The organism is Psychrobacter sp. Ps3 (genome assembly GCF_022129275.1).
GTDB lineage: Bacteria > Pseudomonadota > Gammaproteobacteria > Pseudomonadales > Moraxellaceae > Psychrobacter > Psychrobacter submarinus.
On record NZ_JADQAL010000021.1, the window covers coordinates 1 to 46,143 of the forward strand.

The 46,143-nt window shown below is 43.7% G+C and carries 39 protein-coding genes and 1 pseudogene; 22 read left to right on the forward strand and 18 right to left on the reverse strand.

The genetic code is table 11. The features are described from left to right. Positions 1 to 499 precede the first annotated feature (499 nt). Positions 500 to 1,156, forward strand: coding sequence for an IS1595 family transposase (locus I3248_RS07870; RefSeq protein ID WP_238063209.1), 657 nt, complete (start codon positions 500 to 502; stop codon positions 1,154 to 1,156). 233 nt (positions 1,157 to 1,389) lie between these two features. Here the strand turns inward: I3248_RS07870 and I3248_RS07875 are convergent, their stop codons facing one another. Next, the gene (locus tag I3248_RS07875; protein ID WP_201559713.1) at positions 1,390 to 2,301 is read right to left on the reverse strand and encodes a LysR family transcriptional regulator; all 912 of its coding nucleotides are present in this window, start codon (positions 2,299 to 2,301) and stop codon (positions 1,390 to 1,392) included. 196 nt (positions 2,302 to 2,497) lie between these two features. Between I3248_RS07875 and I3248_RS07880 the strand changes: the two genes are divergently transcribed. Both I3248_RS07880 and I3248_RS07885 read left to right on the forward strand, forming a co-directional pair. Further along, a complete protein-coding gene (locus tag I3248_RS07880; protein WP_201559712.1) occupies positions 2,498 to 2,869 on the forward strand; it encodes a carboxymuconolactone decarboxylase family protein in 372 nt (123 codons plus the stop codon). Between the two features lie 42 nt (positions 2,870 to 2,911). Further along, positions 2,912 to 3,904 (forward strand): aldo/keto reductase, encoded by a 993-nt coding sequence (locus I3248_RS07885; protein WP_238063210.1) that lies wholly within the window; start codon positions 2,912 to 2,914, stop codon positions 3,902 to 3,904. Positions 3,905 to 4,053: 149 nt separating this feature from the next. Here I3248_RS07885 and I3248_RS07890 read toward each other — a convergent pair whose 3' ends face one another. Further along, a complete protein-coding gene (locus I3248_RS07890; RefSeq protein ID WP_238063211.1) occupies positions 4,054 to 4,947 on the reverse strand; it encodes a pirin family protein in 894 nt (297 codons plus the stop codon). A gap of 273 nt (positions 4,948 to 5,220) precedes the next feature. On the opposite strand from I3248_RS07890, the gene I3248_RS07895 reads away from it, so the two are divergent. Continuing rightward, positions 5,221 to 6,273: a 5'-nucleotidase gene (locus I3248_RS07895; protein WP_238063212.1), complete on the forward strand. Its 1,053-nt coding sequence runs from the start codon at positions 5,221 to 5,223 to the stop codon at positions 6,271 to 6,273. Between the two features lie 87 nt (positions 6,274 to 6,360). Continuing rightward, entirely contained in the window at positions 6,361 to 6,963 is a 603-nt protein-coding gene (locus tag I3248_RS07900) for a rhomboid family intramembrane serine protease (protein ID WP_238063213.1), read from the forward strand. Between the two features lie 46 nt (positions 6,964 to 7,009). On the opposite strand, the gene I3248_RS07905 is transcribed toward I3248_RS07900, so the two are convergent. The 3 genes from I3248_RS07905 to I3248_RS07915 form a co-directional block, all read right to left on the reverse strand. Beyond that, entirely contained in the window at positions 7,010 to 7,555 is a 546-nt protein-coding gene (locus I3248_RS07905; protein ID WP_025646233.1) for a hypothetical protein, read from the reverse strand. A gap of 169 nt (positions 7,556 to 7,724) precedes the next feature. Continuing rightward, a complete protein-coding gene (locus I3248_RS07910) occupies positions 7,725 to 9,593 on the reverse strand; it encodes a sodium:solute symporter family protein (protein ID WP_238063214.1) in 1,869 nt (622 codons plus the stop codon). 3 nt (positions 9,594 to 9,596) lie between these two features. Continuing rightward, the gene (locus tag I3248_RS07915) at positions 9,597 to 9,857 is read right to left on the reverse strand and encodes a DUF4212 domain-containing protein (protein ID WP_025646237.1); all 261 of its coding nucleotides are present in this window, start codon (positions 9,855 to 9,857) and stop codon (positions 9,597 to 9,599) included. A gap of 752 nt (positions 9,858 to 10,609) precedes the next feature. Here I3248_RS07915 and I3248_RS07920 point away from each other — a divergent pair. Then, entirely contained in the window at positions 10,610 to 12,106 is a 1,497-nt protein-coding gene (locus I3248_RS07920; RefSeq protein ID WP_238063215.1) for an alanine/glycine:cation symporter family protein, read from the forward strand. Positions 12,107 to 12,250: 144 nt separating this feature from the next. Here I3248_RS07920 and I3248_RS07925 read toward each other — a convergent pair whose 3' ends face one another. Next, on the reverse strand, positions 12,251 to 13,888 hold the full coding sequence (locus I3248_RS07925) for an electron transfer flavoprotein-ubiquinone oxidoreductase (protein ID WP_238063238.1): 1,638 nt from the start codon (positions 13,886 to 13,888) through the stop codon (positions 12,251 to 12,253). A 733-nt stretch (positions 13,889 to 14,621) separates the two neighbouring features. On the opposite strand from I3248_RS07925, the gene I3248_RS07930 reads away from it, so the two are divergent. The 4 genes from I3248_RS07930 (at position 14,622) to I3248_RS07945 (ending at position 18,437) form a co-directional block, all read left to right on the forward strand. Then, positions 14,622 to 15,266 carry a DUF1285 domain-containing protein gene (locus I3248_RS07930; protein WP_346268427.1) on the forward strand — a complete coding sequence of 215 codons (645 nt, stop codon included), beginning with the start codon at positions 14,622 to 14,624 and terminating at the stop codon, positions 15,264 to 15,266. A 468-nt stretch (positions 15,267 to 15,734) separates the two neighbouring features. Then, positions 15,735 to 16,565, forward strand: coding sequence for a glutamate racemase (murI, locus tag I3248_RS07935; RefSeq protein WP_238063239.1), 831 nt, complete (start codon positions 15,735 to 15,737; stop codon positions 16,563 to 16,565). A gap of 173 nt (positions 16,566 to 16,738) precedes the next feature. Next, entirely contained in the window at positions 16,739 to 17,743 is a 1,005-nt protein-coding gene (locus tag I3248_RS07940) for a DUF4062 domain-containing protein (protein ID WP_238063217.1), read from the forward strand. A 394-nt stretch (positions 17,744 to 18,137) separates the two neighbouring features. Continuing rightward, positions 18,138 to 18,437, forward strand: a complete 300-nt coding sequence (locus tag I3248_RS07945) for a hypothetical protein (RefSeq protein WP_201559272.1) — start codon at positions 18,138 to 18,140, stop codon at positions 18,435 to 18,437. A 77-nt stretch (positions 18,438 to 18,514) separates the two neighbouring features. Here I3248_RS07945 and I3248_RS07950 read toward each other — a convergent pair whose 3' ends face one another. Further along, positions 18,515 to 20,008, reverse strand: coding sequence for a lytic murein transglycosylase (locus tag I3248_RS07950; protein ID WP_238063218.1), 1,494 nt, complete (start codon positions 20,006 to 20,008; stop codon positions 18,515 to 18,517). Between the two features lie 291 nt (positions 20,009 to 20,299). On the opposite strand from I3248_RS07950, the gene I3248_RS07955 reads away from it, so the two are divergent. From I3248_RS07955 to I3248_RS07970, 4 genes are all read left to right on the forward strand, one after another. Beyond that, on the forward strand, positions 20,300 to 22,411 hold the full coding sequence (locus I3248_RS07955) for a site-specific DNA-methyltransferase (RefSeq protein WP_238063219.1): 2,112 nt from the start codon (positions 20,300 to 20,302) through the stop codon (positions 22,409 to 22,411). Positions 22,412 to 22,457: 46 nt separating this feature from the next. Next, a complete protein-coding gene (locus tag I3248_RS07960) occupies positions 22,458 to 22,997 on the forward strand; it encodes a hypothetical protein (protein WP_238063220.1) in 540 nt (179 codons plus the stop codon). Positions 22,998 to 23,028: 31 nt separating this feature from the next. Then, positions 23,029 to 23,673 (forward strand): RhuM family protein, encoded by a 645-nt coding sequence (rhuM, locus tag I3248_RS07965; protein ID WP_238063221.1) that lies wholly within the window; start codon positions 23,029 to 23,031, stop codon positions 23,671 to 23,673. A gap of 113 nt (positions 23,674 to 23,786) precedes the next feature. Further along, positions 23,787 to 26,621, forward strand: a complete 2,835-nt coding sequence (locus I3248_RS07970) for a DEAD/DEAH box helicase family protein (protein WP_238063222.1) — start codon at positions 23,787 to 23,789, stop codon at positions 26,619 to 26,621. A 75-nt stretch (positions 26,622 to 26,696) separates the two neighbouring features. Here I3248_RS07970 and I3248_RS07975 read toward each other — a convergent pair whose 3' ends face one another. The 3 genes from I3248_RS07975 to msrA form a co-directional block, all read right to left on the reverse strand. Beyond that, on the reverse strand, positions 26,697 to 27,410 hold the full coding sequence (locus I3248_RS07975) for a DUF1499 domain-containing protein (RefSeq protein ID WP_238063223.1): 714 nt from the start codon (positions 27,408 to 27,410) through the stop codon (positions 26,697 to 26,699). A 14-nt stretch (positions 27,411 to 27,424) separates the two neighbouring features. Further along, on the reverse strand, positions 27,425 to 28,102 hold the full coding sequence (gene tmpT, locus I3248_RS07980) for a thiopurine S-methyltransferase (protein WP_238063224.1): 678 nt from the start codon (positions 28,100 to 28,102) through the stop codon (positions 27,425 to 27,427). A 129-nt stretch (positions 28,103 to 28,231) separates the two neighbouring features. Then, positions 28,232 to 28,756 (reverse strand): peptide-methionine (S)-S-oxide reductase MsrA, encoded by a 525-nt coding sequence (gene msrA, locus I3248_RS07985; RefSeq protein ID WP_238063225.1) that lies wholly within the window; start codon positions 28,754 to 28,756, stop codon positions 28,232 to 28,234. 186 nt (positions 28,757 to 28,942) lie between these two features. On the opposite strand from msrA, the gene cmoA reads away from it, so the two are divergent. From cmoA to I3248_RS08000, 3 genes are all read left to right on the forward strand, one after another. Further along, entirely contained in the window at positions 28,943 to 29,752 is an 810-nt protein-coding gene (gene cmoA / locus I3248_RS07990) for a carboxy-S-adenosyl-L-methionine synthase CmoA (protein WP_238063226.1), read from the forward strand. A gap of 232 nt (positions 29,753 to 29,984) precedes the next feature. After that, the gene (gene cmoB, locus I3248_RS07995; protein WP_238063227.1) at positions 29,985 to 31,019 is read left to right on the forward strand and encodes a tRNA 5-methoxyuridine(34)/uridine 5-oxyacetic acid(34) synthase CmoB; all 1,035 of its coding nucleotides are present in this window, start codon (positions 29,985 to 29,987) and stop codon (positions 31,017 to 31,019) included. A 41-nt stretch (positions 31,020 to 31,060) separates the two neighbouring features. Further along, positions 31,061 to 32,209 carry a DUF1176 domain-containing protein gene (locus I3248_RS08000; RefSeq protein ID WP_238063228.1) on the forward strand — a complete coding sequence of 383 codons (1,149 nt, stop codon included), beginning with the start codon at positions 31,061 to 31,063 and terminating at the stop codon, positions 32,207 to 32,209. Here I3248_RS08000 and I3248_RS08005 read toward each other — a convergent pair. Beyond that, a complete protein-coding gene (locus I3248_RS08005) occupies positions 32,206 to 32,424 on the reverse strand; it encodes a DUF2788 domain-containing protein (protein ID WP_238063229.1) in 219 nt (72 codons plus the stop codon). The two genes, I3248_RS08000 and I3248_RS08005, sit on opposite strands and share 4 nt — an antisense overlap. Before the next feature lie 255 nt (positions 32,425 to 32,679). Between I3248_RS08005 and argS the strand changes: the two genes are divergently transcribed. The 3 genes from argS to I3248_RS08020 all read left to right on the forward strand — a co-directional run bounded on the left by argS (position 32,680) and on the right by I3248_RS08020 (position 36,699). Further along, positions 32,680 to 34,509 carry an arginine--tRNA ligase gene (gene argS, locus I3248_RS08010; RefSeq protein ID WP_238063230.1) on the forward strand — a complete coding sequence of 610 codons (1,830 nt, stop codon included), beginning with the start codon at positions 32,680 to 32,682 and terminating at the stop codon, positions 34,507 to 34,509. 94 nt (positions 34,510 to 34,603) lie between these two features. Next, a complete protein-coding gene (locus tag I3248_RS08015; RefSeq protein WP_238063231.1) occupies positions 34,604 to 35,425 on the forward strand; it encodes an SPOR domain-containing protein in 822 nt (273 codons plus the stop codon). Positions 35,426 to 35,604: 179 nt separating this feature from the next. Then, positions 35,605 to 36,699: a PTS sugar transporter subunit IIC gene (locus I3248_RS08020; RefSeq protein ID WP_238063232.1), complete on the forward strand. Its 1,095-nt coding sequence runs from the start codon at positions 35,605 to 35,607 to the stop codon at positions 36,697 to 36,699. A 119-nt stretch (positions 36,700 to 36,818) separates the two neighbouring features. On the opposite strand, the gene I3248_RS08025 is transcribed toward I3248_RS08020, so the two are convergent. From I3248_RS08025 to rdgB, 5 genes are all read right to left on the reverse strand, one after another. Further along, positions 36,819 to 37,844 (reverse strand): SDR family oxidoreductase, encoded by a 1,026-nt coding sequence (locus I3248_RS08025; protein WP_269117163.1) that lies wholly within the window; start codon positions 37,842 to 37,844, stop codon positions 36,819 to 36,821. Between the two features lie 251 nt (positions 37,845 to 38,095). Continuing rightward, positions 38,096 to 39,370, reverse strand: coding sequence for an ATP-dependent protease ATP-binding subunit ClpX (gene clpX, locus I3248_RS08030; protein ID WP_025646274.1), 1,275 nt, complete (start codon positions 39,368 to 39,370; stop codon positions 38,096 to 38,098). A 148-nt stretch (positions 39,371 to 39,518) separates the two neighbouring features. After that, a complete protein-coding gene (gene clpP, locus I3248_RS08035) occupies positions 39,519 to 40,160 on the reverse strand; it encodes an ATP-dependent Clp endopeptidase proteolytic subunit ClpP (protein ID WP_201559027.1) in 642 nt (213 codons plus the stop codon). A gap of 439 nt (positions 40,161 to 40,599) precedes the next feature. Further along, positions 40,600 to 41,943, reverse strand: coding sequence for a trigger factor (gene tig, locus I3248_RS08040; RefSeq protein WP_238063233.1), 1,344 nt, complete (start codon positions 41,941 to 41,943; stop codon positions 40,600 to 40,602). Positions 41,944 to 42,273: 330 nt separating this feature from the next. Continuing rightward, positions 42,274 to 42,963: an RdgB/HAM1 family non-canonical purine NTP pyrophosphatase gene (gene rdgB, locus I3248_RS08045; RefSeq protein ID WP_238063234.1), complete on the reverse strand. Its 690-nt coding sequence runs from the start codon at positions 42,961 to 42,963 to the stop codon at positions 42,274 to 42,276. A 439-nt stretch (positions 42,964 to 43,402) separates the two neighbouring features. On the opposite strand from rdgB, the gene I3248_RS08050 reads away from it, so the two are divergent. Together I3248_RS08050 and I3248_RS08055 are read left to right on the forward strand one after the other, a co-directional pair. Beyond that, complete coding sequence (locus I3248_RS08050) at positions 43,403 to 44,035, forward strand: superoxide dismutase (protein ID WP_238063235.1); 633 nt, start codon at positions 43,403 to 43,405, stop codon at positions 44,033 to 44,035. 277 nt (positions 44,036 to 44,312) lie between these two features. Next, positions 44,313 to 44,534, forward strand: a complete 222-nt coding sequence (locus I3248_RS08055; protein ID WP_238063236.1) for a hypothetical protein — start codon at positions 44,313 to 44,315, stop codon at positions 44,532 to 44,534. A 277-nt stretch (positions 44,535 to 44,811) separates the two neighbouring features. Here I3248_RS08055 and I3248_RS08060 read toward each other — a convergent pair whose 3' ends face one another. Further along, positions 44,812 to 46,029, reverse strand: coding sequence for a hypothetical protein (locus I3248_RS08060; protein WP_238063237.1), 1,218 nt, complete (start codon positions 46,027 to 46,029; stop codon positions 44,812 to 44,814). Next, positions 46,026 to 46,143 (reverse strand): annotated as a pseudogene (locus I3248_RS08065) (IS5/IS1182 family transposase); the annotation flags it as partial. The gene I3248_RS08060 and the pseudogene I3248_RS08065, both read right to left, overlap by 4 nt.

The following is a 46,143-nucleotide window of genomic DNA, read 5'->3' on the forward strand; positions in this document are numbered from 1 at the left end:
CAATGGTAGTGTGGCTCCGGCCATGTGAGAGTAGGTCATCGTCAGCTCTCTATTCCTAAAAGCCCCCTTAACAATTAAGTTAAGGGGGCTTTTTTTATACTTTACTTTACTAAATTAATGATAATTACTTATACGAATGTAGTTTAGGAAATAAAATTCGGTTGTACTTCATAGAGTATTTTGGGCTATACTTAAGTTCAGTTATTATACATAACTGTTTTGATCACTTTAAATGGAGAAGTACAATGGCAGTCAAACATACACCAACTGGTGAAGTTCATAGTGGAACTAAAGGTGGGCATACTGGTTGCGGTTCTGATACCAAGCTACACCCTGATCATTGGGTTAGTAGCTCAGAAAGAATCACTTGTAGCAAGAATGGATGTAAGAATTGATAGCTCATTTTTTAGCAAGATTACTTTATATTACGAATAGAGTGGTTCGTTTATAATTTAAGTAATGGGGCTGTAGTAGATAAGCACTATGCTAGACTACTTTTATGAAGATAACCCGTTGTAAACTCAGTAAAAAAGTACAGCGAAGGCTGTTAGAGTTTTTCACAGCTGAAGTGACTGCTAGAACAGCCGCAGATTTGCTTGATATTCAGCCTAACAGTGCTGCACTTTTTTATCATAAAATAAGACTTGTGATAGATCATCATCTCTCATTACAAGCTGATGAGCTTTTTGATGGCGAAGTCGAATTAGATGAAAGTTACTTTGGTGGCGTACGCAAAGGCAAAAGAGGTCGCGGGGCTGCTGGTAAAACCGCTGTATTTGGGATTCTAAAACGAAACGGTAAGGTGTATACCATTGTCGTAGCAGACACCAAACAGACTACCCTAATGCCTGCTATTAAGCGTAACATCAAGCCTGACAGCTTTGTTTATACAGATAGCTATCGAAGTTACAATGCACTGGATGTGAGTGAGTTTAAACATTTCAGAGTCAATCACTCTAAAGAGTTTACTTGTGGTAAAAACAATCACATCAATGGCATTGAGAACTTTTGGAATCAGTCTAAACGAATACTCAGAAAGTATAATGGAATCGATAAGAAGAACTTCCATTTATTTTTAAAAGAGTGTGATTTTAGATTTAACTATGGTTCACCATCTAATCAGCTGAAAATCCTGAGAAAATGGTGTGATATTTAATCCTTATCTACTACAGCCCCTAGATGATAAATTAGCGGCGTAAACATCGAGTCGCTTTATAGTTTCTAGATATAAGGTTTATTTTATAGTCAGATTCTTTGTTAGCCCGCTTTTATAAGTCGTTACTAGCTTCTCGTAGTGGTTTAATTAGATTGAGCAAAATTTATTTTTGAAGATATATTAAACTAATCCATAATTCCAGCGTAATTTTCAACGCTTAGCTCGCTATAACATTATTTACCAAACACAGACCCTAACCACTCTGCAACGACCCTGACCCTCGCAGAGCGCCGTACATCAGGATGCATGACTACGTATAAAGGTTGCGATTGAACCAAAGGTATAGCTTGCTTGTCTATATATGCATGGCTAGCAGTAGTTGCTATTTCATGCATAATCATGACCGCCCTATCAACTGGATTAATCGGTAATAGGGCTGGATTTTTAGCCGCTAAAAAGTAAGGCAAGATAGCAATACCCAATTTCTGACACACGCTGCTATAGGTTACGTACAAGTCATTACTGCTGAAAATGACAGGATAGGAATGTTTATGTATTAGATTTTGCAACCAGTTAAATAGGCGCGCGTTAGCCTGAAACTCAATTAATTGCCACTGTTCAATTGGTGTATGCTCAATATAATCTCGGTGGGCAAAGAAGCCATAATTTACGTGAGATATTGTGCGGATAAGTAAGTCGTCCTGTGTAGGCCGGCTTAGGCGTAGTGCAATATCAGCCTCCTTGCGGTACAAATCACTAAAATGAACATCACCGCGCACATGCAGTACGATATCGGGATAGCGTTCACGAAAGGCAGGCAGTTCCGGTATTAACACTTCATTTGCCAACACTGGTGGTGCTGATATGATGACACTGCCTTGCATCGCATTTTGGTTGATTGCCATTCGTTCGAAGGTGATAATCTCTTTTTGTACTTCTGCCGCTTGAGCATACAAAAGCTCACCTTCCTGAGTGAGTATATAACGCTTCCCTAAACGATCAAATAAAGTCAAAGATAGTGCTTGTTCGAGGCTCTCAATACGCCGAGATACAGTACTGTGTTGTACGCCTAAGTGCTCTGCACAAGCTGTCAACGTTTGCTGTTCTACCAAGCAAACAAAATATGCCAAATCATGCCAATCCATTATTAGAGCCTGCCTTTTATTTTAAATTTTTACTGTTATCTTCAAAGTTGAGCTACTCGTTATTATAATTAGAGTCTTTAAGTTACTGTGCATTATTGCACAGTAGTTGTTTTTTTATCATCTATTGTCTGTGCATTATTTGGATTAGACTATTTATAAGTTATCGATTTACTTATTAATTCAAAGGAACTGCCTTATGGCTGATAGTGCACTTACCCAACATGGCAAATCTATTATGAACCAGTTGCAAGACGGTCTTGCTGATAATGTCACCAATCATTTGGCTGAGCTGGATGCCGATTTACCGGCATTGATTACTGATTACGCTTTTGGCGCAGTAGTCGGTCGCCCTGGGCTAGATTTAAAGTCTCGAGAGATGATAACGGTGGCCTCATTGATTACCTTAGGTCATGCTGCGCCGCAGTTGAAACTACATATGCGAGCTGCATTAAATGTCGGCGTCAGCCAGCAAGAATTATTAGAGATTGTCATTCAAATGGCAATTTATGCAGGAGTGCCTGCCTGCATGAATGCGCTGACTACTTATAGAGAAGTCATTGAAGCATGATTGACATGAATTATTTTGTATAAAATAAATGTGAGGAATAAGATGCAAACACGATTATTACAGCATATTAATCAGCCCGTTTCAGCCATTGGTCTTGGCTGTATGGGCATGAGTGAATTCTATGGAGACAGTGACGATAGTCAATCGTTAGCGTTACTTGATAAAGCACTTGAGCTTGGCATTAATTTCTTTGATAGCGCTGATACTTATGGTTTTGGTCACAATGAAACGTTACTAGGACAATTTATAGCTGCACATAAAGCGCAGCGAAAGCAAATAGTGATTGCAACTAAGTTCGGTATTGTCCGTGCCAAAGGTCAATATGAGCGTCGTTTAGATAATAGCCCTGATTATATTAAGCAAGCTTGCCATAATTCTTTACAGCGGTTGGGCACAGATTATATTGACTTATATTATTGCCATCGCCGTGACCACAACACGCCGATTGAAGACATGATGCATACGTTAAGCGCTTTAGTAAAGCAAGGAGATATACGCGGTATCGGTCTATCTGAGGTTTCAAGCGAGACTTTGCGTCAAGCGCATGCCATTCATCCTATCACAGCGGTACAAAGCGAGTATTCGCTCTGGTCGCGGCAACCAGAAGAGGAGCTATTAGAGACATGTCGTGAGTTGGATATCAGTTTTGTCGCTTATAGTCCATTGGGACGGGCTTTTTTAACCGGTAAGCTTGATACTGAGAGTTTGGAAGCAGGCGATTTTCGTCATGCTGTACCGCGCTTAAAGGGAGAAGCGCTCACTAATAATCAGCAGATAGTAAAGCAGTTCAGTAAGCTAGCTACCGAATGGCAATACAGTAATGCCCAGCTCTGTCTGGCATGGCTACTAAATAAACATCCGCATGTCATTCCTATCGCGGGTACACGTCACGAAAAATATCTCATAGAAAATGCCCAAGCAGTAAAGATTACGCTTAAGTCCGAGCAAATAGATGAGCTGGATGAATTATTTAATCCCTGTAATATTGCTGGCGAGCGTTATCCAGAAGCAGGGTGGGGTGGTATTGAGAAGTAGTTGAGAGAGATTGATGATATAGACCTTAGCAGGTGGTGAAAAACAGCGCTAGGCTATCGAGCCTTTCCCAAACTCTGTGTAACTGCTTATAATCCATTAACCGGAGAATAATAGAGTATTTACAAACTAAGCTAGCACTTAGTTAATAACTAAGCCCCTTCACCAAACTTACCACTTTGGAAATCAGTGACCGCTTGCATGATTTCTTGCTGGCTGTTCATGACAAACGGACCATATTGCACAATCGGCTCGCGTAGTGGGCGACCAGTGATTAAGATCACTTTGGTATCCTCACTACTATCAGCAGTAATGGTAACGCCATCCGTATTGTCATCATTTTTTAAGATAGCCATGGTCTTAGTTGGTACTTCTCTACCTTCAATATCTACTTTACCACGATATACAAAGGCAAACGCATTATGATCGGCTGGAATGGCTTGGCTAAAGCTCGTTCCTGCTGGTAAATGGATATCCAAATACGTCGGCTCAGTAATGTCGCGGGTGACTGCACCTTCTACGCCATGCGATCTACCTGCGATTACCGTAACGTCTACGCCATCTTCAGTTGTGTATTTAGGCAAGTCCTCACTTTGGAAATCTTTATACCAAGGATCATTCATTTTATCTTTAGCAGGTAGATTAAGCCACAGCTGAAAGCCTTCCATCGCGCCGTCTTCTTGTTCCGGTAGCTCTGAATGAATAACACCGCTCGCCGCTGTCATCCACTGCACGCCGCCGTTCTGTAATAGCCCTTCGTTACCCGCGCTATCACGATGACGCATACGGCCTGTAATCATATAAGTAATGGTTTCAAAGCCGCGATGCGGGTGATTGGGGAACCCTGCGACATAATCATCTGGATTGTCACTTTTAAAGTTATCGAGCATCAAGTACGGATCGAGGCGCTGTTGCAGCTGCTGCGTCAGTACGCGAGTGAGTTTAACACCAGCGCCGTCTTGGGTATCGACCCCAGCAAAAAGCTGCTCGATTTGACGCGATTGGGTCACAGTATCTTTTTTGCTATTCGCTACAGTATTATTCATTATTCTCTCCTGATTTTTTAATATCTGTTGGTGAGCATTGATTTATTACTCTTAGCTATTTATTTGAGGCCAGGAGGATATATTTCAATATTATTATATAGTTTATATTAATAAGTAATTGTGATAATTAAGTATTATTTAATTAATTGTCAGTACAAAAGGGATTACTATTAAAGAGTAGCCAATAATAAAAATCTTACTTACCTACTGAGGTTTAATTGCTAAACTGATGAGCATTAACCAATACCATGCTTAGAATAGAGAACGGATAATATGGCAGTCGATTTAACCAATACTTTAATAGTGGCTATATCAGCGACAGCATTGTTTGATTTAACGGAGTCTGAGAACCACCTTTTACAGCTACTACAGCAGCGCCCTGATGAGGCAGTAAAGGAGTTTCGCGATTATATGGCGAAGCGTGAAGATCAGCCATTAGATAGTGGTGCAGGATATCCATTAATCAAAGCGCTGCTGAATCTAAATAATTACTGTAACGACTGTCTATCAGCGGATTTAACGACCGAGTCGCCACTTGTGGAAGTCGTCATCGTCTCAAAGAGCAGTCCTGATACTGGCATTCAAGTGCTCAATGCCATTCGTGACAACGGTTTGAATATTTCACGTTCCGCCTTTGTATCCGGAAGTCCTGTCGCTCCATATATCAAAGATTTTAATGTCGATCTGTTTTTGACGACCAACCGTGAGGACGCTCAGCAAGTCGCCGATGCCAACATTTGCGCTTGTGCGATATTGGACGCCACTCCAGTCAATACTTACGAGCTTGATACCGATCAGCTACGCATTGCCTTCGATGGTGATGCGGTGTTATTTGACGACTCAGGGGAGCTATTGTATAAACAAAAAGGCCTACAAGCTTTTCATGATAGGGAAGCTGAGATGATTGACTTACCGATCGAAAAGGGCCCTTATGCTGAGCTATTGATCAAACTGTCAAATTTACAGGAACGTTTACCGGCTGGTTTACAGTATTCCCCAATCAAAATTGCGCTTGTGACCGCCCGTAATGCACCTGCTGATTTGCGCGCTATTAAAACGCTGCGAGAGTGGGGCGTGAATGTCGATATGGCTTTCTTCTTGGGAGGGCTTGAGAAAACATCGGTGCTCAAAACCTTTGCCCCGCATATCTTCTTTGACGACTCTATAAAGCACATAGATGCGGCGCGGCGCTTTATGCCGACCGCTTTAGTCCCTTATCGTTCTACCTCGCTACTGCATGATAATAGCTATTTAGACTCCAGTGAGATGGCGTCGACATTGACCTTCAAGCCAACTGTACAACCACTTTTTGCACTTAAGGTATGAGTCATTTCAGCTGGATACAATATAAAGTATTCTCACTGATGCTAACACTGTTTTGAAGGGTTATCAGTTAATGTTAAGAGGCAATCGATGAATTGGCAAGCTATACTATCTTTGGTTATAACACGCATAAAGCAGGTCATAGGGCTATACGCTTTTGTATTGGTACCGATGTGGGGCATGTTTTTTCTTAATGAAAGCGTGCTATTTGGCTTATGGAATATCTTCGGTATTGTGCCGCGCACCCTAGATTTGGGTAGTATGATAGGCGTGATAGCGTCATGGACGATGCACGGTAATTTTGCTCATTTGATGGGCAATACTTTTATATTATTGCAGATATTGTTTTTGTTTGGGCTGTTTGAAAACAATGCTTATCGTACAATATTGAAGCTTATTATCGCCTCAGGGGTGGCCACTTGGGTGATAGCATCACCCTTGACCATTCATATTGGAGCGTCGGGGTTATGTTTTGCGATGCTTGGCTATATGATAGGCGGCGCTGTTTTTGCACGGCGTTGGGGCTATTTGCTTGCTTGTATTGTGATGGGAACAGGGTATTGGCTGACCATTAAACAAGGTCTAATGCCGCAGCCAGGGGTGTCTTTTGCAGCGCATTTCGGTGGTCTGTGCGCCGGATTACTAATAGGGGCCAACTCAAAGCACGCTTATAAAACGACTAAGCCGCTCTAAGCCAATTGGCTTGCAACAGCACGTGCCGCCTTTATTGATAAAGCTCTTACGTCTGATCTGTGCAGACATTGATATATAATGGATCTTCTGTGCTTAATGGACGCCAGGCAGTCGTCTGCTTGACATGCTCATCGAGAGTCAGCTCGCTTGTCTTGTCTTGAAACACATAATCTGCGCGTGCAGGGGCAGCGCAGTTAATCACTTGCGGTATCTGCTGCACACTTCGACGTCTCTCAAACAAATATAAATTTACCAAGCGCATATCTGGATTATCTACGTGCATCGTAGCATTGCCGCTATCCGCCGCGATAAAACGCAGTATCTGCGGTTTTATATAAGACCAAGGACGAAACCATTCTGAGCTCTCGGCAGTTTTTACTACGGTTACGCCCTCAGGTAGCTTAGCGACTTGCTGATGGTACCAGTTGTACTCTTGATGAATCTGAAAACCAAAAATACCAATAGCGGCAAATAAAGGCACTAGCCATTTTGGCGCGCGCTTGCCTGCTATTTTGGTGAGGTGAGTTATAACAAGGGCCAAACCTGCCATGCCAAAAGCGGCGGCTATGGTAGCGATAAACTCAAAAAGCATAGAACTTTCCTTAATGCGATCAGCACTGAATATAACCAAAACAGTTTAGAGACAGTCTGTTTGTGCCAGTGCTGGTATAGTGATAAGCGAATAAAAAATCACTCACAAGCAGTTGCTGCCTGTGAGTGATAGATAAATAACCGATAGATTTCACTGTTTATACAATAGCTTAGTGGTCGATTGCGCCGCCAGCTCCACGCGGAGAACGTACGCTCTCTACTAGCTCTTGAATGTGCAGTGGTGGTGCTTTGGTTGCGTAAGACACCGCGAAGGCTACGGCAAAGTTCAGTATCGCACCGATAGCACCAAAGGATAATGGTGAGATGCCAAACAACCAGTACTCTGCAGTATCAGGGAAGTTCGCCGTACCACTAATGAAGAACCAACCTTTGAAGACAAAGATGTAAACTAAGGTTGTGAGTAGACCGGTGAGCATCCCGCAGATAGCGCCTAAGTTATTAATACGCTTAGAGAAAATACCCATCATCAGTGCTGGGAACAAGGATGCTCCAGCAATACCAAAGGCAAGAGCAACCACCTGTGCTGCAAACCCTGGCGGATTGAGTCCGAGCCAAGTTGCGACGACAATGGCAACTGCCATAGAGATACGGGCGACTTGCAACTCGCCTTTATCGGTGATGTTTGGATTAAGATTACGCTTAATCAAATCATGACTGATAGCGGATGAAATCGCAAGGAGTAGGCCGGCTGCTGTCGATAGTGCAGCGGCAAGGCCACCTGCAGCGATCAGACCGATAACCCAAGGTGGTAGCTGCGCAATTTCTGGGTTAGCGAGTACTAAGATGTCATTGTTCACATCCAGCTCGTTACCTGCCCAGCCAGCATCAGCAAAACGTCCATCAAGTGCAGTATCGTTGGCAACATGAGCCTCTTCGACGGCTGTAGTAGCCGCGCCAACATCACCACCTTCGGTTTCGGCATTGGTTAAAGCCAGCTCCGCTGCGCCAAGGCCACTATCGTTATACATCTGAATGCGGCCATCATTGTTTAAATCGTTATATTTGATTAGACCTGTGTCTTCCCATGTTGCCATCCAGTCTGGACGTTGATCATACTCTAAAGGTGCTTCTGCAACCCCTTGTGGATAGACCGTATCAATGAGGTTTAGACGAGCCATCGCACCTACCGCTGGAGCAGTAAAGTACAATAGCGAGATGAATACTAGTGTCCAACCCGCTGTCCAGCGTGCATCAGCCACTTTAGGAACGGTGAAAAAGCGAATGATAACGTGTGGTAGGCCAGCTGTACCAATCATCAGTGATAAGGTAAACAGCACCATATTGAGCTTGTTCGGGACGTCAGCGGTATAAGCGGTAAAGCCTAAGTCAGTGACGACTTGATCAAGCTTAGTTAAGATAGGAATGCCTGACTCAACATGGTTTGAGAACAAGCCTAGACCTGGGATTGGGTTACCGGTTAGTTCTAGCGAGATAAAGACTGCTGGAATGGTATAAGCAATCATTAGCACTATGTACTGCGCCACCTGCGTGTAAGTAATCCCTTTCATACCGCCTAATACGGCATAGAAGAAGACAACGACAGCGGCGATGATCAGTCCGGTATCGTTTTCAACTTCTAAGAAACGAGAGAAAGCAACACCAGCACCTGTCATCTGACCGATAACGTAAGTGGTGGAGGCGACAATCAAACAAACCACCGCAATCATAGCGGCGGTCTTAGAATAAAAGCGATCGGCAATGAAATCTGGAACCGTAAACTTACCGAATTTACGTAAGTATGGGGCAAGCAACATAGCGAGTAGTACATAACCGCCTGTCCAGCCCATCAAATAAGTTGAAGCACCATAACCACCAGCAGCAATCAGACCTGCCATGGAGATAAAGGACGCCGCACTCATCCAGTCAGCAGCGGTAGCCATACCGTTTACAACTGGATGCACGCCGCCGCCTGCAACATAAAACTCACTGGTTGAACCAGCACGTGCCCAAATCGCGATACCGAAGTACAGCGCGAAAGACGCCCCTACAAAAAGAATATTAATCAGATATTGGCTCATGCTCTACTCCTCGTCTACGCCGTATTGTTTATCCAACTTATTCATACGCCACGCGTAGAAGAAAATTAGAATGATAAATACGGCAATGGAACCTTGCTGAGCGAACCAAAAGCCTAAGTCAGTACCACCGATTCTGATACCTGCTAACAGGGGACGCAATAAAATTGCGAATCCATAAGAACATAGTGCCCAAATGACTAGGCTACCTAAAATGAGACGGACATTGGCGCGCCAATAACCGGATGGATCGTTGTGGTTCTCCATAGGACAACTCCTTTTGCCTAACAATAAAACAAGATGGTCGAGCCGCTGCTAATGAGTCATATTGACTTAACGATTGAGAGTTAACACTCGCGGCTTAACGTCTATCGCACTCATAACTCAGTGCTATCTATATAAAGCTGAACCATTTTGGCTCTAAAGACTTGCTCGACTCTCAATACTTATATAGAGATTACAAGTATAGAGGGTACAAGCATAACGACTAACGGCTTACTTAACCAGTTTTATCAAAAATTAATTGATATGTGACAGTGTCATCACATGTAAGCGTCGTCAAATCACAATAAAATTTGCACATTTAAACATTCGTTATTGTCTTGCTTATCGATGACTATACTGAACAGTCATAAACTTATTAGGAATATATACAAAAATGAGTCAATTAACAATACGTAATTTAAAATTACTTTGTGGTAACGGTATGCTTAAACTGTAAATAAAAACAAGTTATGAGATGAGTTAAAGGCGCAAAGACAGTTAGACTGTACCCTTGACAAGATAGATTAAAATGATAAGGCAAATAAGACAACGAAGTTTAGAATAAATATCTATCATTTATTTAGTAAATAATTATACAAATATTATCTTTTGATGTGATTCGGATAGCTCAATTTTATTTGCTAAGGTTATTTTAGATGTCTAGACAATAAATTATTTTTGTGATAGGGGAAATTGATACACAGTGGTTTTATGGATAAATACTGGTATCGATAATAAAGAGAAGAGGTGACATCATGGGTGGAAGTATTGCAGAGTGGTTCAACAGTATAGTGAACTACGGTGTAAGTATTATTTGGGGTAATAATGATTGGTTGATCGCTAGCAATCCATGGTATGGCTTGTTGATGTTTTTACTGATTGGCGCGGGTCTGTACTTTACTGTAGTGACACGTTTTATGCAGTTTCGGCATTTTGGACATATGTGGAAGCTGTTATGGGTGTCTAATCAAGGACGCAAAGATGGCGGCATCAGCTCTTTTGAAGCCTTGATGACATCGATAGCCGCGCGCGTCGGTACTGGTAACTTAGCTGGGGTGGCGATTGCTATCTATTTAGGCGGTCCGGGCGCTATCTTTTGGATGTGGATAACGGCAATAGTCGGTATGTCGACCAGCTTTATCGAATCGACTTTAGCTCAGGCTTACAAAGTACCCCATACGGATAATGTCTATCGCGGCGGTCCTGCGTATTATATCGAAAAAGGTCTAGGCAAGCGCTGGATGGCGGTATTTTTCTCCGTTTGTCTGCTAGTTGCTTTTGGCTTAGCATTCAATGGCGTGCAGTCTAATACTATCGCGCAAGCGACGAATGAAGCTTTTGGTATTCCGACTTGGATGACCGGTTTGTTGTTAGTAGTGTTAGTGGCACCAGTAGTATTCGGTGGTCTACGCTCAGTGGCGCGTATTGCAGGTAAAATCGTTCCGATAATGGCGATTTTGTATATCTTATTAGCGCTGTTTATTATCATTACTAACTTTAGCCAGTTCCCTGCAGCGATTGCTTTAATCGTCAAATCCGCATTTGGTTTTGAGCAAGCAGCGGGCGGAGTGTTAGGTTATGGTATCGCTCAAGCTATCATTAATGGGATTAAGCGTGGTCTATTCTCTAACGAAGCTGGTATGGGTTCAGCGCCTAATGCGGCGGCTACTGCCCAAACCAATCCCAATCATCCAGCGGTGCAAGGCTTTATGCAGATGCTTGGGGTGTTTATGGATACGCTAGTCATCTGTACGGCCACCGCTTCGATTATCATACTGTCAGGCGTGGTGGACCCCAATGTCGAGCAAGAAGGTATTCAGCTCACGCAGTTGGCTCTATCTCAGTACGTCGGTGATTGGGGTGTTATCTTTGTGGCCATTGCGATTTTCTTCTTCTCGTTTACTTCCATCATTGCTAATTATAGCTATGGTGAGTCTAATCTTGAGTTCATCTCTGGTAGTAAAAATGCCAAGGTGATGATTATGATCTTCCGCTTTATGGTTTTAGCAATGGTATTTGTCGGCGCTATTGCCAGCTTGCCTGCCATATGGAACTTTGCTGATCTATCAATGGGACTTATGGCATTGACCAACTTAATCGCTATTATGTTGTTATCGCCAGTGGCACTTAGAATACTGCGTGATTATGAGAGTCAGGTCAAAGCGGGCAAGACTGGCGATCAAATCAAATTTGATCCAGATGATTTTGTTAAATTAAAAGACGAGGCCAACCGTGATGCTTGGATTGACTAAGCGTTAACTGGGCGTTGCCGAGACGTTATCTTTACTTTGCATAAGCATAAAAAACCGCTCTTAGATAAGAGCGGTTTTTTAGTGTTGTTTCCCTAAAAGCCAATGCTTGCCTGTTTGGCTAGTGCTTACATGTCTGGATAGTGCTTACATGTTCGGATAGTTAGGACCACCGCCGCCTTCTGGGGTTACCCAAGTGATGTTTTGCGAGGGGTCTTTGATATCGCAAGTTTTACAATGCACACAGTTTTGCGCATTGATAACGAACTTAGCGCCTTCGGCATCTTTCACCACTTCATAAACTCCAGCTGGGCAGTATAAACGCGCAGGCTCAGCATATAAGGGTAAGTTAATAGCGATAGGTACCGTTGGGTCTGTTAGCTTCAAGTGCACAGGCTGATCTTCGGCATGGTTCGTATTTGAGATAAACACTGAAGAGAGTTTATCAAAGATAAGTTTGCCGTCAGGCTTAGGATAAGTAGGCTGATATGCATGAGCTGCACGCTCTAAGTGATGATAGTCATGCGAGTTATCATGAATCGTCAAAGGCATCTTACCGCCAAGCAGGTTTTGATCGATAAAGTTGAACGCGCCGCCCATCCATTGACCCATACGGTGCATAGCCGGCGAGAAGTTACGTGCCTCATAGTTATCTTGATACAACCAAGACTCTTTGTACATCGTACTATAAGCGACTACTTCATCATGCTGACGGCCGGCTTCTATCGCTTCGAAGATAGCTTCAGCAGCGAGCATACCCGACTTCATAGAAGTATGCGTACCTTTGATTTTGGCTGGGTTTAAGAAACCAGCGTCATCCCCTGCCAACACGCCACCTGGGAAGGTAAACTTGGGTAAAGAGTTGAGGCCACCTTTGGTCAGCGCTCGTGCTCCATATGAGATACGCTCGCCGCCTTCTAAGATATCGCGAATAAGTGGATGCAATTTTAGGCGCTGCATCTCATCGAACGGTGACATATACGGGTTAGAATAAGATAAGTCGATGACCATTCCGAAGCTGACTTGATTGTTTTCGGCATGATAGAGCCACCAACCACCAGAAGATCCGGTATCACTCAACGGCCAACCAGAGCCATGCAGTACCACGCCTTCTTCATGCTTAGCAGGATCGATGTCCCAAAGCTCTTTTAGGCCAATACCATAATGCTGTGGGTCAGAGTCATTATCAAGTCCGAAACGGCTGATCAAACGTTTGCCTAGATGGCCGCGGCTACCTTCGCTGAAGATAGTGTATTTTGCTAGGAGCTCATAACCAGGCTCAAAGCTTGGCTTCTCTTCACCGTCAGCGGCAACACCCATATCGCCAGTCAAGATACCTTTGACCGAACCATCATCATTATAGAGAATATCAGCAGCAGGGAAGCCTGGGAACATCATCACTTCAAGCTCTTCAGCTTGCTCAGCGAGCCAACGTACGACATTACCTAGTGAGACGATGTAATTACCGTCATTATGCATGAGGGCTGGAACCACTGAATCCATAAGCTTTGTGGCTTTGGTCGCCGAACCAAGCATATAAACGCGATCTTCAATCGCAGGGACATTAAGCGGTGCGCCTTTCTCTTTCCAGTCCGGAATCAGCTCATCTAGGGCGCGCGGCTCGATAACCGCGCCTGATAAAATATGCGCGCCAAACTCAGAACCTTTTTCGACCACACAAACCATAAACTCATCGTTACCCGCTGCGATAGCCTGTTGGCGCAGACGAATAGCAGCAGATAGGCCAGCGGGTCCGCCGCCGACAACGATAACATCAAACTCCATTGATTCGCGTTCAATCTCGGGTTCTGGTTCTGGCTCAGTTGCTTTTACAACTGCTTCTTCGGCGACTGGTTCTTCAGTAACGGGCTCTTCGACAACTGCTTCTTCAACGACTGGCTCGTTAGTAACGGACTCTTCTACAGCCGTTTCCTCGACAACGGGCTCTTCGGCAACTACAGGTTCTTCGACAACCACTTCTTCGGCGACTGGCTCTGCCACTATTTCTGCTTTATCCACCGAATTTGCTTCTACTTCAGTAGCTTCTGTCGTTACCACCTCATTAGTGATATCAGATTCTGCATCTACAACTGGCACTTGCTTGTCTTGTTCTTGCATACCTACTCCTAAATTCTTAGTGGCTTATCTCAGAACATTATTCGCAATGTCATTGAATAAGACTTGCTCTATTTGCTGTCTAAGATATTGGGCTACTCGATAAAGCTGTCTTTGTGATCGTAATTGAAGGGACGCTCACACAACTGGTTCAAAAAATCGTTACTCATTATAAAAGAAAAACACCACAAACACGATACGCATTTATAGACATCAATGTTAAGGTGAGGCGTAAACACTATCATGAGTATAAAGATATTGAGCCGCTTGACCTAAAACTAAAACGTATCACTCAATCATCTATAGCAAACTTTAATGAATAATATATCGCTAACAAGGAAACTGCCTTATGGATAAGAGTAATAAATCCGACAGAAAAAATACTGACGATACCGCCAAAGCCATGCAGGATATGCCATCGGACCTAACTAACATGGAGGCGCTTAGCCACTATTTAAAGTCATCAGCAGGCTCTCGTCAAGGTCGTAGTATACCGCCGTTAGAAAAATGGCATCCTGAACAGGTTATGGATATGGACCTTGTGATAAAAGCCAATGGCGAATGGTGGCACGAAGGTACACATATGACGCGTGAGTCACTAGTCAGTCTATTTGCAACTATTTTATGGAAAGAAGATCAAGGCGGCAAAGCAGAGTATTTTCTGAAAACACCAGTACAAAAACTACGCATCACCGTCGAAGACGCGCCGCTGCTCATCAATGATGTCGGTATCGTCAACGAAGAAGGTGTCAGCTGGCTTGAATTTACCACCTCAACCGGCGATGTCGTCCGCCTAGATCCCAAGCATCCTATAGAGCTACGGGCTTTTCATATTGATAGCAAAGACGATTCTCACACTCACAATGATGCTGATGAGCAAATTCGCCCTTATATGATGGTACGTAATGGTCTAGAGGCGCTGATCGGTCGCAATACTTTTTATCATTTAACAGACATCGGTACGCTGAGTGAGCAGGCAGGAACGACGGTTTTGACCTTAAAAAGTGGTGGTCAAGAGTATCAGCTCTCCATGCCTGAAGATGAATAATTAAACTATAGCGGCTAGTGCTATAAAGGCTAGTACTTTAAAGGCCAGCACTATAAAGGCCAGCACTATAAAGGCTTAGTTTAGTTTCCAGCTTTTACCGCTTGTGAGTGATATTTATAAGACCCAAAACTCATTTCATCCTCTATTCACTATGTTTTGTCGAGATTGAGAATAAATCATCGTTATCTAGTATATACTCTTAATCTGATAAAAGTGCCAGTACGCTAGGATATGGATAACCGGCGATAGTTAAGCTATGAGACAACTTGAGTATACAAAGGGTAAGCTATAAATGACGACGCTATGGCTAACGGTTTAGAGCTCATTATTGATGACACTACTATTTATAAAAACAATATGGCCAAAATGAATAACCAAGCAGCATCTAATGGCGAGCTAAGCAATGCTCGTACTATAAATAAGATGGATAATGCGCTAAACGCGGCCTCAACTTGCGTACCAGAGCAAATGTCAAATCAAGCTCTTAATGAAGCACCAATAGGCGTCTTTGATTCAGGTATAGGCGGCTTGTCTGTGTATCTGCATTTGGCTCAGCAGCTCCCTGCCGAGCGTTATTTGTATTATGCCGATACCAAGCACGTCCCGTATGGTAATCGCGACAGCCAAGATATCCAAGCGTTGACGCTAACCGCAGTGCATTGGTTATATGAGCAAGGCTGCAAGCTTATCGTCATCGCTTGCAATAGCGCGTCTGCGCATGCGCTGACGACAGCCCGCGAGCGCTACCCGCAGATACCTATCGTAGGGTTAGTGCCAGCGCTCAAGCCTGCGGTGTTAGGTAGTCTTAGCGGCCGTGTCGCTGTTATGGCAACCAAAGCGACTCTTGAGGGGATTTTACTCAATCAAGTCATCAAAGAGGTGGCTGAGCCGAGCAACATAGCAGTGAGCAAATACTTCGATCCAGAATTAGTGCCGTGGGTTGAGGCGGGGATGCCTATCATCTCGCCAACGGCTCTTCGCTTGCGGCAACAGCTACAGCAATTGGCTGATGACGGTATTGACTATTTAGTGCTAGGCTGTACGCACTATCCCTTTTTTAAGGAATTTTTGTTGCAAGCGATAGCTGAGCAACAGCTGCCGATTACGGTAGTAGATTCAGGACAGGCAATCGCTGCTCGAGTGCGATCCTTGCTAATAGAAAAACAGCTGTTAGCGGCGTCAGATAACACTGAGATGAACAACGCATTAATGCTTTATGCCAGTAAGTATGATGAGACTTTGGGTCAAGTTATCAAGCGCCTGCTTGGTGAGCGCATCAATATTCAATACATCGCCTAATAAGAAAAATATCTAAAAACTCGGTTGAGTATTGAAAAAACGCCTAACTGTATTGTGTTAGGATAAATATATAATAATAAAGCCATGTTTAGACACTATGCAAGTAGCAAGTATGATTGCAAGCATAAGTAAGAGCATGAGCATGAGCATCGCTAAATACTGTAGAGGTCACTTTGTCAAACCGTCGATATCACATTCATGTTATCTGCGTTGCCCACAGTCAGCCCCTGATTTTGGATAGTTTGGCAGTGTTTTTTCAGTCGCGGGCATTTCTGACGTATGATCTCTCAACGCATCTATCACAGTCAGCGTTATACGGTCGGCAATGCGTTGATGCTTGTGATTATGTACTGATGGTGATTGGCGATAGCTATGGCGCGGTGCAAAATACTGGATTTAGTCAAATGCATTTGAGTTACTTCAATGCCAAGGCTCGCATCAAGCCTATGATGACGCTCATAAAAAGACATTATGATCCGGACGTGGTCAGTGAGTCCCTCAAAGGCTTTATTCGTATGGTAGAGCAAAAAAACAATCAGGTGCACTATTATGACGACAATACAGACATTAAGCAGCTATTAAATAATATACACGCTGATATGATAGAAAAGTCGAATTTAGCGCCAGAGTGGATAAAGGTTAGGGACCTTGATAGTAACACGGTGGCGAATACTCAAGGAAATTTAAACCCTCAAGCAAGTCATCTAGCAAGTGCTCGTCGCCAAACTAATAACCGTTATGAAGCTAGCGATAGAGTCACTACAACGATCGAGCTGAGCGCAGCTTTCGATATCAAATATAGTGCCCAAGCCTACGAGGATGGTAATTTAACTGACGTTATGATGACCATGTCGCTCACTTGGGAAGATGTTTTGCTGGCTTTAGGCGGCATGCCTGCTGTTTTTTCAAGTTATGGTCTGCAAAGTCAATTCAACCGGTTAATTGCTGCTAAGGCTGAGCGTGATATCAAACGGCTGATGCCTAAAGTTCATGCTGTCGCTCGCTGTCAGATTATAAAGAGCGATTTAGATGAGCTGCAACGACTACTAGTAGCCGCCAACTGGATTCAGATAAAAAGCGCCGGCTCTGGGGTGCGCTCTACGAAGGAGCTTTGGAGTCTGACTTTCTACGCCAAAAAGTTATTAGCAGAAAATAAAGCCAACGATAAGGATAGATAACACTCCTCTACTCAAGATTAGCATGCGCCGCTTATCGGCATTCTGCTCAAAGTCCTCTTGTCTATAACACCTCTTACCACCGAAAAATACCGCTAAGCATTCGTTAACATTGCAATAGAGTCGAGCAGAGCTACGTTTCGTAATACAAAGCATACGTGCCAACGCTTGTTAAACTTGTCTATATTCATAATAATAGGAATGACTGTTAGACAAAATAGCTGTTGTTAGACAATCGTATTAAATGATCGTATGGAATGATTGTATTAAGTAGCTGTTATGAATATAAGAATAATAAAATAAGGTCTGATGACTATTTAGTATAAATAGACGCTAGTCTTATACGATATATTCTGTAAATTATTTACTTGATTTTTACTTGATTAAGGAGAGCATAATGAGTAACTCAAAAAGTGATGAACTAAAGCATGAGATTGATGGGTTAGAAAAAGCCATGCATGATGCCGATCAGTTTCGCACGCTAGAAGAGCAAGTCGCTGATATGAAGCGCCGCGGTATCGACCCGAGTCAAGCCTATAAGGACTTGGATAGAAAGGAAGAAGATGAAGATTGGGGCGATGACACTTGGAAAGAAAACGGCAAGTGGGAGCCAAAAACACCTGCTGATCTTGATGACAAAGCCCGCGAAAACTGGGGCGGCGATAATGGCGAGCCTAATCCACCGCCTATTGTATAAACTGAAATAACTAATAGTTAAAAAAACCACATCAAGTTGATGTGGTTTTTTTATGTCAGTATAAAGTCTAATAGGGTTTAGTTAATACGCTCAAGACGTACGCTGCCATCACTATTAGTCACTCGGCGATAGCGGATATTACCATTGTTACTAGCAGGCTGTATCGTTCTTTGCACAGACGGCTGCGGGGAGTAAACATTAGGCGTGGTCGTCTGCCGCTGAATCAGCTGACCCATACGATCGGCAGGTGCTGGATTTAGAGACTGACTATTGATAGACGGATTGCCGACTGGTTGGCTATATTGATTACCATACTGGCTTTGGCGAGGGGCGGCACTGCCAATGATGGTACGATAAAACTTTTGTCCGGCGCGGCCATCAGCAGGGAAGATACCGCGACTGGTTTGATATTGCTGAATCGCGGTGCGGGTATTATCCCCGATAATCCCATCAACGCCGCCAATATCATAACCTGCGTCTAATAGCGCTTGCTGGATGTCTTTGGCTTGCTGACGGCTGATACCTGGATCGTCGGTCGGCCAAGCGGTGATAAAGTCAGTTTTGCTACTGTCCTCACGTGTGATCAAATCAGATAAGTGGGCAATCGCTAAGGCATAGTTCTCTGAGGCGTTGTACGAATAAAAAGTATCAAAGTTTTTGCCGACTAAAAAAGCGGGACCATCGATACCAGCTGGCAAGAGTAATCCGGCGCTATTTAAATCGTAAGGCAGTGGACGACCATCAGCTAGGGTCAACCCTTGATTACGCCAATGGCTCATCGATTTTTTGTTTTTACGGTCTGATGCTGCCCAGTAACCATCAGGTAGCTTGACTTCATAACCCCACGGCTCGCCGCTGCGATAGCCACGGTTATCCAAAAAGTTAGCCGTAGAAGCTAAAGCATCCGGTACGCTATTGACCAAATCACGGCGCCCGTCACCGTCAAAATCAACGGCCAGCTCTAAAAAGGTACTCGGCATAAACTGCGTCTGCCCAAACGCCCCCGCCCAAGAACCGGTCATATCATTTGGTGCGATATCACCGCGCTGCACGATTTTGAGCGCATTGGCAAACTCACCTTGGAAGTAGCTTTGGCGACGATCAAAACAAGACAGCGTCGCTAAGGATTCAAACAAAGGCTTTTTGCCAAGCGTTTGACCAAAGTTGGACTCAACACCCCATACCCCTAATACATGCTCAGGCTTGACACCATAACGCGACTCGATTTGGCGCAGCGTATCACGCCATTGGCGTTTGGCACGAATACCGTCTTCGACGCGCTCTTTATCCACTAGCGCCGACAGGTAATCCCAAACGTCTTTTTGAAACTCAGGCTGATAGTTCAGCGATTGAATCACGCTCGGATCAGGCTGGGTCGGGCGGTAGTTATTAAAGGTGAAGCTATCGACACTACGAAACTTACTAGAGTTTTTGAGTCCATCTAAGCACTGCTGAAACTCACTATTAGATAGATCAGGTGCAGGCGGACGAGCGGCCTGTGCGGTGCTAGCGAGACTAAGGCCAATAGCAGCGGTCAATAGAGAGAGAGTGGAGAGCTGATTCAAACGCATGGAGATATCCTGTAAAGGTAGAAAACAGAGCATAAAATCAAAGATTTAATTAGAGTAACCAATATCGATAATAAAGAAAAGTACTAGCATGGCTTGGTTACGATAAGCTGACGTATGAGTGAGGTTAGGAGATAGTAGAGCTTCTATGTTTGATTAAAAAATTAACGTCATTTACTGTCGCCTGAATAGCCGAAAAAGTCGCACGATCTACAGCGCTATTGTTATACTGTCCCGATGCTAACTTCTATACTTTAATCATCTTGTCCTTTCACGAATAGTGTAGCCGCAACTATGAGCAATCCGATACATCCTACTAGCCAAACCCCGCAACAGATGACCCTTGCCAAACTCAAACAATTAATGCCAGAGGTGTTTAGGGAAGGTCAGCTTGATATCCATAAACTCACCGCGCTGTTATCTGAGCAAGATATCGCACCCGCGCAAGAGGCGTATGGACTAAGCTGGGCGGGCAAGCATCAAGTCTATCGTGAGCTAAAAACCCCAACCAGTCAGACGCTAGTGCCAGAGCCTGATGAATCAGTCAATTTTGATACCTCGCAAAATCTATTTATCGAAGGTGATAATCTGGCGGTGCTAAAGATACTGCAAAAGAGCTATCACAGCCGTATCAAGATGATATATATCGACCCGCCATACAATACGGGCAATGACCGCTTTGTCTATGACGATGATTTTAGTGAGAGCATTGCGGACTACAAAGCGCGGGCAGGGCAAACCGATGAAGACGGTAATCTGACCCATAGCGATGGGATGCAATCAAATCGAAAAGAAAACGGTCAGTATCATAGCAATTGGCTGAATATGATGTATCCAAGGTTGGCGCTGGCAAAAAGCTTGCTGCGAGAGGATGGCGTTATTTTTGTGTCGATAGATGATGAGGAGGTAGCAAACTTACGTTTATTAATGGACGAAATATTTGGCGAGGAAAATTTTATAAATCAAATATCAGTTCATTCTAAACTAACAGCAGGAGCTAGTGGTGGTGGTGAAGATAAAAAGTTAAAAAAGAATATAGAGTATTTACTATGCTATACCAGAAATAATCAGTTCTTTGATAAGTTTTCAGAAGTCTACGAAAAAGAATCTTTGATGACGCATATATTAGATTACAAGTCTAAAGGTAAAAGTTGGAAATATACCCGAATATTAGTGTCGGAAGGTGATAAAGAATATTTCGACACTATAAAAGATGGCTCTGATCAAGACATAAAAATCTATAAACATACTAATGTAGTAATGAAAACGATAACAGATATTTCTAAAGAAGAAAAGCTTTCAGAAGACGAGGTATACAAAAAATACTTTGAGAAAATATTTAGAGATACTAATGCTCAAAGCTCTATCAGACAACGTGTGATTGACGCAACTGGAAACGATGAATCTTTCTATAGTATAGAGTACTATCCAATCTCAGGAAGGAGTAAAGGTAAATTAACAACTCTTTTTTATAAAGGTCGAAATAAAGACTTATTAGCGTGGTTGAGTGACATTGCTGAGAGAGATGAAGATGGTGAACTAATCAAAAAACAGAAGTTAGGCACTTTATGGTCTGGTATCGGATGGAATAACATAACAAAAGAAGGCGATGTAAAGTTTTCTAATGGCAAAAAGCCCGTTGAGTTTATTCAAAAAATGATTCAATTATTAAGTGACAATGAAGATAGCTTGATTCTTGATTTCTTTGCGGGGTCATCTACTACAGCTCATGCAGTCATGGACTTAAACGTACAGGATGGTGGCGTACGTAAATTTATCATGGTGCAAATAGATGAAAGTATAGATAAACAAAAAAACAAAGACGAGTTTCAGTTTTGCGTTAATAATGGTATGCCGCCCAATATCGCTGAGATATCCAAAGAGCGTATCCGCCGTGCCGCTGCTCATATTATCGCCGAACTGCCTGAATCCGTCGATAGCAAGGCGCTTGATTTTGGTTTTAAGGCGTACAAACTTGCCGACAGTAACTTTATCCCGTGGCAACAGCCCACCAGTTACGATGCCGACAGCCTAATGGCGCAGCTTGAGAAACACCTTGACCCTATCGTTGACACTGCTACCACTGACGGTATTATCACCGAGCTGATGCTCAAAGAAGGCTATACTTTGACCGCCACCGTCAGTAAGGATGACGGCTATTATCTGGTCACCCAAAACGATGCGCTACATTATAGTGATGATAATGCTGACAGTTCTGAGAGCGCAGGCATATCAATGAGCCTAGCGATAGTCCTAGATGACATGACCACTGATAAAGCCACGCAAATTATCACCACCGCACCGAATAAAACTTTGATTATGGATAGAGCTTTTAGTGATGATGCCAATAAGGCCAATATCGTGTTGCAGTTTGAGGATGCTGGTTTGGTGGTTGGGTGTGTTTAGGGTAAAAGGGACTATGTTATGAATTTTACGTTGATATAAGTTGTCTATGAATACTATGCTCGAAATAATAACTTATGGCAGTTTTTTAGTTATAGCAGTGGTGCTTGGACTTGCTTTGCCTTTCATTATTGATGAAGCTTATCAGCAGTTAAAAACCAAAAGGCTAGCAAAGAAGATAGCCGATGTTAAAGAGTATGCTCAATACGATATTTCATTATTAGAAATTTTGCTTAAGTCTGAAAGAGTCAACAGCAAATATTTAAGATACTTGATAGGTAAAATTATTCAACATACTCATGAGAATTTATCAGGTAACGAAGAGAAGCTAGTATTTTTCAAGAACATGTATGAAATCTATAATACAGATGAAATTTACAACGATATTTCACAGCCATTATTATCGCAGATTAAAGCATTAAAATTAGTTTTAAGTGACTCTGAACAGCCGATTTTGTTGAACCTTGCTCATAATATTAAACTTCTTCAAAACAAAGCTAGCTTTAGCAAAAAGCTTAATTTTTCTTTAACAATAATTAGTATATTAGTGACGGTAGGTAGTATCGTATACTCATACTGGAATGGTTAATTCTTAAAGTATTTCAGTTTAGGAGATAGTTATGAACAATCAGAAGATGAGACAAGCTAACTATCAACTCCCTAGTACAGATATACAGCTAAAAGTCCTTTTTACTGAGAATTCAGCTTGGTTGACAGAAGAACAGATTGTAAAATTATTTGTATCAAGGTGTGAAAATGTAGCCTCTAAAAATGATAAATATAAAGCCGAACTATCAAATGCAGTAACTACTGAATGTGTTTTACAATATTTAAAAGATATTTGTGAAGACAATAGATACTTGCGATATGAAGTCAGTAGATTCTTTACGATACCAGATTTTACAGGTTTTTTAGATGTTGGTAGAAGCCAGAAATACTATAATCTCGATATGATTTTAGCGGTAGGTTATCGTTGCGATTTTACAGCCGCTACTATTTTTAGGAAGTGGGTGAGTGAAGAGTCAAAAAATAATCAAGTTGAACCATCGTTCCATAGAGTTTATAACTTAAAGTTAATAATACTTATATTAAGTTTTGTTTTACCAATTTTAGCTATGACCATCATACTATTTACAGTAGAAGATGCACTTGTACCTATAATCAGTCTATCTATAGCACTTCTTGTTGGAGTATCTACTACAGCCATAAACATTATGATATACAACGAAGAGAAAGGGTATAAAAGAACCAAATCTAAAAGCTAGTTATTACCAGTGTTTATACGAAATTAACAAAATGAACTCCTAAGCAACCCCTAGTCGTTCAAATCAAGCCTAAAAACCATCAATAAAGCCAATATAAAAGTGCCAAAACCACCATGATAACCCTCACCTTTGAGTCCAACCTTGAACACCAAAGTCACGCCATCAATGCCGTGGTTGATATCTTTCGTGGTCAGCCGTCGCTTGATACGAGTGCCGCGCTTGATAACTTTGCCTTAGCTCAGCCGATAAATGTGGCAAGCAATAGAACGGTGATCAGTCAACACATTACCAGCCAAGCCATAGCCAATCAGCGCATTATCAGCGCTGAGCAAGTGTTGGATAATATCCAAGCCGTGCAGCGTGAACATAATATCGAGCCGTCAACCACGCTCTATGACGACGACAAAAACCTTGCTCAATATGGACTTAACGCCTCTATAGAGATGGAGACCGGCACGGGCAAGACTTACGTCTATCTGCGTAGTATCTACGAGCTGTATCAGACTTATGGCATGCGTAAATTTGTGATTGTCGTACCGTCAGTGGCGATCCGTGAAGGCGTGATGAAGTCTATTGAGATGACCAAAGCGCACTTTGCCGCCTTGTATGACAATACTCGCGTGGATGCGCGTATATACGATAGCAAAAATCTAAATAAGCTACGCGATTTCGCCACCAGTCAAACCGTGCAAATCTTGGTCATGAACATTGACGCCTTTGCCAAAGACCAAAACATCATCAACCAAGTTCGTGAGCAAGGCATAGCCCCGATTGAATATATCCAAGCGACCAACCCTATCGTTATTGTCGATGAACCGCAAAATATGGAAACCGCTAAGCGCTTAGATGCTATTGCCAGTTTGCAGCCGCTGATTACCTTGCGTTATTCAGCGACGCACAAGTACAGCCGTCATCTGCTTTATAGCCTAAACCCAGTCAAAGCCTATGACGCTGGGCTGGTTAAGCAAATCGAAGTTGACTCCGTTATGAGCGATGACAGCTTTAATGAGGCCTATATTGAGCTGCTAGATATCACGCCCAAAAAGACCAAAATCACCGCCAAGGTCAGCGTCTATGCCAACGTCAAAGGCGTGGTCAAAAAGAAAACCATCAGCATCAGTGACAACGATGATTTGTATAAAAAGACCGAGCGGGAGATATATGCCAATGGCTATATCGTCAGCGGCATTAACGCTGTGGAGGGCTACATTGAGTTTGATAATGGCGTGGTGATTTATCAAGGTCAGCAAACTGGTGGCATGACGGATAGCGTCATGCGTTATCAAATTGAGCGCACCATTGAGGCGCATTTAGATAAGCAGCGTAAGTTATTGCCGCAAGGCATTAAAGTACTATCCTTGCTGTTTATTGACCGCGTTGATAATTATCTTGTTAATAATGAGCTGGTTAACCAAACAGATGGCTATACGCGCTCAGGTAAATTTGCCCAGTGGTTTGAAGAGATATATCAGACGTTATTAGATAAGCCTAAATATCGTGATCTAAAACAACAATTAGCGGCGCACTATCAGGCTGGGGTGAGCGATATTCATAACGGTTATTTTTCTGTCGATAAAAAAGGACGCGCCAAAGACACCTCTGGTAATACTAAGGGCGACGATGATACTTATAGCTTGATTATGAAAGATAAAGAAAAACTGCTGAATCTAAATAATCCGCTGCAGTTTATCTTTAGCCATTCGGCATTGCGTGAAGGCTGGGACAATCCCAATGTGTTCCAGATATGCACCCTCAATGAGACCAAATCCACCCTAAAAAAACGTCAAGAAATTGGCCGTGGTCTGCGTCTATGTGTTGGTGCAGATGGTCACAGGATTTATGACAAGCAGATTAATATTCTCACCGTCATCGCCAATGAAAGCTATGATGACTTTGCTAAGAGCTTGCAAAATGAGATTGCAGAGGATTGCGGCGTAAGCTTTGCTGGACGGATAAAAAATCAAGCGCACAAGCAAGCGGTTAAGTATCGTAAAGGTTTTATTCTAGATGACAACTTCAAAGCCATTTGGGATAAAATTAAACAAAAGACTCAGTATCGAGTCTGCTTTGATACTGATGAATTAATCACTGCCGTTATCGAGTTGATAGTCGATATGGAAGAAATAATCGCGCCGCAAATTCAAGCGAACAAAGTACGCCTGACTATGAGTGATGGCGGGGTGGAGAGTCGCTTATTAGCCGTCAATAGCCAACGTCAGTATTATGCTAAGGATAATAGCTATGATGGTAGCGACACTGATGCAGACTCAAACGCGCCTCAACCCACGTGGCACTTGCCTGATATCTTGGCTTATCTGGCTCGCCATACCAAGCTGACCCGTTTGACTTTGATGGAGATATTGCGTCAAAGTGGACGTATTGATGAGATGCTTATTAATCCGCAAGTCTTTCTAGAGCGCTTGATTGCGATTATTAAGCAAGCCCAAACTGACCTCATGGTAAAAGGCATTGAGTACCAAAAAAACGGTCAAATATATGCTCAGCGATTATTAGAGAGCTTAGAGGCTCAGCCGGCGGATGTCTATGCCAGTGATGATCATTTCGAGGTTACTGATACGCATAAAACAATTTTTGATAATTTGATACCGCTGGACTCAAATACTGAGCACCAGTTTGCACAAGATTGCGAGAGTATGGAGAGCATGCGCTTTTATTTTAAGCTGCCTAATTGGTTTAAGATTGATACGCCACTTGGCAGCTATAATCCGGATTGGGCAGTGATTAAAGAAGAAGATGAGGATGTAAGGCAGTTATACTTTGTCGCCGAAACCAAGAACACAGGCGGCAAAAGCGCAACAGGTCATGCGGTAGATATTGCTAAACTGCCGCTACCGCAACAACAAAAGATTCGCTGCGGTCGAGCGCATTTCAAAGCACTAGACAATGAGCTGAGCTTTAAAGTGGTCGAGAAGGTAGCGCAGTTGTAATTTTGAATTCATTAAAACCCCAAACAAGATTTGGGGTTCCTATTTACACCTCTATTGTTACACTTTTTTTAAAAACTACTCCCCCAAAACCCCGTCTAATTCCTTAATAAAACTACGAATACGCTCAGCATTTTTACCCAAGTCGCTCTTACCAATTCTTGATTTACTGCGTATATCGACTAAGCGCTCATTGCCATCATCAGTCACCCGTACCACTACGTCATCCTTAAAACCAAACCAAGTTGTGGTATCAGTAGCTTCAACGATACCTGCATTGGCATCAATATTAACCAGCTCCCAGCCTAAATTATTAGCGACCTGCTCAACAGCGGCTACGAGCTCCGATTTCGGCTGTGAATACTGCAGAGTCTGAAGCTCAGGATAAGCTTCGCGTTGTTTTTCGGCAGTTTCAAGACCTGCGTAAGCCGTTGGATTGGGAGCATCAGCACGTAGCGGAGCGATAGCGACAAATTCAGGCGGCGTCATTATATCGGTTGAGATATCATGAATAGCTGGTACGCTATTAGCCGTACTCATCATTCTCAGGGGCATAAGGATTGCGATGAGAGAGAAGACTATCGCGACCGCTGCACTGGTAAAAGTCACGGTCTGCCGCTTAAATAACATCTGCACGATAAGTAATATCAGCGCTGCAATACCAGTGATAACCGCATATTTGAAGCCCGCAAAAGCAGCTCCCAATTCCACTAAGCCAGATCTGTAAAGGGGACCGGGTAGCGTCACTAGCAAAAATGCCGCTAAACTCATTAGTAACACTAAGATTTTCATATTGCTTTTCTATATCAAGGGTTATTATTAGCAGTGTTAGGTGTCAATAACCAAACATGCTCAGTGACGCTTAGTGCCGCATTAGCGTTTAAGATTGAGGGGTTGTCCTCAAGCTCAGTGAGCTGATAAGTATCGCTATAGTACTGACGCACTTGCTCAGGGCTGACTGAGAATGGCGGGCCATCCTTTTGACTTTGATCATAATGGATAGTGACCAGAAGCTGCGGCGCGTTATCGCTTATATTAAGTATATGTTCGCAATACTTCGGGCGCGTATCTGACGGTAAGGCTATCAGTGCTGCTCTATCATAAACGGCATCAATTTGACCAACGTCTTCGCTTGTTAGTGCAAAAATATCGGCGACCCACAGCTCAATAGTATGCCCTGATAATTGTCCTTGATAGTGTTTAATATCCGCGTTATTGCTAGCCTGAGTCACTGTAGGAGTAATCCCTTGTTCAGCAAAAAACTCCTCTACCGCCGACTCGACCAGCTCGATACCAATCACCTCATAACCTTGCTGCGTCAGCCAAGCCATATCGAGGGATTTACCGCTTAACGGCACTAATATTCGGCCGCCTTTGGCTACATTTAAAGTCGAAAAATACGTCTTCAATAGCGGATTGACCTCCGACTTATGAAAGCCAATACGGCCTTCCTGCCAACGCGATTGCCAAAATTCTGGATTCATACGGTTTTCCTTAACGTAGTTTATGGAAACATAACGATATCATACCGCTAATTGGCATAAAAAAAAGCCAAGTGTCTTTACACTTGGCTTTGCTTATAACGGTATTTATAACTAGAGCTTCAACAACGGTTAAGCGACCATGTACTCTTTGAACTCTTGACGTAATTTGGTGAGCTTTGGCGGAATGGCGAAGTTGCAATAAGCTTGGTTCGGGTTGCGATTGAAGAAGTCTTGGTGCTCTTCTTCAGCGTCATAAAATTCGATAGCAGGGTGCACTTCTGTGACGATATCGATACCCATATCGCGTAATTTATTGATAGTGCGATCGATGGTCGGCTTTTGCTGCTCTTCGTCAGTATAGAACACCACACTGCGATACTGGCTGCCGACATCATTACCCTGACGGTCTTTGGTGGTGGGATCATGAGTGGCAAAAAAGATATCTAAAATCACTTCTAATGGCACAGTAGCATCATCGAACTCAACCTTGACCACTTCGATATGACCACTATTACCACCGCAGACCGCGCGATAATTGGCAGTAGTGGCTTCGCCGCCCATATATCCTGATACCACGGACTGTACGCCTTTGACAGATTGAAAAACGGATTCAGTACACCAAAAACAGCCGCCACCTAATATAATCGTTTGCATAAGATTTCCTATTATTAATCAATTAAACTAAGCCTATCTTGCGATTTTGACTGTACGCTTATATCGCTTAGTTTTACCTGTTTAGCATAACAAGCAGGCTTTGAGCTATGAGTAACAAACAGTAATGTTATAATGGGCTTTTGCTAAATGTTCTACCATAACACTATCTGTCAAACGAGCCGTTCCATGAGTCACTCTAATTCCTCTCCAGAAGCTGATATCGAGCCTAGCGTCAAACCCGATACGCTATTCGATAAACCCTTTACCACGCCATTAGATAAAGTAGCGCGCTTCTCATTTGATGAGCAAGTGGTTGCCTGCTTTCCTGATATGATTCGCCGTAGCGTGCCGGGCTACGGGCAAGTATTAGCGATGCTACCTATTTTTGCGCGTCGTCATTGCAAGTATCGTCAGCAAAACAATAGCGGTCAAAAGGTGAGCCGTATTTATGATTTAGGCTGCTCGCTTGGCGGTGCAACAATGGCTTTGGCAGGCGAATTTGAGTCAACAGACTTACAGGTTAAGGCAATAGATATCTCACCTGCCATGACCAGCGAAGCCGAAAAGTTATTAAGCGATAATTACCCTGAGCACGATATCGAAGTCATCACTGCTGATATTCGCGATATCAAGCTTGAGGCTTGCGATATGGTTATTCTCAATCTCACGCTACAGTTTTTGCCTGTTGCCGATAGAGTCGCAGTGCTAAAGAAGATATATAACGCGCTAGAAGAAGGCGGCATCTTGGTCTTGACAGAGAAGACGCATACACTTGACGAGCAATACGATGCTTGGCTCATTGAGCGTTATTATGACTTTAAACGCGCCAATGGCTATAGCGAGATGGAGATCAGTGGTAAGCGCAATGCACTAGAGAATGTGTTAATTACCGATACTTTAGATCAGCATCATGAGCGCCTACATCACGTTGGGTTTAAGCGGCATTTGACGTGGTTTCAGTTTTTAAACTTTGTGTCGCTGGTGGCGTTTAAGTAGTGTTTAGATAGATTGCGAGAGTTTTTTGTAGGGTGTGCCTCGCGCACCCTATGGCTAAGCGCAAGACAAGATCTTCTGCCGAGGGACGAGGCACGCATAAACCCTTAAAAATAAATAACCCATGCCCCGCAGATTTCACGACCATTAAAATGCGCTAAACTTGAGGCTCATCTTTTTCTCTTTGTTCTTCCTCTTATCTGGCCAACGATAACTAAGCGAAACTTGAAACTTTATGACCAACAACACCATTGCCAACGCTGAACGTGAGCTATATTTAACCTTATTAACCATCGCTGAGACGCATCCTATTGCTTATGAGTGGCTGACAAAATTACCCGAATGGCTCACCGCTATCAAAGATAAGCGCAACTATGCGCATGCGCCCGCTTATCAGTCCTCGGTGGCGCGTTTACCTGATTTAAACGTCGATAGCGTGAATTTAAATAGTTCAGCTATTATTATTAACGCTCCTCTTAATGACTCTGAGCGTAAGCAAGCTTTAGCGCTACTTAAGCAATTAATGCCGTGGCGAAAGGGACCGTTTCAAATAGGTCATGAGAGTTCGGGCATTCAGATAGATACTGAGTGGCATAGCGACTGGAAGTGGGAGCGGGTAGCGCCGCATTTGAGTCCGCTAAAAGGTCGGCGGGTACTCGATGTCGGTGGCGGTTCAGGCTATCACGGTTGGCGCATGGCGGGGGCAGGTGCTCAGACGGTGATTATCGTTGATCCGTCCTGCCTGTTTTATCATCAGTTTATGGCAATTCGGCATTTTGTTGGTGCAGCGGATATCAATGATACAGGTAATTATCGCACGCACTATATTCCCGTACCCTTAGAGGCACTGCCGGAGCACAGTCAGCTGTTTGATACGGTGTTTAGTATGGGGGTGCTTTATCATCGCCAGTCGCCGTTCGCGCATCTCCAGCAGCTGCGCGGTCAGCTGGTCAAAGGCGGTGAGCTAGTGCTTGAGACTTTAGTAATCGATGGTGATGCTAATACGGTACTAGTGCCACATGATCGTTACGCGCAGATGAATAATGTCTACTTTTTGCCATCGGTTGCGGCGCTAATCGGTTGGCTTGAAAAGGTAGGGTTTCGTGAGGTGCGCTGCGTCGATATCGATGCGACGACGATAGAGGAACAGCGCGCGACCGAATGGATGACCTATCAATCGCTGGCAGATTTTCTTGATTCCACTGATCAGAGTAAAACGATTGAGGGCTATCCTGCGCCGAAGCGCGCGACGCTTATCGCCAAGCGGTGAGGTTTTTAAGGCGTGTTTATTGGGCATAAGGAGTGTGACAGATGACAATCTTATATTTTTTGAGGGTAGCGAGCGTTAGTGCCTTATTATCCGCAGCATCACTATCTGCTGCCGCATCAGACGCCTACGGGGATGCGTTCAAGGGCAGCGGCTTTGTGAGCGGTGATTGGCAACTGGTCTGTGATAATACTTTGACTTGCCGCGCAGCCGGTTATACCGATGAAGTAGACGATTGGCGCGGTAGTGTTTTGATGACCGTAACGGCAGGTGAGAAAACACCACGTACGCAAGTTTTACTGAACTACTGGGAAGCATCAGACGAGATAATCGCGCAAATTAACGCGGCAAACGAGCCTGTTGAATTATGGCTAAATGATAAGCCTTATGGTGAGGTTGAAAACGGAGAGCTGACTAGCAAGCAAACGGCTCAACTTATCAAACACGCTCGCCAAAATACTAAAATAGTGTTGGCAAGAGGTGATTACCACTGGCAAATATCTGATAAAGGTATGGCCGCTGTATTATTGAAATTAGACGACGTCCAAGGCCGAGTAGGCACATCGCTTGCACTAGTCAGTAAGAATAATCCCAATCGGCAAACTCCCAAAGCGGCTAATGCCAAACCTATCATCAAAAAAGCCTTTGTATATGCTGACCCAGACAAGCAGCCGCTTGCACCATCGACCTTGAGTTATTTGCAAGATAATATCGATACGTGGGTAGATATTGACTCTGAGGAGTTAATGGGTACAAAAGAGAGGATGGGAGAGTGTGAGCTGGTCAATCCAAAAACCAAAGCCTACCAAAGTATCCAAGAGTATAGCCCAAGTGAGCTTAACTGGACGTTTATACCCGTAGATAGTCAGCATACGTTAGCGGTTCATAGCTGTTGGACGGGCGCTTATAATTTTGGCAGCGGTTACTGGCTTATAGATAATACGCATCCCCAAAACCCGCAGCTGATTACTACATCAGGTAGTCGTTATGACAATGGCGAGATATTCGCAGCGCATAAAGGTCGCGGATTAGGCGACTGTTGGTCAATGACTCACTGGGTTTGGGATGGCAAAACCTTTGCAAAAACACTTGAGCAGACCACAGGGTTATGTCGCCTGATAGAGCCTGGCGGCGCTTGGGATATGCCCACTTATGTCAGCGAAGTGGTTGTCAGTGAAGGGCTATCCCCTTAAATCAACCACTTCTTAAAGGCGAGCTCTAATAGCAATTTAAGCAAAAAGCCCATAAACCCAGCGCCGAGTGCCAAAAATATCCAAAAGGTGCCCGCGCGGCCGGCATTGGATTTTTTAGAGATATCGAACATAATAAAGAATAAAAAAGCGATAAATATCGGTAGTAATATATACAGGCCCCAATTGGTGACTGTGTTAGCAGCAATGGCGAACATATCTACATCCTATGGTATAAGTTGGGTAGCATTATAACTTCTATCACTGTGATATGCGTGTATCAACTCTGTAGGACAACCGCTAAGCGCTGATTATTACGACTAAGTAGTCATCGAAGTAGTGTTAAGCCATTTATGTGCGTAAATCAGCACGTAGCGCTACTATTTTTGTCAATTGTGATGCAATAAACCCCAAAGATTGTTATATTTACGGGTTATCACTTTTTTGTCCTATTTATCTGAGTTAATACCCCTATGTCACAAGCCCAAATCGATACTTTAGCCGCCCTGTTTGATGATGCTGTTCAAACTCTAAAAGAAAGCGGCGTATTGCCTGCTGATTGGCAAAATAAGAGCCAAATTACTCGTACCAAGGATTTAAGTCACGGCGATTTTGCCAGTAACATCGCGATGACCGCTGCCAAAGCCGCCAAAACAAATCCGCGCGCGTTGGCGGAGCAAATCGTAAACGCGCTTCCTGACAACCAAGATATCCGCCAAGTGGATGTCGCCGGGCCTGGCTTTATTAACGTGTTTTTGAACAGTGATGCTAAGTTTGCCGTTTTAGAGGATATCTTCGCTCTACAAGACCGCTTTGGTCTTAGTGAGCAGTACGCAGGGCAAAAGGTGCAAGTCGAGTTTGTCTCCGCCAATCCGACCTCAAGCCTGCATGTCGGTCATGGGCGCGGCGCCGCCTTTGGTATGAGTGTGTCCAATCTGCTTGAAGCCGTCGGCTATGACGTTACCCGTGAATATTATGTCAATGACGCCGGCCGGCAGATGGATATCTTGGCGACCAGTACTTATTTGCGCTATCTAGAGGCGAATGGCGAGAGCGTGACTTTCCCTTCTAACGCTTATAAAGGCGACTATGTCCGCGATATCGCAGAGATGGTAAAGACGCAGCACGGCAACAGTTACGTGCATTCTTTTGAGCAAGTCGCCAAAGACGTTGCGGCTGATGCTCAGTACGATATCACGGCGAACGGTGACAAGGAGCTGATCTCAGGTGACAAAGAGGCGCATATCGATGGCTTAATTGCCAATAGTAAAGCATTGTTAGGCGCGAACTATGAGTTGTTTCTTAATGCGGCGTTGACGGGTATTTTGGCTGATATTAAAGACGATTTGAACGATTTTGGCGTGCGTTATGAGCGCTGGTTTAGCGAAAGATCAATCACTGATGAGATTGAGCCGGCGCTACAAATATTAGAAGACAAAGGCCACCTATACGAGAAAGACGGTAATATCTGGTTTAAGTCGACGGATTTTGGCGATGAAAAAGATCGGGTAGTGCGCCGCGCGAATGGTCAGACCACGTATTTTGCCTCCGATATCGCTTATCACAAAAACAAGTTTGACCGTGGTTTTGATAAAGTCATCGATGTCTTAGGCGCGGATCATCACGGTTATGTGCCGCGAGTCCGAGCAGCGCTATTGGCTCTTGGTATCGACGCCGAGCGTTTGGATGTGGTGTTAGTGCAGTTTGTTGCTTTATGGCGTGGCAGCGAAAAAGTACCCATGTCTTCGCGCTCTGGGGAGTTTGTGACACTGCGTGAGCTACGTGAAGAGGTCGGTAATGATGCTGCGCGTTTTTATTATGTGGCGCGTAAGCCTGAGGTGCATGTAGACTTTGACTTAGAGCTGGCCAAATCCCAGAGCAAAGACAATCAAGTGTACTACATTCAGTACGCGCACGCCCGCGTCTGCCGCGTATTAGAAAAACTAGAAACTAGCGGGCTGAGCGTTGATGATAGCGTAGGTGCAGCGCAGCAAAACTTGCTGCGCGCGCCAAGCGAAGAGGCGCTTATTAAGCTGCTAGCTGCTTATCCTGCGACTTTATTGCGCGCCGCAACAGGTTATGAGCCGCATATTTTGACCAACTACCTCAAAGAGTTAGCCGCGCTGTTCCACGGCTGGTATGACACCAACCGTATCTTGCCTATGAGCTTGACCTCAGGGGCGACACCGAGCGCTGAGGAGCTAGATATGATGCAGGCGCGCCTGCGTTTGTCAAAGGCGGTTCGGCAAGTACTGGCTAATGGCCTAAATCTATTAGGGCTGACTGCGCCTTCTAGCATGTAGGCGAATACGTTATACTGCTATCAGTGTGGTTTTAGATTAATATAGTCTTATATCAACATAGTCTTATATAAACTCAGTAGGGAGAAACCGATCCATGTTAGCCAAAAAACCTAGAGGCGCCACTGAAAAACGTAAGTCGAGTAGCGTATCAGGCTTATTGTGGATGTTCGTTGGTGCAATACTGACGCTAATGATAGGGGTGTTTATATATCTCTCGCCCTTGTTCAATTTCAGCCCCGCAGGCAGTGAAACCGCAGCTGATGCTGATAGGCAGATACAGCCGCGCGTGGAGACGGACACTGACAATGCCGATTATGAGTTTTATGATATCTTGCCTAACCAAGAGATGGCGACTATTCCTGATGAAGATATCGGCGGAGCCGAGAATGATCGCTTAGGGGCTACTGACGACTTTGAGGCTGATGTTGTCGTGACTCAGCCTGAGACTAACGCTGACAATAGTAATGATACCGGCAATTTTGGTATCTCTGAAACTACAACGATTGAACCGAGTAGCAATTCAGCAGCTAATAACAGTAGTGCTAGTAATGAGATTACCATAGTAGAAGAAAATGTCACTTATGACGGCACTACGCCTGCATCTCCTAATAGTAATGCAAGCAATAACGCCAATACGGCTGCTAACAGCGGCGCAGCGACAGTACAAAGAGCGCAAGCACCAACTTATATCCTACAAATCAATAGCTTCGGTGATGCTGATGAAGCGGATCGTCGCCGCGCGCAAGTGCTGATGGCAGGGGTCGATGCCAAAGTCGTCAAAAATACGACTGGTAATGGCTTGCCTATTTATCAAGTGATTTCACGGTCGATGACGACTCGTCAAGAAGTCACTAGCGCTCAGCAGCGCCTACAAAACAACGGTATTGACTCTATTATCGTCGAGCAGCGCCGCTAGCGGCAAGAAGTTACTAACAAGAAAAGCGTCACATCGACGCTTTTTTTGTGCTATTTTTTTGCTGAGTGCACTGAGCAAGCGCTTGTTTTAACGATAAAATATTTTAATTATGGATTATCTGAGCCGATAGCCATCAGCAAGACTATCGCCCTTTATAAACGAACAGTGAGAGCCTACTCATGAACTCAGCTGAGACGACAACAGCATCAACTGGGATGATCAAATCATTCTTTCAAAAGTATTTTATCGATGCTTTTACAGGTATGGCCTTGGGGCTATTTGTCACTTTAATCGCTGGACTTATCATCTCGCAAATCGGTGGTTGGTTGCAGATCCCGGCGCTGATGGCTATCGGCAAACTTGCCTCTGTGCTAATGGGCGCAGGGATAGGCGTAGGTATCGCTTACTATCTCAAAGCACCGACGCTAGTGATGCTTAGCTGCTTGGTCGCTGGTATGCTTGGCGCGCATACTGAAGCCTTTATCGCAGGGACATTGTTTACCGCGCAAGACGCTGGGCCGGCTACTTTTTTGGCGCTGCCTGGTAATCCTATTGGCGCTTATTTAGCTTCCGTGTTTGCCTATCGGGCGGGTACTTGGGTCTCAGGTAAGACCAAGCTCGATATCTTGCTGGTGCCTTTAGTAGTCTGTACGGTGGCTTGGGCGGTGTGCGCTTTTCTTAATCCACCGGTAGTCGTCGCAGTCAATGCAGTTGGTCAAGGCATTCAAGCAGCCACGGAATTACAGCCGCTACTCATGGGCATCGTCATCGCGGTCATCGTCGGTATCTTGCTGACACTACCAACCTCTAGTGCGGCTATCTGTATCGCTATTGGCCTTGGCGGCCTCGCTGGCGGCGCGGCGGTGGTCGGCTGCGCCGCGCACATGATTGGCTTTGCGGTTGCTAGCTTTAAGGATAATGGCTTTAGTGGCGTCATCTCGCAGGGCCTTGGTACGAGCATGCTGCAAATTCCTAATGTCCTCAAAAAGCCGATTATCTTATTACCTGCCATCGTAGCGAGCGCCATCGTTGGACCTATCGCAACAGTAGTGTTTAAGCTGGCTTGTACTGCGACCGGCGCAGGTATGGGTACGGCTGGACTGGTAGGAGTATTCGGAGTGATTGAAGCCTCACAGGACCTGATGAGCACTACGCAGTTGTGGACGGCGATTATCTTACTGATGTTTGTATTGCCAGCCATTATTGCCGGATCTGTGGCTTGGCTAATGCGAAAATCAGGCTGGCTAGTCGCGGGCGATATGAAATTACCCTAACGCGTATGCAATAAATAAACGCATATATACAAAACTCGCAACTATAAAAAACGCCTAAGCTTTAGAGCTTAGGTGTTTTTTATTGCCATCATAAATGAGGGATGAAACAAACAAGTGAACTAAGAACGACTGGGTTTTGCTGAGTTGCGTTTTTTCATCTTGCGAGATAGCTTATTAACGTCATTCAATATCTTGCTATAACGGTTTGGGAATACCCGCTGCACCGCATCTATCATCTTAGCATCATTACCAATCAAGCGCCGCGGCTGATTGGTAGCGGCGGCTTCTAGAATAATCCAAGCGGCCTCATTGGCATCAAATTTCAAAAACTTATTAAAGCTGCGAATGGCGCTCGGGCCTGAGCGCATGCCAAGCTCGCTGATGCTATCGTTACCGCGGGCGCTGTTGGCGATATTAGTACGGATACCGCCCGGATGAATACAAGTCGCTGAGACGCCGCTACGCTGAATATCGAGCTCTTGACGCAAGCTCTCAGTGAAGCCGCGTACCGCAAACTTACTGGCGTTATAAGCAGACTGAGATGGCTGAGCGGTGAGACCAAATAGGCTTGAGATATTAACGATGTGCCCATGCTCATTGAATTGACGTGATTTATTATCGGCTTTGGCTTTACTGGCATCGGTTTCACTAAGCTTGACGCTGTTTTTGATCAGTGGCAAAAAGGCCTTGGTGCCATATACCACGCCCCAGAAGTTGATATCCATCACCCATTCTAGCTCCTCTAAACTACTACCTTCGACCGTCGAGTAGAGCGCCACGCCGGCATTATTGAACACAAAGTTCACTTTGCCGTGGTCGGCGACTACGCTATCCGCCCAGTTATAAACGGCATCTTTGTCCGCAACATCAAGGACACTAATAGTGCTTTTAACATCATAACCTTCGAGCAGTTTTTGCGTTTCAGCGAGCGGCTCTGCACTGATATCTGAGAGCGCCACCTCACAGCCCATTTTGGCCAAATGGATAGCAAGCGCGCGGCCCATACCCGAGCCTGCACCAGTAATTGCGGCGACGTGACCTCTATAAAAGTCGCTGATATCTTCGCTTTGCGTGCTATTGGAGGCATGAGGTTGTAAGGAGTCAGGCAAATGCTGGCGTAGGGCCGCGGTCATAGAGTTCAACATGAGTAACAATCCTTTGTAATGATGAGAGTAATAATAAAAGTAATGAGGTATTAAGTACGAGCGTTAAATAGATAAAATAACACGTTAAATACAAACGAACATGATGTGAGCTTATCACGACTTAGGCTTGCAACTGAAACCCATCAGTATACGCAGCTGTCATCTTTTAGCATAAAAAAAGGTGTCTAGCATACATAATGCTAGACACCTTTGTATTATTTAATAAGCCTATAACTGCCAACAATGAAGAGCTAGGCAATTTTAGGGATTTTGCCTTCGTTGATGACGGTATCATCGACAGTGACTGACTTAGCATTTTCCATCGATGGTAGCTCATACATAGTTTCTAGCAAGGCGTTTTCGACGATAGAACGTAGACCACGCGCCCCTGTTTTGCGCTCCATGGCTTTTTTGGCAATGGCATCAAGCGCCTTTTCGGTAAAGGTAATCTTAGCGCCTTCCATATCGAAGAGATACTCGTATTGCTTCACCAAAGCGTTCTTAGGCTCAGTCAATATCTGGATGAGCGCATTTTCGTCGAGCTCTTCTAATGCGGCTAATACCGGCAAACGGCCAATCAGCTCTGGGATCAGGCCAAACTTAATCAAATCCTCTGGCTCGACAAGCTGTAGTAAGTCTGAGCTGCGGCGGCTATCGTCTTTTGAGCTGACATCAGCATTGAAACCGATACCGCCTTTTTCAGTGCGCTGCTGGATGACTTTATCGAGACCAGCAAAAGCACCACCTACGATAATCAAGATATTACTGGTATCGACTTGGATCAGCTCTTGCTGTGGATGCTTGCGACCACCATGCGGCGGAATAGCAGCAACTGTGCCTTCGATGAGCTTGAGCAGTGCTTGCTGAACGCCTTCGCCTGAGACATCACGAGTGATCGATAGGTTCTCACCTTTTTTACTGATTTTGTCGATCTCATCGATATAGATGATACCTTGTTCGGCTTTGCTGACATCATAGTCAGAAGCTTGCAGTAGTTTTTGTACGATGTTTTCGACATCTTCACCGACATAACCCGCTTCGGTGAGCGTTGTTGCATCCGCCATAGCGAAAGGCACGTCAAGAAGGCGCGCTAACGTCTGCGCGAGCAAGGTTTTACCTGAGCCGGTCGGACCGATTAGCAAAATATTACTCTTGGCCAACTCAACCATCGCATCATCCGCGCCGATCTTAGCTTTTTTCTTATCACTGGCCAAAGTTTGGCTGACTTTAAGACGCTTATAGTGGTTATAAACTGCAACGGCCAAGGCTTTTTTGGCCGCGTCCTGACCGATTACATAGTCATCAAGCTTGGCGCGCAGCTCCTTAGGAGTCGGTAGCTTTTTGTTGACCCATGAGGTATCAAGCTCGCCATCTGTTTCTTCCTCGTCAACGCTGTCTACGATGAGGTCAGTACAAAGCTCAACACATTCATTACAGATATTGGCATCATCAGCGGCAATTAACTGTTTTACTTCACTTTTGGCTTTACCGCAAAATGAGCACTGCGGGGTCTTATCTTTTGCCATATAGAGGCACTCCTAAAATCTTGCTTTTTAGTTTAAAACTTATCGATAACGGTGAGTCAGTCGTCTACTTAAACCCTAATACTCCAATGTCTAACTACTTAAATTATCAGCATTGGAGTATTCAGTATTCAATCATAACTATCAGAGATTACTTAAGGTCAGCAGGGCGACGCTCTAATACTTCATCGACTAAACCATACTCTTTGGCTTCCTTGGCATCTAACCAGTAGTCACGCTCAACGTCTTTTTCGATCTTCTCTACTGGCTGGCCGGTACGCTCAGCCAAAATCTCGTTGAGACGGGCACGAGTCTTGATGATTTCACGCGCGTTAATCTCGATATCAGTCGCCTGACCTTGCGCGCCGCCCGATGGCTGATGAATCATCACGCGCGAATTAGCTAGCGCATAGCGTTTACCGCGCTCGCCCGCTGCCAACAAGAACGAACCCATGCTATAAGCGCCGCCCATACAGATGGTTGACACTTCAGGCTTGATGAAGTTCATCGTATCAAAAATAGCGAGACCGGCACTTACAGAACCACCTGGAGAGTTGATATATAAATGGATATCTTTGTCCGGGTTTTCCGCTTCTAAGAATAGCAACTGAGCGACGATAAGGTTGGCCATGTGATCTTCGACTTGACCGGTCAAAAATATCACCCGCTCACGTAATAGACGCGAGAAAATATCGAACGAACGCTCGCCGCGTGCGGACTGCTCAACCACCATAGGGACGAGAGCGCCTTGTGCCGCTTGGCCTGAACTTTGCACTTGATCGTGGGCGCTCATCAGCATATCGAAATGAGGATTGGCAGTGATGCGATCATAATCTGTCATAGAAATGTCCTAATATTTAAAGGTAAGTAGAAAAGGGTAGTAATAAAATAACTGTTTTTATAAAAAGCGCTGTTTTTAGAATAGAGGGGTTAGTCTGTGAACGGACTAAGCTATAAATTAAAAAGTCCAGCAATAGTAACTTTTTTAGGGCGTACTAGTAAATGCTTAGCGTCACAAATGATAAATTGTCCCCTATTAATAAGGCGTCAGTCATCAATTATCAAGGGCAGCGTAGCAAAGATAGTAAAAAACTCACTATTCGTCATGGTCAAAAGCAAATCGTACTGACAAAAATGCCCCAACAAAGGTGTTGAGGCAATTTATATATCTCGCTAGCACTCAATGCGGTAATGATCGCTCATTCATGCGCAAAGGCGGTAAGACTCACTGACTACATTGCTTGCTGCTGCTGTTGCTGAGCCGCGAGCAGGTCTTGATAGCTGACTTCTTTATCAGTGACTTTACCTTGCTCAATCAAATAGTCAACCACTTGGTCTTCTAACACGACTGATTCGATATTTGCGCGTTGCTGCTTGTCATTAGTGTAGTACTCGATGACCTCAGCTGGATCTTCGTAGTTTTCAGCAGCTTCTTTAATGAAAGTCTCGACGCGATCTTGATCGACCTCAATACCCTTAGTATCGATGAGGCGAGCGACGATGATACCTAGACGCGCGGCACGTAAGGCTTGCTCTTCGAACAGCTCATTAGGAAGCATATCTTTATCAAAGCTATCAGCGCTTGAGCCGAACTGCTGAGCGAAACGCTGCATCATCATGCTACGCTGACGATCGATCTCTTGCTCTAGCATCGCGCTTGGCACATCAAATTCGTTTTTCTCTAGTAGCGCATCAAAAGTCGCTTGCTTCACTTGGCTACGCGCGGCGTTCTTGATTTCGCGTTCCATATTTTTGCGCACATCTTCTTTTAGTTTGTCTACGCCGCCCTCAGTCACGCCGAACAGCTCAAGGAACTCTTCATCGATCTCAGGTAACTTAGGTTTTTCGACCAGTTTAACGTTGATTTTGAACTGAGCTTCTTTACCCGCTAAGTTTTCGGCTTGATAATCTTCTGGGAAAGTCACATCGATGGTCTTTTCTTCGCCAGCTTTCATGCCTTTGATACCGTCTTCAAAGCCTGGAATCATCTGGCCGCTACCGATGACTAGTTTGAAGTCTTCAGCGCTACCGCCTTCAAACTTCTCGCCGTCGATTGAACCTTCAAAGTCGAAAGTGACCTGAGTATCTTTGGTCGCTTTACCTTTTTTCTCAACGTACTCTTGACGCTGCTTTTGTAGGTTTTCGATCATAGTATCGACATCAGCATCATCAACAGTAGCAGTATGACGCTCTACTTCGATCTCATCGATACCTTGTACTTCCACTTCTGGGAAGATCTCAACAGTCGCTTGATACACTAAGAAGTCATCTTCAAGTTTAACGTCGTCGATATTTGGCATACCAACGGCGCGGATGTCCTCTTCTTTGATCGCTTCAAAGACAGTATCACGGATGACATCGTTGATCACTTCTTGCTGGATGCCCGCACCGTACTGTGAGCGGATGTGCGACATTGGCACTTTGCCTTTACGAAAACCGTCGATTTTGGCGGTTTTCGCCACTTGGCTGATGCGGCCTTCGACTTTACTTTGGATTTTTTCAACAGGAACTTTAACCGTCAGTTGTGTCTCTTTGTTAGACAGCTTGTTGGTTGTGACTTGTAAATCTGTAGCCATGTTAATTACACCTTAGATGATTAAAATAATAGCCAATCGCGCTTATATATGGATAAAGATAAACGAGTTATCGATTGCCGTTAGAATGAATAGGGTATTGCAGATATCAGCTTAAACACTGAGCGCTGATAACCATTACCGCTGCCTGTAACCCTGATTACTGTTTTAGTCAGTCTTTTATCAAATAAAAGGGCCTTAGCCCAGCAGCAATAAAATTTAAAAGTAGAACAGTATAATCTATCTACTAATTAAAGTAAAAGCTATCTGTTTACCTAAGCGTATATTTGCTTTAAATTGCTTGCAAAAAGAGATAAATAGATGCCCAAAACCTCATAATTGCTGCAATAATTGCCTAATCGCTTGTCCGCGATGACTGATTTGGTTTTTATGAGCACTATCCAAACTTGCCGCCGTTGCCTCTAATTGGGGTAACCAAAATAGTGGATCATAACCAAAACCACCATCGCCATGTAGCGCGTCTAATATCTCGCCTTGCCATAAGCCTTGAGCGATAATCGGAAGCGGGTCATCAGCGTGACGGACCAGCGCTAATACACAGACGAACATCCCCTTAATAGGTGCGTTTGGGTTTTGCTTACGAATAGGCTGCAAGTCAGAGATAAGCTTGGCGTTATTGTTAGCGTCATTGCCATGCTCGCCGGCATAGCGAGCAGAGTAGATGCCGGGCGCATTACCTAACACTGGTACACATAAGCCTGAATCATCGGCGATCGCCGGCAACCCGCTGCTACGGCTAGCATGACGCGCCTTGATAATGGCGTTCTCAACGAAGCTCAAACCGTCCTCAATCGCATCTGCTATATTGAGCTGACCTTGAGGTGTGATGGTAATGTCCAAGTTCGCTGCTGCAAATAATCGCTCAAACTCGGCAAGCTTGCCTTTATTATTGCTGGCTAGCACCCATTGACTTTGTGCCGAAAACTGCTTCTGTCCTGAAAATTCGCTGAACTCATCCTTTGACGGGCTCTGTGCAAGCGTTTGCGAAGTGGGGGTATTCATAAAAACTATCCAAGATTTGAGAAGTTGTCTGCGTTATCCGCTAGCCTATACTAGTTAGCGAATGCTCTATAACATTTAGTAACGGATATCACCCGCGACTATTGTTATACTAGCTCACAAGCTACAGTGAATTATAGCTTACAGCTTATGCCCTTTGAGTTTACTTCTTATTCATTAGAATCTATAACATTGATTTAAATCGATAAGTAGCCACTCGGAGTCATTAAGCTCGTTTTAGGGTTATAACTTTTTAGATTTCTGATAAAGGAATTTATAATAAGGTGTCTAAGTATTTCAAGGTACTTCAAGCACCAGTGCATATTCACTAATAATAAACTCAGCCAACTTAGTCTTCTATTTAATAGCGAGCTCTATCATCAAAACGGTGTAGAGATTACGGCTATAAAGTGTTGGCTAAAACAGCAAGGATAAAATAACTATGTCAAATATCAAACTACCAGATCTACCTTATGCTAAAGACGCACTAGAGCCACATATCAGTGCCGAGACACTAGAGTATCATCATGACAAGCACCATGCAGCTTACGTAAATAAATTAAAAGATATGCTACCAGGTTCTGGTCTTGAAGATAAGACACTACCTGAGATCATTGAAGCTACGGCAAAAGACGATAGCAAACAAACTATGTTTAACCAAGCAGCGCAAGTCTGGAACCACACGTTCTACTGGAACTGCATGACGCCTGACAATGGCGGCGGCGAGCCAACAGGTGATCTAAAAGGTAAAATCGAAGAAGACTTCGGTAGTTATGACAAATTCCGTGAAGAGTTCAAAAATGCAGCGACGTCACAGTTCGGTTCAGGTTGGGCATGGCTAGTTGCTGATAAAGTTGGCGGCAAACTCTCTATCATGAAAACGAGTGATGCAGATAACCCACTTGCACACGACAAAATCGCGGTATTAACTTGTGATGTGTGGGAGCACGCTTACTATATCGATTATCGTAACCGTCGTCCTGATTACGTCGACACGTTCCTAGACAAGCTAGTGAACTGGGACTACGCAAACGCAAAATACAAAGGTCAAGATGCTGGTGTTGAAGGTAAATAAGCTACCTAGCTTTTGATTTGTAAATAAAAAGAGGACGCTGAGAGGCGTCCTTTTTTTGTGGGCGAAATCAAATTGCGGTTATTTTTAGAACACTTTATTGATGCATTACAGAAAGTAAGTGATCGCCAGCGAACCTTTATCAGAAAAAAATGTTCAGCAGCACTATAATGATTTTCAATAAAAAATGGAATTAACACGAGGGAGCTCGTGAACAAAGCGCGCATGGCTGTACTTGCCATATTAACACTGTCGGTCATTAATCTATAATCTATGCTTTATGATATTTAGCAACTTGGTAGGGATGCGGGCGTTTCCTGACTACTCACCGATGGTAATGACGCTATTTAATGTGTTTTTGATGACCCTTGGGCTGCTGAGCATTTGGCAGCTATTCACGGGAATTGACGGTCATGCGATGCGCGGCAAGATACTGCTATTGCTCGCGGTGGAGTTTTTTGCGGTGTATGCGGCGGATATTGCCAACATTTTCCCGCGCTAGGCAGAACCGATAGGACAGATACTGCTTGCGGTAGAAGTGTTTGGTGCAATGCTTGCGGTATTGCTGTTTGTGAGTGTAAGTTGGTATGTTAAGTCTGCGCCCATTAAATCTTGATCATTTAAATACACTTATCGATAAGCTAGTGAACGAGGAATAGGCAAACGCAAAATATAAAGGTCAAGATGTTGGCGTTGACGTGTAATTTTTATTAAGCATTTGATTTGAAAAAGGACGCCGTGAAGCGTCCTTTTTTTGGTTTGAGGTACTAAGCTGAATTCTAGACACCAGTTAAGTTAGAAATTGATTCTAAAACAAATTCTAAATCTTCTTTTGCTTTTCTTATAGGATACTGCTGGAACAAATTAACTTCCCCTTTATTAACTGAAATATCAATTGATTTTATTATTTTTTGACAGGATCTTTGAAATGCTACTTGATTACCTTTAGATAGTTTTGTATAACATGAATTGTAAAATTCTCTATACATTAGAACCTGTCTGAATTTATATACATTGTTTTCTAAATTATAGAGCATTGAATGAGCTTTTGAAAATTTCGTATATATTTTATTCGATTCATTTTCGCCCATTGCTACTAGAATTAATAGTCTGGCTTGCTGTATGTCTATATAGCTTGTGTAGTAATCACTATCTTTTTTTAAGGCTAAAGCATAAGATTGGTCTAGAAATTGTTGAGCCTTTCCATATTCTTTGAACGTAATATGGGCCATTCCATACTGTAACCAAAAGTGAGGATCTCTTTTTAACCAGTCAACAGAAACTTTTAAGTTTTCATAGTATTTTTTAAGGCTACCTTTTTTATTTGTATCAGACAACAATCTTTCTATAAAAGAAAATCTTAAAATCGATTTAAATATTACACTTTGTTGGTAATCTTTAGAACTATACCCATTGAGACGTTGTGCGATCACTTGCAATATATTCGTGACATAAGTTGGCGAAAAATAATTTCTAATTATAGATAAACAGAAAAGACTAGACTTCGTTTTTATCCCTTGGGTAGTAATATGGAATAGATTCCGAAAATTCACGTTACTTTTCATCTCTGCACTATATATTTCATCATTACCTGATATCTCGGATATTATACTGAAATCGCATTCAATATCAACAACTTGACATAAGGCGATTGCAAAGATTGTATCTTTAATTTTAGTATTACTTAGAAGAGGTGATAGTTCATTCAATACTCTTTCTTTAAATTGAGGTGCATTAAATAAGTTTAGAAGAGTTAAAGAAAGTTGAGAGCTGTTTTTCTCTTTAATGAATTTAGCTTTCAAATCTTGTGGTAGTCCAGCTTTATCTCCCCACATACCCAAATTATCAATTATATCAATTAATTCATATATTTCATCTTCAAAAAGCATATCAAGACTAATTTCATTGTATTCGAACCGTATATCTTTAAGCTTTGCACGAAGACGTTCATGTACTCCAGTGCGTGAAGTCGCAATTAGACCTCTTGCAAAAGTCATAGTTTAAGCTCGGAATTAATGATACCAGCAAACAGCTTCATTCTAAGATCATAGCGCTGACGACGGTTGCGATATTTATGAGCCACGATTTTAAACAACTTGATTAAGCCTATT

Bases quoted from the DNA above. Each gene is read 5' to 3' on its own strand.
- I3248_RS08015 (WP_238063231.1), top strand. From the start codon at position 34,604: ATGTTAGCCAAAAAACCTAGAGGCGCCACTGAAAAACGTAAGTCGAGT.
- I3248_RS07890 (WP_238063211.1), bottom strand. From the start codon at position 4,947: ATGAATAATACTGTAGCGAATAGCAAAAAAGATACTGTGACCCAATCG.
- I3248_RS07970 (WP_238063222.1), top strand. From the start codon at position 23,787: ATGATAACCCTCACCTTTGAGTCCAACCTTGAACACCAAAGTCACGCC.
- cmoA (WP_238063226.1), top strand. From the start codon at position 28,943: ATGAGTCACTCTAATTCCTCTCCAGAAGCTGATATCGAGCCTAGCGTC.
- clpP (WP_201559027.1), bottom strand. From the start codon at position 40,160: ATGAGCGCCCACGATCAAGTGCAAAGTTCAGGCCAAGCGGCACAAGGC.
- I3248_RS07975 (WP_238063223.1), bottom strand. From the start codon at position 27,410: ATGAAAATCTTAGTGTTACTAATGAGTTTAGCGGCATTTTTGCTAGTG.
- rhuM (WP_238063221.1), top strand. From the start codon at position 23,029: ATGAACAATCAGAAGATGAGACAAGCTAACTATCAACTCCCTAGTACA.
- I3248_RS07910 (WP_238063214.1), bottom strand. From the start codon at position 9,593: ATGAGCCAATATCTGATTAATATTCTTTTTGTAGGGGCGTCTTTCGCG.
- I3248_RS07870 (WP_238063209.1), top strand. From the start codon at position 500: ATGAAGATAACCCGTTGTAAACTCAGTAAAAAAGTACAGCGAAGGCTG.
- I3248_RS07930 (WP_346268427.1), top strand. From the start codon at position 14,622: ATGCAGGATATGCCATCGGACCTAACTAACATGGAGGCGCTTAGCCAC.
- clpX (WP_025646274.1), bottom strand. From the start codon at position 39,370: ATGGCAAAAGATAAGACCCCGCAGTGCTCATTTTGCGGTAAAGCCAAA.
- I3248_RS08005 (WP_238063229.1), bottom strand. From the start codon at position 32,424: ATGTTCGCCATTGCTGCTAACACAGTCACCAATTGGGGCCTGTATATA.
- I3248_RS07925 (WP_238063238.1), bottom strand. From the start codon at position 13,888: ATGGAGTTTGATGTTATCGTTGTCGGCGGCGGACCCGCTGGCCTATCT.
- I3248_RS07915 (WP_025646237.1), bottom strand. From the start codon at position 9,857: ATGGAGAACCACAACGATCCATCCGGTTATTGGCGCGCCAATGTCCGT.
- I3248_RS07900 (WP_238063213.1), top strand. From the start codon at position 6,361: ATGAATTGGCAAGCTATACTATCTTTGGTTATAACACGCATAAAGCAG.
- I3248_RS08050 (WP_238063235.1), top strand. From the start codon at position 43,403: ATGTCAAATATCAAACTACCAGATCTACCTTATGCTAAAGACGCACTA.
- cmoB (WP_238063227.1), top strand. From the start codon at position 29,985: ATGACCAACAACACCATTGCCAACGCTGAACGTGAGCTATATTTAACC.
- msrA (WP_238063225.1), bottom strand. From the start codon at position 28,756: ATGCAAACGATTATATTAGGTGGCGGCTGTTTTTGGTGTACTGAATCC.
- I3248_RS07895 (WP_238063212.1), top strand. From the start codon at position 5,221: ATGGCAGTCGATTTAACCAATACTTTAATAGTGGCTATATCAGCGACA.
- I3248_RS08055 (WP_238063236.1), top strand. From the start codon at position 44,313: ATGATATTTAGCAACTTGGTAGGGATGCGGGCGTTTCCTGACTACTCA.
- I3248_RS07905 (WP_025646233.1), bottom strand. From the start codon at position 7,555: ATGCTTTTTGAGTTTATCGCTACCATAGCCGCCGCTTTTGGCATGGCA.
- tig (WP_238063233.1), bottom strand. From the start codon at position 41,943: ATGGCTACAGATTTACAAGTCACAACCAACAAGCTGTCTAACAAAGAG.
- tmpT (WP_238063224.1), bottom strand. From the start codon at position 28,102: ATGAATCCAGAATTTTGGCAATCGCGTTGGCAGGAAGGCCGTATTGGC.
- I3248_RS07885 (WP_238063210.1), top strand. From the start codon at position 2,912: ATGCAAACACGATTATTACAGCATATTAATCAGCCCGTTTCAGCCATT.
- I3248_RS07875 (WP_201559713.1), bottom strand. From the start codon at position 2,301: ATGGATTGGCATGATTTGGCATATTTTGTTTGCTTGGTAGAACAGCAA.
- argS (WP_238063230.1), top strand. From the start codon at position 32,680: ATGTCACAAGCCCAAATCGATACTTTAGCCGCCCTGTTTGATGATGCT.
- rdgB (WP_238063234.1), bottom strand. From the start codon at position 42,963: ATGAATACCCCCACTTCGCAAACGCTTGCACAGAGCCCGTCAAAGGAT.
- I3248_RS07945 (WP_201559272.1), top strand. From the start codon at position 18,138: ATGAGTAACTCAAAAAGTGATGAACTAAAGCATGAGATTGATGGGTTA.
- I3248_RS08000 (WP_238063228.1), top strand. From the start codon at position 31,061: ATGACAATCTTATATTTTTTGAGGGTAGCGAGCGTTAGTGCCTTATTA.
- I3248_RS07880 (WP_201559712.1), top strand. From the start codon at position 2,498: ATGGCTGATAGTGCACTTACCCAACATGGCAAATCTATTATGAACCAG.
- I3248_RS07950 (WP_238063218.1), bottom strand. From the start codon at position 20,008: ATGCGTTTGAATCAGCTCTCCACTCTCTCTCTATTGACCGCTGCTATT.
- I3248_RS08025 (WP_269117163.1), bottom strand. From the start codon at position 37,844: ATGTTGAACTCTATGACCGCGGCCCTACGCCAGCATTTGCCTGACTCC.
- I3248_RS07960 (WP_238063220.1), top strand. From the start codon at position 22,458: ATGAATACTATGCTCGAAATAATAACTTATGGCAGTTTTTTAGTTATA.
- I3248_RS08060 (WP_238063237.1), bottom strand. From the start codon at position 46,029: ATGACTTTTGCAAGAGGTCTAATTGCGACTTCACGCACTGGAGTACAT.
- murI (WP_238063239.1), top strand. From the start codon at position 15,735: ATGTCAAATCAAGCTCTTAATGAAGCACCAATAGGCGTCTTTGATTCA.
- I3248_RS08020 (WP_238063232.1), top strand. From the start codon at position 35,605: ATGAACTCAGCTGAGACGACAACAGCATCAACTGGGATGATCAAATCA.
- I3248_RS07920 (WP_238063215.1), top strand. From the start codon at position 10,610: ATGGGTGGAAGTATTGCAGAGTGGTTCAACAGTATAGTGAACTACGGT.
- I3248_RS07955 (WP_238063219.1), top strand. From the start codon at position 20,300: ATGAGCAATCCGATACATCCTACTAGCCAAACCCCGCAACAGATGACC.